The sequence below is a fragment of the Actinomycetospora sp. NBC_00405 genome (assembly GCF_036044095.1).
GTDB classification, from domain to species: Bacteria; Actinomycetota; Actinomycetes; order Mycobacteriales; family Pseudonocardiaceae; genus Actinomycetospora; species Actinomycetospora callitridis.
Genome location: NZ_CP107938.1, coordinates 5,950,241 through 6,006,567, shown reverse-complemented (window position 1 = coordinate 6,006,567; position 56,327 = coordinate 5,950,241). Strand labels below are relative to the sequence as shown.

Genomic DNA, 56,327 nt, shown 5'->3' with positions numbered 1-56,327 from the left:
TCGTCGACGGCCAGGCCCGCCTCGCGCAGCGAGTCCAGCACCAGGCGCAGCTGCAGGCAGACGCCCTCGAGCAGGGCGCGCGTGACGTGGCCTGCGGTGTGCCGGCGGTGCAGGCCGACCAGCGCGCCCGCGCCGCCGATGTCCCAGTGGGGGGCGCGCTCGGGCAGCAGGTGGGGCAGGGCGAGCAGCCCGTCGGCGCCCGCGGGCACGGCGTCGGCCGCGGCGAGGAGGTCGTCGACGTCGCGGTGGAGCGTCTCGCGCGCCCAGTCGAGCACGAGGCCGCCGTTCGTGATCGCCCCGCCGACCACCCAGCGCCGGTCGGCCAGGCCGTAGCAGAACACCCGGCCGCGCGGGTCGACGGCGGGCCGTTCGACGGCGATCCGCAGCGCGCCGCTGGTGCCGATCGAGCAGGCCGCGACGCCGGGGCGGACGGCGCCCACGCCGAGGTTGGCCAGCGGTCCGTCCCCTCCCCCGGCGACGACGGGGACGCCGGCCGGGAGGCCCCAGTCGCGGGCCCGGAGCTCCCCGACGACGGCGGTCGTGGCGACCGGCTCCCCCAGCGCGTCGGCGGTGATCCCGGCGATCGCCAGGGCCTCGGGGTCCCAGGCGCCGGTCGCGAGGTCGAGCAAACCGGTGCCCGAGGCGCACGAGGTGTCGGCGACCCGGGCGCCGGTGGCCCGGGCGAGCACGAACTCCTTGATCCCGCCCCAGGTGTGCGCCGCGGCGTGCAGGCTCGGTCGTGCGCGGCGCAGCCAGGCGAGCTTGACCAGCGGGCTCATCGGGTGGATCGGGGTGCCGGTGCGCCGGTGCAGGGCGAGGGCGCCCTCGCGGGCCCGCAGCTCGCGGGCGACGTCGGCGGCGCGGCTGTCGGCCCAGGTCAGCAGGGGTCCGGTGGGGTCGCCGCGGGCATCGAGGGCGAGCAGGCCGTGCATGGCGGAGCTGAACGACAGCGCCGCGATCCGCCCGGGGTCGACCTGGGCGACGGCGTCGCGCACCGCGTCGCCGACGGCCTCCCAGAGCGCCTCCGGGTCCTGGACGGCGGCGCCGGGCTCGGGCTCGTCGAGGTGGTGGGGGGCCTCGCCGTGCCCGTGGTCGGTGCCGTCGGGCGCGAAGGCGACGGCCTTGGTGGCGGTGGTGCCGATGTCGACGCCGAGCACCAGGTCGGGCTGCGGCATCAGACGACGAGGCTCGCCAGGAGCACGAGCACGAGACCGACCACCGACACGATCGCGACGGCGGCGGCCGTCACCACCAGGCGGGGGTCGCTCGCGGTCCACACGATGGGCCTGTTCCCCGCCGGCGCGGCCGCCTGAACCTCGGCGTGCCCCGAACTGCGCGGCCCGGGGGGCCCACCTAGGCTGCGGTGCGGAGGCGTCAGGGTGCCTGGTGGCCCCCGCGGTCTTCAACACCGTAGTGGTCGAGCATCTCGGCCAGGCGGGTTCGATTCCCGTCCGCCTCCGCCAGAACCCGGGTCCAGACGACGTGCCCAGGCCGCAACATCCACCACACCTCGGAGGGTTCCTGCATGGGTGCACGCACCTGGCTGGGCGAGTGGCCGATGTTCCGGCAGGCCATGGGTTCGGACCCCCTCGGTCGCGGATCCGCCGTGCAGTCCCCGCGGACGCAGGCCCTCGGGCCGCGGACCTCGGACGCCGACGAGGTCGTCAAGTCGGTCTGCCCGTACTGCGCGGTGGGCTGCGGCCAGAACGTCTACGTCCGCGACGGGCGCGTCACCCAGATCGAGGGCGACCCCGACTCCCCCGTCTCGCGCGGGCGCCTGTGCCCGAAGGGCTCGGCGTCGACGTCGCTGGTGACCTCGCCGTCGCGGGTGACGACGGTGCGCTACCGGCGTCCGTACGGCACCGAGTGGGAGGACCTCGACCTCGACACGGCGCTCGACATGATCGCCGACCGCGTCATCGACGCCCGCCGCAAGGGTTGGCAGGACACCGATGAGGAGGGCCGCGTCCTGCGGCGCACGCTGGGCTTCTCGAGCCTCGGCGGCGCGACGCTGGACAACGAGGAGAACTACCTCATCAAGAAGCTGTTCATGGCGCTCGGCGCGATCCAGGTGGAGAACCAGGCGCGTATTTGACACAGCGCCACCGTCCCCGGTCTGGGGACCAGCTTCGGTCGTGGCGGCGCCTCGAACTTCCAGCAGGACCTGCAGCACGCGGACTGCATCGTCATCGAGGGCTCGAACATGGCGGAGGCCCACCCCGTGGGCTTCCAGTGGGTCATGGAGGCCAAGGCGCGCGGCGCCAAGATCATCCACGTCGACCCGCGGTTCACGCGCACCAGCGCCGTGGCCGACCTGCACGTGCCGTTCCGTGCGGGGGCGGACATCGCCTTCCTCGGCGGGCTGATCAACTACGTGCTCACCGAGGGCAAGGACTTCCGCGAGTACGTCACGACGTTCACCAACGCCGCGGACCTCGTCGGTGAGGACTTCGTCGACACCGAGGACATGGCCGGGATCTTCTCCGGCTACAACGCCGACACCGGGCGCTACGACCCCATCAGCTGGCAGCTCGAGGGTCTCGAGGGAATGGCGTACGAGGCCCCGGCCGCCGGGATGCGCGACCACTGGGAGGCCGACCTCCGCGAGCAGGCCGACGGGTCGGGCCAGAGCGACGAGGGCAGGCAGCGCGAGCACCACGCCGCGATGGCGTCGGACACCGGCGGCGGAGCCGGCGACGCCGCCCACGCCACCAGCACCCCGCAGCGCGACGAGACACTGCAGCACCCGCGCTGCGTCTACCAGGTGCTCAAGCGGCACTACTCCCGCTACACGCCCGAGGCCGTCTCCCGCGTGTGCGGCATGGGCGTCGAGGAGTTCCTGCAGGTCGCCCGGGCGATCACGGAGAACTCGGGCCGCGAGCGCACCACGGCGTGGGTCTACTCGGTGGGCTGGACGCACCACAGCGTCGGGGCGCAGTACATCCGCGGCGCCGCGATCCTGCAGACGCTGCTGGGCAACATGGGGCGTCCGGGCGGCGGCATCCTCGCGCTGCGCGGGCACGCCAGCATCCAGGGCTCGACGGACATCCCCACCCTCTACGACCTGCTGCCCGGCTACATCCCGATGCCGAACGCGCACCTGCACGACGACCTGCGGAGCTTCCTCGACGCCGACGCCGCGAAGACGGGCTTCTGGGGCAACATGGACACCTACATGGTGAGCCTGCTCAAGGCCTGGTGGGGCGACGCGGCGACCCCCGAGAACGACTGGGCGTTCGACTACATGCCGCGGCTCACCGGCGACCACGGCACCTACGGGATCGTGCGCGACCAGATCGACCGGAAGACCTACGGGTACATGGTCGTCGGCGAGAACCCGGCGGTCGGTCACGCCAACGGCAAGATGCAGCGCCTCGGCCTGGCCAACCTCGAGTGGCTCGTGGTCCGCGACATGCAGATGATCGAGACGGCCACGTTCTGGAAGGACGGGCCCGAGATCGAGACCGAGGAGCTGCGGACCGAGGACATCGGGACCGAGGTCTTCTTCCTGCCGTGCGCGAACCACACCGAGAAGGCCGGCACCTTCACCAACACCCAGCGGCTGCTGCAGTGGCGCCGCGAGGCGGTGCACCCGCCGGGTGACGCGCGCTCGGAGCTGCACTTCTACTTCCACCTCGGCAAGAGGATCCGGGAGAAGCTCGCCGGGTCGACCGACGAGCGCGACCGGCCCCTGCTCGACCTCACGTGGGACTACCCGACGTCCGGGGTCCACGAGGAGCCCGATCCCGAATCCGTGCTCGGCGAGATCAACGGCTACGACGCCGACGGGAACCCGCTCTCGAGCTACACGCAGCTGAAGGCGGACGGCTCCACGGCGGCGGGCTGCTGGATCTACACCGGGGTGTACAAGGACGGCGTCAACCAGGCCGACCGCCGCAAGCCCGGCTCCGAGCAGGACTGGGTGGCCTCCGAGTGGGGCTGGGCGTGGCCGGCGAACCGGCGCACGCTCTACAACCGCGCGTCCGCCGACGCGCAGGGCCGGCCGTGGAGCGAGCGCAAGGCGTACGTGTGGTGGGACGCCGAGCAGGAGACGTGGACGGGGCACGACATCCCCGACTTCGAGGCGACCAAGCCGCCGTCGTACGTCCCCGCCGAGGGCGCCACGCGGCAGGACGCCCTCGCCGGCACCGACGCGTTCATCATGCAGACCGACGGGAAGGCGTGGCTCTACGCGCCCGCCGGGCTCGCGGACGGGCCGATGCCGACGCACTACGAGCCGGTGGAGTCGCCGGTGGCCAACCTGCTGCACGAGCAGCAGGACAACCCCGCCCTCGAGCGCATCGACCGGGCCTGGAACCGGATCAACCCCTCGCAGAGCGAGGTGTATCCGTACGCGTTCCTGACCTACCGGCTCACCGAGCACCACACGGCGGGCGGCATGAGCCGGTTCCTCGGCTACCTCTCCGAGCTCCAGCCCGAGTTCTTCTGCGAGGTCTCCCCCGCGCTGGCCGCGGAGCGGAACCTCGAGCACCTGGGCTGGGCGACGCTGATCTCGGCCCGCACGGCGATCGAGGCCCGCGTCCTCGTGACCGAGCGCATGAAACCGCTGCGGATCGGGGACCAGACGGTCCACCAGATCGGGTTGCCGTACCACTGGGGGTCGAACGGCCTCTCGACCGGTGACCCGGCCAACGATCTGCTCGGCGTCGTGATGGACCCGAACGTCCACATCCAGGAGTCCAAGGTGGCCACCTGCGACATCCAGCCGGGACGCCGTCCCCGCGGGCCTGCGCTGCTCGACTTCGTCGAGTCCTACCGGCGCAAGGCCGGGGTGGAGCCGGGAGGCAACACGTGACCAATGTCTTCGACGCGTTCTCCGGCGCGGCGACCTCGTTGTCCGGCCCGTTGCCGGACCCGACGACGGATGCCGGGTGGTCGGGCGACCACCCGAAGCGCGTCGGCTTCTTCACCGACACCTCGGTGTGCATCGGCTGCAAGGCCTGCGAGGTGGCGTGCAAGGAGTGGAACCTGGTGCCCGACGACGGCACCGACGCCTCCGACCTCTACCGGCTCACCGGGATGTCCTACGACAACACCGGTGACCTCGGCGCCTCGACGTGGCGACACGTCGCGTTCATCGAGGACGTCCGGCCGCACGGCAGCGCGACCGCGGCGCACGGCGGCCCGCCCAGCGGCGTGCCCGTCGACGCGGCCACCGGGTTCCTGCCGACCGGGCTGCCCGCGGTGACCGACGGCGCGCCGTCGTCCCCGACGCTGCGCGCCCCCCGCGACGCCGCCACCGCCCCGGCCGGCTCGACTCCCGCCCACCCGACGACCGTCGACCTGCTCGCGCTGCTGCCCGACTCCGGCGCGCACGGCCAGCAGACCCCCGACGACGAGCGGGACGTGCGCTGGCTGATGTCGTCGGACGTCTGCAAGCACTGCACGCACGCGGGCTGCCTCGACGTGTGCCCGACGGGGGCGCTGTTCCGCACCGAGTTCGGCACGGTCGTCGTGCAGGACGACATCTGCAACGGCTGCGGCTACTGCGTGCCGTCCTGCCCCTACGGCGTGATCGACGTCCGCGAGGACGACGGCGGCGCCCACAAGTGCACGCTGTGCTACGACCGCCTCGGCGCGGGCATGGAGCCGGCCTGCGCGAAGGCCTGCCCGACGAACTCGATCCAGTTCGGCGACCTCGACGAGCTCCAGGCCGCCGCCGACGCCCGGCTGGCGGAGCTGCACGGGCGCGGCGTGACCGAGGCGCGGCTCTACGGTCGCGACCCCGACGACGGCGTCGGCGGCGACGGCGCGTTCTTCCTGCTCCTCGACGAGCCCGAGGTCTACGGCATGCCGCCGGACCCGATCGTCACCACCCGCGACCTGCCGGAGATGTGGCGCAACGCGGCGCTCACCGCGGTGGGCCTGGGCGCGGCGGTCGTGGCGGCGTTCTGGGGAGGTCGCAAGTGACGGACGCGAACCCGGCCGAGATGCCCCAGCGGTCGCGGGTCGACCACGACGCCGTGAAGCCGCGACGTGGGAGCCGGCGCCGGGGCCGCGGCGAGGAGCTGCAGGTCCCCGAGGCCGAGTTCCGCTCGTACTACGGGCGCCCGATCATCAAGGCGCCGGTGTGGAAGAACCCCGACGTCCCGCTGTACCTGTTCCTCGGCGGGCTCGCCGCGACGTCGTCCGGTCTCGGGGCCCTCGGTGGCGCCACCGATCGTCCGACGCTGCGACGCACCGGGCGCCTCGCCGCGGCCGCCGGTGCGGCCGGCGGGACCGTCTTCCTCATCCACGACCTGCACCGGCCGGCCCGCTTCCTGCACATGCTGCGGGTGTTCAAGCCGACGTCGCCGCTGTCGGTGGGCACCTGGATCCTCTCGCCGTTCGCGACATTCGCGGCCGCGACCGCCGCGTCCGAGGTGACAGGCCTGTTCCGGCGGGCGGGCGACGTGTCCGGCGCGGTCGCCGCGGTGATCGGGCCGGCGCTCGGCACCTACACCGCCGTGCTGTTCTCGAACACCGCCGTGCCGACCTGGCACGAGGCGCACCGCGAGCTGCCGATCGTGTTCGCCGGCAGCGCCGCGGCCGCCGGTGGCGGGATGGGGCTGATCGGGGCGTCCGTGCGCGACAACGTCCCGGCGGCGCGGCTGGCCGTGGCGGGCGCGGTCGTCGAGCTGGCCGCCGGCGAGTTCATGGAGCGCAAGCTCGGCCTGCTCGGCGACGTGTACCAGAAGGGCCGCGCGCACACGCTGATGCGCGCCTCGAAGGCGTGCCTGGCGGCCGGCGCGGTCGGCGCGGTGCTGGGGCGGCGTCGTCGCTGGTCGGCGGCGCTGTCGGGGCTGGCGCTGATGGCCGGGTCGGCGCTGACGCGCTTCGGGGTGTTCGACGCCGGCATCGCGTCGGCCAACGACCCCGCGCACATCGTCGTCCCGCAGCGCGAGCGCATCCGCCGGCGTCAGGCGACGACCGGCACCGACGTCGCGCCACCGGACCGAACGTTCGCCTGACGGCTGCTTCGGCGTTCTCGTCGAGCGCTCACACCTCCCGAGGTGCCGTCGTCCCCCGCCCGTGTGACGATCGCCGATCGTGCCGGAGGAGGTGGACGTGTCGGACGCGTCGGGCGTGTCGGTGGGTCCGCGTCGCACCGGGCCGCCGCCCTGGGCCGTGGCGCTCGGGTTCGGCGTGCTCGTGGTGGCCGGGCTGCTGTGGGCGAAGTGGGCGCCGTACTGGGTGAAGGTGCCGTCGGTGGCCGGGTCGCACTCGCTCGGCCCGTCGATCCTCACCGGCGGGGAGCCCGCGCCGCCCGGGGTGTCGCTGTCCGCGGGGCTGCGGTTCGCCGGCACCTACTTCCTCGCGATCTGGCCCGCGCTCGTCGTCGGGCTCGTGCTGGCCGCGGCGGTGCAGGTCGCGCTGCCGTCGGCGTGGCTCGCCCGGCTGTTCGGGAGCGGGGTCCGCGGCGGCGTGCGCGGGAGCGCGCTCGCGGTGCCGTCGATGATGTGCAGCTGCTGCGCCGCGCCGCTGACCGTCGGGCTGCGCCGCCGTGCCGGGGACCTCACCGCGACGCTCGCGTACTGGCTCGGCAACCCTGCGCTCAACCCCGTCGTCCTCGCGTTCTGCGCCTTCGTGCTGCCGTGGCCGTGGACGCTGCTGCGCGCGGGTGCCGGCGTCGCCGTCGTCGTGGGGGCGGTGGCCCTCGCGCGGTGGTGGAGCGGGCCGGCGACGGTCGACGCGACGCCGGTCGTGCCCCCTGACGCCGACCCTGACGAGCGTCCGGTCGCCGTGCGCTTCCTGTCTGCGCTCGGGCGGCTCTCGGTGCGGCTGCTGCCCGAGTACCTGCTGCTCGTGGTCGCCCTCGGGGCACTCCGCGGCGTCCTGTTCCCGGTGGGCTCGACGCTGCTGCCCGGGACGGGGATCGTCCTCGGCGTCGTCCTGCTGGCCGTCGCCGGGACACTCCTCCCGATCCCGACCGGCGCCGAGATCGCGGTCGTCGCGGCGCTCCTGGCCGTCGGGGTGTCGGGGCCGCTCGCCGCGGCGCTGCTGATCACCCTGCCCGCGCTGAGCCTGCCGTCGCTGCTCATGGTCCGGGGAGTCTTCCCGCGGGGGCTGCTCGTCGCCGTGACCGGGCTCGTCGTCGGGGTCGGGGTCCTGACGTCGGCCTTCGCCCTCGGCCTGTGAGTGGTCGTCCGTGCCGGGGCACGGGGAGGAGACGGGGGCGCAGCGCAGAATGGGCGAGGTGAGCGATGATCCCCGCCGGCGGGTGCCGCGCACCGACGCCGTGCTCGCCGACGCACGCCTCGGGCCGGCGCTGGCGACGCTGGGGCGGGCGCGGGTCAAGGAGGTCGTCGTCGCCGCGCAGGACCGTGCGCGGGCCGGGGAGATCGCGCCGGAGGCCGTCGCGGACGAGGTCGTCGCGACCCTGCCCCTGACCTCGGCGACCCTGCGTCCGATCCTCAACGCCACCGGCGTCCTGCTGCACACCAACATCGGGCGCGCCCCGCTCTCGTCGGCCGCCCGGGACGCGCTCGACCTCGCCGCCGGGACCACGGACGTCGAGCTGGACCTGGTCTCCGGTGGGCGAGGTCGGCGGGGCGCGGGGGCGTTGGGCGCGCTGGCCGCGGCCGTCCCCGACGCCGGCGGCGTGCACGTCGCCAACAACGGGGCGGCGGCGCTGATCCTGGCGGCGACGGCGCTGGCCTCGGGTCGCGAGATCGTCATCGCCCGCGGCGAGATGGTCGAGATCGGCGACGGGTTCCGCCTGCCCGACCTGTTGGAGTCCACCGGCGCACGGCTGCGCGAGGTCGGCACCACCAACCGCGTGCACCGCGCCGACTACGCCGACGCCGTCGGCCCGGACACCGGCATGATCCTCAAGGTCCACCCGTCGAACTTCGTCGTCACCGGGTTCACGTCGTCGGTGCCGGTCGCCGACCTGGTCGGGCTGGGCGTGCCCGTGGTGTCCGACATCGGGTCGGGCCTGCTGGCGCCGCACCCGCTCCTGCCCGCGGAGCCGGACGCGACCAGCGAGCTGCGGGCGGGGGCCGATCTGGTCACCGCGTCGGGCGACAAGTTGCTCGGCGGGCCCCAGGCCGGCCTGGTGCTCGGCGACGCCGACCTCGTGCACCGCCTGCGTCGCCACCCCCTGGCCCGGGCGCTGCGCGTCGACAAGCTGACGCTCGCGGCCCTCGAGGCGACGCTGCGGGGTCCGCTGCCGCCCGTGCGGGCGATGCTCGAGGCGGACGTCGAGGACCTGCGGGTCCGGGCCGCGGCGCTCGCCGAGAAGGTCGGCGGGGTGGCGGTGGACTGCGCGGCCCAGGTCGGCGGGGGTGGCGCGCCGGGGGTGGAGCTGGCCAGCGCCGGGGTGGCCCTGCCCGTCGAGGCCGCCGACCGGCTGCGCCTCGGCGCCGACCCCGTCCTCGCCCGTGTCGAGCAGGGGCGGTGCGTGGTCGACCTGCGCTCGGTGCCGCCCGAGGCCGACGCCCGCCTCGCGGACGCGATCGCCCTGGCACTGGCGCGAGCTCCGGGATGAGGGTCGTGGCCACCGCCGGCCACGTCGACCACGGCAAGTCGACGCTGGTCCGAGCGCTCACCGGGATGGAGCCCGACCGCTGGGCCGAGGAGCGCCGGCGCGGCATGACGATCGACCTGGGTTTCGCATGGACGACACTGCCGACGCTGTCCGAACCCGTCGCGTTCGTCGACGTCCCGGGGCACGAGCGGTTCGTGACGCAGATGCTCGCCGGGGTCGGGCCGGTGCCGGCGACGATGTTCGTCGTCGCCGCCGACTCCGGGTGGATGCCGCAGTCGACCGAGCACCTCGACGCGCTCGACGCCCTCGGGGTGCGCGACGGCCTGCTCGTGGTCACCCGCAGCGACCTCGCCGATCCGGAGCTCGCGCGGGACGAGGCGCTCGAGCACCTCGGGGAGTCGTCGCTGGGGCGGCTGCCGGCGGTGTGCGTGTCGGGGGCGACGGGTGCGGGCCTTCCGGAGCTGCGGTCGGCGTTGTCGCAGCTCGTCAAGGGGTTGCCCGCCCCGGACGTCGACGCCGACGTGCGCCTGTGGGTCGATCGCGCGTTCACGGTGCGGGGGGCGGGCACGGTGGTCACCGGGACGCTCGGGGCGGGCACGATCCGGGTGGGCGACGAGCTGGCCCTGGGCTCGCGCACGGTCACCGTCCGCGGGATGCAGGCGCTCGGCGAGAGCGTCGACCCCGTCCGCGCCGTCGCCCGGGTGGCGCTGAACCTGCGGGGCGTGGGCCTCGACGAGGTCGGGCGCGGTGACGCGCTGACGACGCCCGGGCGCTGGCTGCGCGGCGACGTCGTCGACGTGCGCGTCGGACCGCCGCGGGGCGCCTCGGCCGCGGTGGAGCTGCCGAAGCAGGTGATGCTGCACGTCGGGTCGGCGGCGGTGACGGCGCGCGTGCGGCCGCTGTCGCGGTCCGGGGCGCCCGACTCGGGCGACGCGACCCGCACGGTGCGCCTCACCCTGCGCGAGCCGCTGCCGCTGCGGCCCGGTGACCACGCGCTGCTGAGGGATCCCGGCGCGCACCGGGTGCTCGGCGGGGTGACCGTGCTCGACGTGCGCCCGCCCGCGCTGCGTCGTCGCGGGGCGGCGGTGGCGCGGGCCGGGGAGCTGGCGGGCACCGAGGGCGTCCCCGACGCCGCCGGCGAGCTCGCGCGGCGACGGCTGATGCGTCGCGACGACCTCGTCGCGCTGGGCGCCGAGGTGCCGGCCGACGTGCCCGCGGCGGGCGGCTGGCTCGTCGACCCGGGACACCTCCCGGTGCTGGCGCGGCGGCTGGTCGAGGCGGTCGTCGCCCACGCCGAGGCCCAGCCCCTGGAGGCCGGCCTGCCCGCGAAGGCGGCGGCGCGCGCGCTCGAGCTGCCCGATCCCCGCCTGCTGGACCTCGTCCTCGCCGAGCCGGGGGCGTCGTCGCTCACGGCCACGGGCGGGCGGATCCGGCGCCGCGACGCGGGCGGGCTGCCCGACGCGGTGCGCGCGGCGGTGGCGGCGGTGCGCGCCGACCTCGCCGACGCCCCGTTCGCGGCCCCCGAGGCCCACCGGCTCACCGAGCTGGGGCTGCGCACCCGCGAGCTGGGCGCGGCGGTGACGGCGGGGGCGCTGGTCAAGGTCGGCGACGGGATCTACCTGGCGCCCGACGCCCTGGACGTCGCCGTCGCCCGGCTCGCGGACCTGCCCTCGCCGTTCACGCTCTCCGAGGCCCGCCAGGCCCTCGGCACCACCCGCCGCGTGGCGGTGCCGCTGCTCGAGCACCTGGCCCGCCAGGGCCGCACCCGCCGCGACGACGAGGGGCGGCACTCGTTGCGGTGAGGGGCAGGCGGTGCCAGCGTGGGGGCCACGCTGGCGTTCAACGTCAGGAAAGCCCCCACGATCACCGGGCGTCCGGACGCTTTCCCGGCACGTCGGGCCGCGCCAGGATCAAGGGTATGGACCTGCGTCGCGACGTCGTCCTCGGTGCGCGGCTGGCGGTGGTGCGCGCAGGCGGGCTGGCACTGGCCCTCGCCGGCGATCCCGTCCTGCGCCTGCTGTACCGGCCCTGGATCGACGACCCGGCGCCCCTCCAGCGGCAGCTGCGCGAGGCCTCCCAGCCCTACGCGAGCCGCAGCGGCGTGCTCGTCGTCGCCACCGCCGCGATGTGCCGCGAGGTCGTCCGCGACCGCCGCTTCCTGGTGCGACCGCGGACCGGGGGCTCGCTCGGCGGGGCCGTCGAAGGCCGTCGCGACCCGCTGCTCGAACCCGTCGAGCTGTCGTTCCTCGGCATGGACCCGCCCGATCACACACGGCTCCGGCGCCTCGTCGGCGGCTGGTTCACCCCCGCCCGTGTCAGCTCCTACGAGCCCCTGGTGATCGGCCTCGCCGAACGGCTGGCCGACGACGCCGCCGCGCGCGGTCGGTTCGACCTGGTCGCCGACGTCGCGACGCCGCTGCCGGCGGCGGTGATCGCCGAGATCCTGGGCGTGCCCGAGTCCGACGCGGGCGCGTTCGCGCAGTGGGGCCAGGCCGTCGGCGCCGGGCTCGGCGGCGTGCGGTCGCTCCGCGCGCTGCACCGCCTGGACCGCGCCGTCGCCGAGTTGCGCGGGCTGCTCGGCGGCCTGCTCGAACGCCGGCGCCGCGACCCCGCCGACGACCTCCTCAGCCACCTCGCGCGCGAGGACGTCGACACCGACGAGGCCGTCAGCCTCGCGGCGTTCCTGCTGCTCGCGGGGTTCGAGACGACGAGCACGCTGCTCGGCAACGCCGTCGCCGCGATGACCGACGCCCGTGAGCCCTGGGCGAGGCTCGCCGCCGACCCCGGCCGGGCGGGCGACGCCGTCGAGGAGAGCCTGCGCTTCGAGGCGCCGATCCAGTTCACCGCGCGGACGCCGCACGAGACCGTGCGCCTCGGTGACCGCGACATCGAGCCGGACACCGTCGTCATGGCGATGCTCGGAGCCGCCGGCCGCGACCCGGCGGTGCACGCCGATCCCGAGGTGTTCGACCTCGACCGGCCGACGAAGGGCGAGCACCTGGCGTTCTCCGGGGGCATCCACTTCTGCCTCGGCGCGCCGCTGGCCCGGCTCGAGGCGCGGGTCGCGCTGGCGGCCCTGGCCGAGCGGATGCCGACGCTGCAACGGGAGCCGGGCGCGGCACGGCGGCGCTCGCTGTTGCTGCGGAGCTACACGACGCTGCCCGTCGGCGCGTGATCGACACGGCTTTCCTGGCGCTGGGTGCAAGCGTGGACGCAGGGCTTGCACTCAGAACGTGCTCAGCTCGCCGGAGGGTCCTGGAGGTCGGCGCGCAGGGTCGCGAGGGTGCGCGTGAGCAGGCGGGAGACGTGCATCTGGGACACGCCGACACGCTCGGCGATCTGGGTCTGGGTCATGCCACCGAAGAAGCGGAGCATGACGATCGTCCGCTCGCGCTCGGGGAGCTTGCGCAGGGCGGGCTGCACGGTCTCGCGGTGCTCGACCTGCTCGAGCTCGGCGTCCGCTGAGCCCAGGACGTCGGCGAGCCGGCCGGACGACGGGTCGTCGACGAGCATGTCGTCGAGGCTCGAGGAGCGATAGGCGTTCGCCGCCTCGAGCGCCTCGAGGACCTCCTCGCGGCTGCGCTGCAGGTGCTCGGCGAGCTCACCGGCGGTGGGGGCGCGGTTGAGCTCCTGGGACAGCTGCGGCATCGCCGACCCGATGGCCAGGCGCAGGTCCTTGAGCCGCCGGGGTACGCGCGTCGACCACGCCTTGTCCCGGAAGTAGCGGCGCACCTCGCCGGTGATCGTCGGCACCGCGTAGGACAGGAAGTCCGAGCCGCGCTCCGGCGAGAACCGGTCGACGGCGTGGATGAGGCCGACCGTGGCGACCTGCTCGAGGTCCTCCTGCGGCTCGCCGCGCTGCGCGAAACGGCGCGCGATGTGCCGCGCCAGCGGGAGATAGCCCTCGACGAGGCGGTCACGCAGCGCCTCGCGACGCCGGTCGCCCTCGGGCAGCCCGGCGTGCTCGAGGAGCATCGGGACGAGGTGCTCGTAGGAGTCCTCGTTCCGGGAGCTGCGCTGAGGTGCCCCGCCCGCGCTGCCCGTCAGCGGGCGCGCCGGCTCGCTCACGGGTTGAGCCGTTGCTTGCGCAGGTGGATGCCGAGCCACTCCGGGTCGGCGTCGAGCACTTCGGCGTCGTCGGTGAGCGTGGTGAGCACACGCCAGCCGAAGGTGTCCTGGCGCAGCGTCGCCTCGTGGCGCACCGGCACCCGGCAGATCACGTCGATGCGGCCCTCGGACATGACGAACCCACAGCGCAGCTGTCCGCCCTCGCGCGCGAGGGGCACGAGCGCCGAACAGGCCTCGTCGACGGCCATCCGCAGGTCGGACACGGCGTCGAGGTCGAAGTCCGCCCGCGCGGCCAGGTCGGCCGCAACGGCGCGCACCGACGGGATCAGGGCCGGGTCGGCGTGCACACGGACCTCGACGGGCGTCGGGGTCTCCGCCAGGTCCGCCGACCCGGCGGCACCGGGATCGGAGGTGGCGGTGGACGTGCGATCACGCTGCTGCGGTTCCGGCGTCTGCACGGCTGCTGATCTCCGTTTCGCGGCAGGTGAGGAGGTCGATGGCGCGATCACCGTATCGGCGGAGCCGGCGCGGGCGGCAGGGGCCCACACCGGTCGTCCGGCTCATCCGGCGAGCGCGGCCTCGACCGACGGGTAGAGCGCGAACAGGTCGGTGAGGCCAGTGGCCTGCAGCGGACGGCTCACCGGCCGGGAGTTCGCGACGAGGCGCAGCGCCACGTCCCGGTTCCGCGACTCGTCGAGCGCCTCCACCAGCAGGGCCAGGCCGCTCGATCCGAGGAACTCGACCGAGAGCATGTCCAGCACGAGCACCGTGGGCTTGCCCTGGAGCTCCTCGTTCACCTTCGCGCGCAGCGCAGGCGTCGTCAGCATGTCGATCTCGCCGGCAAGCCGGATCACCGACGCGCCGTTCGACCGCTGCACGTCCACGCCCAGCGGGTCCTCCGCAGTGAGGTCGTCATCGGTGGCCACGACGTCTGGTCCCCCTCCGGTCAGTCGGGTGTGGTCCGAACTCGGCGTCGGTCCAGGGAAAACGTACTTGCCGTGCTCGTGACCCTACTCGTCACCCCCCGTGGGCAGGTGTTCACGACACCGATGACCGCCTCCGCGTGCCGTACAGCACCTGGCCGGGGCGGCCGCCGCACACGATCGTGCCGACCGTTGGGCCGATCAGGGGTGTTTGCCGTCGCGGGGCGAGGGGGATACCGCCGATGTTGCTGGCGCGCCGGAGACCATCCCCCGTGCGGGCGCCCCGACTGGGAGGATCGCCATGGCCGACATCCGACTCCTGCCCGGGCCCATCATCGATGAATGGGACTGGCAGCTCCACGGCGCGTGCCGCGGGATGGACTCGAGCTTCTTCTTCCACCCCGACGGCGAGCGGGGTCCCCGACGCGAGCACCGCGCCGCCGAGGCCAAGCGGGTCTGCGCGTCCTGCCCGGTCATCGAGCCGTGCCGTCGCCACGCCCTCGCGACCCGTGAGCCCTACGGCGTCTGGGGCGGGCTGACCGAGGACGAGCGACGCCTGGCCCTGCGCGGCGGCCGTCGGACGGACGACCAGGCCGGCGCCGTCGTGTACGAGGCGCCGTCCCCCGTCTAGGGCACTAGAGGTACTGGCCGCCGTCATCCCCGCCGTGCGCGGGACGGCTGCGGCCCTGGCGCATCTGCTCGAGCTGGCCCCGCGCGGCCATCTGTTGCGCGAGCACGGCGCTCTGGATGCCGTGGAAGAGACCCTCGAGCCACCCGAGGAGCTGGGCTTGCGCGATGCGCAGCTCGGCCTGCGACGGCGCCGCGTCGGACGCGAACGGCAGCGTGATGCGGCGCAGCTCCTCGCGCAGCTCCGGCGCGAGCCCCTGCTCGAGCTCACGGATCGACCGCTCGTGGATGTCGGCGAGACGCGCACGCCCCGCCTCGTCGAGCGGCGCCGCGCGGACCTCCTCGACGAGCTTGCCCACCATCCCGGCGACCCGCATCACCGCGCCCGGGGAGGCGACCAGCTCACCCGTGCCGGCACCCTCGCCCGCGCCCGACGCCGCAGCCGCCGCCAGGGCCGACGACGGGCGTTCGTCCTGATCACTCATGGCCCCCATCATGGCGGGCCGCTCACCTCTCGGCGCGCTGGTGCCCGCCGCGGCGACACGGTCGCGGGCCGAGCGCTTCGCTGTCACGGGGGCGGGGTATGAAGGGCGCGAGGTGAGTCGTGGACACAAGGATCAGGCTGGCCCTCGACACAGCGGGGGACGGCGGGGCGAAGGTGCGTGGCGAGGCCACGCTCGACGACGGTGGCGCCGTCGACGAGGCCGTGGCGCCGCACGTCGTCGTCGTGGCCCTCACCGGGCCGCTGTCCGAGCTCACCGCCCGGCCCCTGGCCGTACGCCTCGTCGAGCTCCTGCGCCGCCACGACGGGGTCGTCGTGGACGTGTCGGGCATGCGGCTCACCCACTCCGGCGCGGTGCACGCCTTCGCCGAGGCGGCCGCCCTCGCCGGGGAGTGGCCCGACGTGCGGCTGGCCCTCGCCGCGCCGGACGCCACCACGGCCGCCCTGCTGGCGAGCTCGCGGGTCGCCCAGCGGGTGCCCGTGCACCCCGACACCGCGACGGCCGTCGCCCACCTCGACGAGCGCCCGGAGCTGGTGCGCGGCTGGTGGCGGTTCACCGTCGACCCGCAGGCCCCGGGTGCCGCACGCGGGCACGTCCGGCGCGTCTGTCATCGCTGGGCGGTCGACGAGGAGGCGCGTGAGGCGGCCGAGATCGTCGTGACGGAGCTGGTCACCAACGCCGTCGAGCACGCGGCGAGCGCGTCGGTCGTCGAGGTGGAGCGCCGCGAGCACTCGTTGCGGCTCACCGTCCGCGACTTCGACCTCGCCCCGCTGCCCGAGGCCCACCTGCCGGAGCCGACCTCGCCACGCGGGCGCGGGCTGGCGATGGTCGCCGCCGTGTCGAGGGCCTGGGGCGTCGAGCCCCACCGCGACGGCAAGACCGTGTGGTCGGAGATGACCACCACGGCCTAGCCGGCCTACGCGGCCTCGGCGGCGTCCTCCGGCGGCTCGCGGTGCGCGAGCAGCTCGAGCACGGCGCGCTCCACGTGGGTGCGCATCGCGCGGTCGTCGAGTCCCGACCCTTCGCGGACGGCGTCCGCGATCGTGCGGCCGTTCTGGAAGTGGCTGACGAGCACGGGGTCGACGTAGGAGCGCCGGCAGACCGCCGGGGTGTTGCCGAGCTGCTCGGCGACGGACTTCATCGTCCGCGTCACCGCGCTCTTGAGCTTGCGCTCCGCGCGCGGCGGGCCGCCGGTGTCGTCGCACTCCCCCGCGAGCGCCACCGCGGCCTGCACGCCGGCGTTCCAGGTGCGCAGGTCCTTGGCGGTGAACTCCTCGCCGATCAGCTCGCGCACGGCGTCGTTGACGTCCTGCGCGGTGACGTCGTGCCACGGCCCGCGGTCGCCGCCGCGTCCACCGCGCCGGAAGGCCAGGAGGTCCTCGCCCCCGCCGCGGCGCCGCTTCAGCGAGCCGACCAGCCCGTGGATGTGCTCGTCGTACAGCGTGATCCGCCGCGGGACGCCGGACTTCGCGACGTAGCGGAACTCGACGCCGCCGTCGCGACGGGCCACGGCGTGCTCGCGGCGCAGCGTGGCGAGGCCGAACGACGCGTCGCCGGGCGAGTCCTCGTTGGCGTACTCCTCGTGCCCGACCCGGAAGACACCGAGGTCGAGCATCCACACCGCGCCGGCGAGCACGCGGTCGCGTCCGAGGCCCTTGCCGCGGGCGAGGCGGGCGTCGATCTCGGCCCGGGCGTCGCCGATGACGTGGCCCAGGCGCGCGACGCGGACGAACTTCTCCTCGCCGCGCTGCCGGGTCCACTCGTCGTGGTAGCGGTACTGGCGGCGTCCCGCGGCGTCGGTGCCGACGGCCTGGATGTGCCCGCGAGGGTCGGGGCAGATCCAGACGTCCTGCCACGCGGGCGGGATGACGATCGCGTCGATCCGCTCCAGGTGCGCGGCGTCGGTGATCGCCTCGCCCGTCTCGCGGTCGAAGTAGCTGAACCCCTTGCCGCGCTTGCGTCGGCCGATCCCGGGTCCGTGGGGCTCGATGTGCACCAGATCCACCGGCCGGGCGTACCCCCCTTCCACCGGTTGCGAACGCCGTTTCTGCCACTGCGCCGTCGGCTACCAGTGGCCGGTGACCGGTGTCCCCGAGGACCTCCTCGGCCCCTGCGGCCCCGTCGACCGCCCCACCCTCGACGCCGTCGACGCGGCCGTCGCGCGCGTGCTCGGGAAGGACGCCGCGCTCGGCGACGGCCAGCGCGAGGCGGTGCTCGGGGCGCTCGTGGACGACTGCCTCGCGGTCCTGCCACCGGCGGCCGGCAAGACCGCGGTCTACGCCGTCACCGGGCTCGTGCTCGGCGGCCCGACGATCGTGGTGTCGCCGACGCTCTCGCTGCACCGCGACCAGGTCGCCCACCTCTGCGACGCCGGTGTCCGCGCCGCGGTGCTCAACTCGAGCCTGTCGGCGCGGGACCGGTCGGCGGCCCTCGACGGGTTCGGCGCGGGCGAGGTCGACGTGCTCGTGACCTCCCCCGAGCAGCTCGCGCGCACCGATGTCCTCGATGCCCTGGCCGCGGGGGCGCCGGCGCTGCTGGCCGTCGACGAGGTGCACTGCGTGTGCGACTGGGGCCCGGACTTCCGCCCCGACTACCTCGCCCTCGCCGTCGCCCGGCGCCGGCTGGGACACCCGCGCGTGCTGGGCCTGACCGCGACCGCGTCGGTCCCCGCGCGTCAGGAGATCCTCGAGCTGCTCGGGGTGCCGGACGCGTGCGTGGTCGTCCGCGACGAGGAGACGAAGTGGGACCGGCTGGTCCGCGAGGCCACGGCGCTCGAGGGCACCGGGATCGTCTACGTCACGACCCGCGCGCACACGACGCTCGTCCGGGACCGGCTGCGGGAGTCCGGTGTCGCCGCGGAGGCCTACCACGGCGGGATGAAGGGCTCCGAGCGCACGCGGGTCCAGGACGCGTTCATGGCCGGCGACGTCCCGGTGGTGGTCGCCACCAGCGCGTTCGGGATGGGGATCGACAAGCCCGACGTCCGGTGGGTCGTCCACGGCGACACGCCCACGTCGATCGACGCCTACCACCAGGAGATCGGTCGGGCCGGCCGCGACGGCGAGCCGGCGACCGCCGTGCTGTTCCACCGGCCGCAGGACCTCGTCCGACCCCGGCTCTTCGCCTCGGGCCGGGACGCCGGGGAGAAGGCGCTGGAGACGGTGCTCGCGGCGATCCGGCGGAACCCCGAGGGCGTCGAGGAGGGCGAGCTCGCGGCACCGGCGGGGCTGTCGAAGGCCGCGCTCGCCCGAGCGGTCCCGGCGCTCGTCGCGCGGGGCGCGGTCCGGAGGCTCCCGGGGCGCCGGCTCGCAGCGGGGGACGCCCTCGGCGCCGACGCCGGCCTCGCCGGGACCGCGGCCGGGCTCGTGCGACGGTGTCGGGAGCGCGAACCCGCGTGAGCGTCACGTTTCCGGCACTGCCCGGCGGCCGATCCACGCCGTGACACCGCCCACGCCAGGAAGGCGCCCGTGCTGCACGAACCGATCGAATCGACGCTGGCCCCGCCGGCCTCCGAGCCGCCCCTGGCTCCCCGTACCCCCGCCGACCTGCTCCCGCTGGCGCGCCGCGCCCGCCGCGACGCCGGCTCGGCCCGCGAGTTCGCGGTCGCCCTGCTCGCCCGCGGCTGGGCCGCGACGAGCGCCGCCGCGGTCTCCGGCCTCGCCGTGAGCGCCGTGACCGCGCTGTCGCGCGTGCGCCGTCCCGGCACGGCCGCCGCGTCGGTGGCCGACGACGTCGCCGCCCGCGCCCGTCGTCGCGCGGCCCGCCGCACCTGACATCCTGCGCTCCCCCACCCCATCTGCCCCAGGGAGTCCACCGGTGCCCGTCGAGCCCGATCTCGCTGAGCTCGCCACTGCCCACGGCATCGCGGTCCGCTACCGAGACAGCTCGGAGCGCGAGGTCGAGCTCGACCGCGACGTGGTGATCGACGTCCTCCACGCCCTCGAGGTGGACGCGTCGACGCCGTCCGCGCTCGCGTCGGCGCTCGGCGCCGTGCGCGACGCGGACCCCGACGCGCTGCCGGCGACGGTGGTGGTCGACGAGGGACACGAGCATGCGCTGCCCGCGGCGGGTGTCGTGACGCTCGAGGACGGCGCGGTGCGCGAGGTGGGCACGACGCTGCCCACCGACCTGCCCGTCGGCTACCACCGGCTGGCCTGCCGGGGGCAGGACGTCACGCTGATCGTGGCGCCGCCCCCGCTGACGCCGCCGCCTGCGACGTGGGGGTGGATGGCGCAGCTGTACGCGCTGCGCTCGGCGGGCTCGTGGGGCTGCGGCGACTACGCCGACCTCGCCTCGCTGCTCGCGCGGACGACCGGGGAGCAGGACGCCGGCGCGCTGCTGGTGAACCCGCTGCACGCGCTCGCACTGGGCCCCCGGGTCGAGGCCTCGCCGTACTCGCCGTCGAGCCGGCGGTTCCTGCACCCGCTCTACATCCGCGTCGCCGACACCGCTGCCTACGCGGCGGCGCCGGCGTCGGTCCGGGACGAGGTGGACGCGCTGCGTCCCGCCGAGGGCGAGCTCGTCGACCACGATGCGGTGTGGGCGGCCAAGAACGCGGCGCTGGAGCTGCTGCGCCCATACGATCCGGCGGCGCCGACGGACGTCGAGGCCCTCGAGGAGGGTGAGCGGGACGTCGCCACCTGGTACGCGCTGGCCGAGCGCCACGGCAGCGACCTGCGTTCGTGGCCGGCGGGCCTGGCCCACGTCGGGGACTCGGGGGTGCCCGACGCCCGCGCCGAGCTCGCCGACCGCGTGCTCTTCCACGCCTGGTGCCTCGGCCTCGCCGACGCCCAGCTCGGCGCCGCGCACCTTGCGGCCGAGGGCATGGCGGTCGGGCTGATCGCCGACCTCGCCGTCGGCTGCTCGTCCGGTGGCGCCGACGCCTGGACGCTGGCCGACGCGCTCGCGCCCGGCGTGACCGTGGGCGCGCCGCCCGACGACTTCAACCAGCAGGGCCAGGACTGGGCGCTCCCGCCGTGGCGGCCGGACGCCCTGGCGGCCTCGGGATACGCGCCGCTGCGGTCGATGATCCGCGCGGTGCTGCGCCACGCCGACGGGATCCGCGTGGACCACGTCGCGGGGCTGTGGCGACTGTGGTGGATCCCGCCGGGCCGGGGTGCGCGCGAGGGCGCCTACGTGCACTACGACGCGCGGGCGATGCTCGCCGTCGTCGCGATCGAGGCGTCCCGGGCCGGCGCGGTGGTGGTCGGCGAGGACCTCGGCACCGTGGAGCCGGAGGTCACCGAGGGGCTCGCGGAGCACGGCATGCTCGGCTGCGCGGTGCTGTGGTTCCAGCGCGACTCCTCGGGCGACCTGTTGCCGCCGCGGCGTTGGCACCCCGAGACGCTCGCGAGCATCTCGACCCACGACCTGCCCACCGCCGCGGGGTTCCTGCGCGACGAGCACGTCCGGGCGCGCGCCGAGGCCGGGGTGCTCGACGACGTCGAGGAGGCGCGTGCGGCGGCGGCGCGGGACCGGACCGAGCTGCTGGACCTGCTCGCGTCCGAGGGCTTCGGGGTCTCGGAGTCCGCGACCCCCGACGAGGTCGTGCTCGCGATGCACCGGCTGCTGGCCACGGCCCGCTCGCGGATCGTGCTCGCGGCGTTCACCGACGTCCTCGGCGACGTGCGCCAGCCCAACCTGCCGGGGACCGTCGACACCTACCCCAACTGGCGCATCCCGCTGTCCCACTCCCTCGACACGCTCCTCGCCGACCCCCGCGTCACCGCGGTGGCGTCCGCCCTCCGTGCACGTGCGTGATCTTCTGAGTTATCGCTCAGAAGATCACGCACGACAGCGGGCGCAGCAGAGGAGCTGCTCGTTCCAGCCGAGCGGGCGGAGGACGGTCTCGACCTCCCGGGCCGTGCGACACGGGAGCTTGGTGACCTCGGTCCAGCCGTAGGGGATCGACGGGGTCCCGGCGACGGCCGCTGCTACTGATCGACGGCGGTCGGTCAACGCGGTGAACGTGTCCCGGTGATAGCCGAACCCATCGAGGCGCACGATCGCCCGCCCGCCCGGCAGGTCGTAGGCGATGTCCTCGTAGCGGTCGACCCCGTCGACGACCACGGGCGCCTGCCGCTGTCCGACGGGCAGTCCGTGGGCTACCTCGACGTCCTGAAGGTAGCGGCGCTCCAGCTCCGAGAGGACACCGGACCGCAAGAGGCCCACGGCGTCCGCGATGGCCCGGCGGTGCCGCGGCGGGCGACGGAGTTCCACGGCCTGCTCGAGGGCGAGTGGACGGACCCCCGCGTCGACCGCGAGCTGGTGCGCGAGTCGTGCCGCTTCGGAGGCGTCCGGAGCCGCGACGGCGAGGTCGAGCACCGTGTGGACCTTGCTGGTGAGCGGCGGCTCCGCTCCGACCACCCCGATGTGGGCGAACGCGCGGGACCGGTGGACGTGGAGTCCCTCCGAGCGGAAGGCCGACGTGCCGTAGGGGACCGTCAAGTGGATCGGTCGCCGCGGGTCCGGGCGAATGAACCCGTGCAGCTCCCCGGCGGTCTCGTGACTCAGGAGCGCTGCGCCGCGACAGGCGAGGAGCGCCGCCACGCGGTGCGCCTCGGGGCTCAGTGGTCCCGAGAACAGCGCGTAGACGCCATCGTGCAGGCGCTGCCACCGGTCGGCGTCGACCTGTGCCCTGATCGCGCCATCGGTGAAGCCCCGGGCGAGCAGCTGGCCGCGGGTGACGACGTCCAGCTGGTCCTTTCGCAGCTGTCGCCAAGCAGTGAACTCGTCCATGTCGGTTTCGACGCAGACGAGGGACAGACGGATCCGTCCACGTCCCACGTGCGTGATCTTCTGAGCTATAGCTCAGAAGATCACGCACGTGGGGATCAGCCGGGGAGAGCGTCCACGGCGGACACGCCGCGGTCGGGGAGGGCCGTCGGGGATTCCTGGTGGTAGGCGCCCGAGGGCAGGATGCCCGCGGCGCCGCGGCGCGCCATGACCTGCTGCTGGGAGTGCACGTCCTCGCCGTGGGCGTCGGGCGGGAGGTCGCGCCAGAACTCGAAGCCGCCCGCCTCGACGAGCGCGGCGCGGTCGAACAGGACGCAGCCCGCCGTCCACGCGACCTTGTAGGCCACGTAGGACTCCGGCGACGGCGTCGGGCGCCCCGGCCCGTCGAGGTCCAGCGACTCGGCCAGGTGCAGCCCGTTGGCGGCGTTGTGCAGGCGCCAGCGGTCCCAGCCCGGCCCGTCCTTGACCAGCGTCTCCGGCGACACCGCCCCGTCCCACGCCGCGAACGACGTCACCTCGTGCGGCCGCCGGTCCTCGGCGTGCCCGAGCGCCTGCATCGCCGCGCCCACCACCCCGCAGCCCAGCTCGCCGAGCGCCCGGTGCAGCCGCGCCAGCACGCCCGGCTCCAGCCACACGTCGTCGTCGAGGTAGAGCACCGCAGGCGCCGAGGCGCACGACAGCAGGAAGGCGCGCTGCTCGGCCATCCCGCGCGGTGGCAGGTGGCGGTGGAGGTCGACCGGGACCCCGCGCCGGCGCAGCCAGCGGATCACCGTCCACGCCGACGGCGTCTCCCAGGAGGGATCGCCGTCGGACTGGTCGGAGATCGTCAGCCGGTACGCCACGCCCGTCTGCGCGGCGAGGCCCGCGAGCGTCGTCGCCAGCTCGACGGGGCGACCCCGCGTCGGGATGAGGACGTCGATCACGACCCGCTCCGGATGCGGTCGACCAGCGACGTCGTCGACCGGTCGGGCAGGTACTCGAGGATGACGACCCGCCCGCCGTAGGCGGTGACGGTCGCGGTCTCGCGCAGCATCTCCGGGGTGTAGTCGCCACCCTTGGCGTAGACGTCGGGGCGCAGCAGGTCGAGCAGCTCGGCGGGGGTGTCGGCGTCGAACGCGGTGACGTGGTCGACGCAGCTCAGCGCGCCGATCACCGCGGCCCGGTCGGCCAGCGGGTTCAACGGGCGGTCCGGGCCCTTGAGGCGCGCCACCGACTCGTCGGAGTTCAGCGCCACCACCAGCACGTCGCCCAGCCGCTTGGCCTGGTTGAGCGACGCGACGTGGCCGCGGTGCACGACGTCGAAGCAGCCGTTGGTGAACACCACACGCCGCCCGGCCACGCGCTGGTCGTGCACGATCGTCGCGAGCGACGCCGCGTCCAGCACCGGGCCCTCGGCGGCGGCGACGCGCTCGGCGAGCTCGCCGGTGCCGCACACCGAGGTCCCCGGCCGGCCCACGACGACGTCGGCGGCGGCCTGGGCGAGCTCGACGGCGGTGGCCGCCGGCGTGCCCGCGGCCAGCGCGAGCGCCAGAGCGGCGGTGAAGGTGTCCCCCGCCCCGCACGTGTGCGCCTCCGGCGCGGGGCGCGCGAAGGTGCGGTGCGTCGGGGAGCCGTCGTCGGGCAGCAGCAGGGCCCCGTCGCGGTCGAGGGTGACCACGACCGACGCCGCCCCGGACCGCTCCCGCAGCTCGGGGCCGGCGGCCTCCGCGGCCGCGACGCGGTCGGGCCCGCCGAGCTCACGGCCCAGCAGGAGTTTCGCCTCCCCGGCGTTGGGGGTGACGACGTCCGGGCGCGCCGGGGCCCAGCGCGCCGGGTCGTGGGCGTCGACGACCAGACGGCAGCGGCGCTCCCCCGGGGCGCCGAGCAGCGACCCGACCAGCACCACCGTCTCGTCGTCGAGGATCCCGCCGCCGTAATCGCAGACGACCACGGCGTCGGCGCCCTCGACCGCCGCGCGCAGGGCGTCGTGCACGGCCGCGCGCCGGTCGGCGTCCAGCGGTTCCCGCGACGATGTGTCGAACCGCGCGACCAGCGCCTCGTCGGCGAGCACCCGCCGCTTGGCCGCGGTGGGGCGCGAGGGGTCGGTGACGACGCCCGCGGTGCCGACGCCGAACCCGGCGAGCACCTCGCGCACCGTCGCCCCGTCGGGGTCGTCGCCGAGCACCGAGACGAACTCGGTGCGGGCGCCGAGCGCCGCGAGGTTGGCGGCCGTGTTCGCCCCGGCGCCTGGCGAGCCGTGGGTGTGGTCGACCTCGACGACCGGGACCGGCGCCTCGCGCGACAGGCGACGCGACGGCCCGGTGAGCCACTGGTCGAGCACCGCGTCGCCCACGACGACCACGCGCGGGGCGACCGCGGCGAGACGCGCGGGCAGGTCGGCGGCCAGCGGGGCGCCGGTCAGGTCGGGAGATTCGGATGGCAGCAAGGACTCGGACCGCGACGAGGACTCGGGGCGCGACAGTTCGGGCGCAGCCATCAGCGGGCCGTCCGTCCGGAGGAACGCGGCCAGGTACGGACGGGGGTAAGGGTTCCTGCCGACCGGCGCCGTGCAGGTGGTCTCGGTACTGTCGTTCTCCGCTCCGTCTCCGACGGGGTGACCCAGCCGTCACGGGAGTTCCGATGGCCAGCGACGCGCCCCCGCCCTCGACGGGCCCCGACACCACGGGCCCCGACGACCAGACGACGATCGACGCCCGTCTCCTCACACCGAGGGTGGCGGTCGTGGCCCCGGCCGGCGACGTCGACACCGCCACGGCCGGCCCGCTGCGCGAGGCGATCGGCGTGCAGGTCGGCGCCGGCGCGGTGCACGTCGTGCTCGACCTCTCCGGCGTGGAGTTCATGGGCTCGGCCGGCCTGGCGCTGCTCATCGCCGAGCGCGAGGCGGCGATCGCCCGCGAGGGCGAGCTGCGGCTCGCGGGCGTCCCGCGCACCGCCGGGCGCGCCCTGAGCCTCACCGGCCTCGCCGAGCTCTTCGACACCTACCCCGACGCCGAGGCCGCGGCCGCCGATCTGCGCTGAGGCGACGTGCGCTGGCCTCACGGGTACGAGCCCTCCTCCGACGACGTGACGACGAGCTCGCGCACCTCGCTGCCGGCCGGTCGCGTCAACGCGTAGAGCACGGCGTCGGCGGTCTGCGCCGGATCGTTGAGCTTGGCGTCGGCCCCCGGCTTGTACTGGTCGGGGCGGTCGTCGAAGAAGTGCGTCCACATGCCGCCGGGGACCAGCAGCGTCACCCCGACCGTGCCGGCGGTCTCCGCGGCGAGCGCGCGGGTGAAGCCGACGACGCCGAACTTCGAGGCGCAGTAGGCGGTCGCGTCCGATACCGCCTTGACGCCGAGGGTCGAAGAAACGGTGACGACCTTGCCCCGGCGCTGCTCGAGCTGCGGGAGGGCGGCGCGGACGACGGCGGCGGTGCCCAGCAGGTTGACCATGACGACCCGGTCCCACTCGGCGGCGTCGACGTCGACGAGGCGCCCGCAGCGGTCGATGCCGGCGGCGGTGACGACGGCGTCGAGGCCGCCCATCTGGTCGCTCGCCCGCGCCACGGCGTCCTCGGCGGCGCGGGGGTCGGCGAGGTCGACCTCGACGAAGGCGTGCCCGGCGTCGGGCGCCTTGAGGTCGAGGACGACGGGGGTGCCGCCGGCGGCGACGACCGACTCGGCGACGGCGGCGCCGAGGCCGGACGAGCCGCCGGTGATCAGGACGGTGCCAGGGCTGGTCACGGTGTTCCTCCAGTGGGGACGGGTTCGGGTTCGAGGCGCGCGAGCAGCCGCGTGGACGAGCGGCCCGCGTGGTACGGCACGGCGACGACCTCACCGCCCCAGCCCCGCACCAGCGGGGTCTCGGGCAGCTCGTCGGTCGCGTAGTCGCCGCCCTTGACCCAGACGTCGGGGCGCAGGCGCTCGAGCACCGTGCGCGGGTCGTCCTCGTCGAACACCTCGACGGCGTCGACGGCGGCGAGCGCGCGGAGCATCTCGACGCGGTCGGCCTCGGCGACGACGGGACGGTCGGGGCCCTTGAGCCGGCGCACGGAGGCGTCGGAGTTCAGGCAGACCACCAGCACGCCGTCCTCGCCGGCCAGGCGCCGCGCCGCCGCGAGGGTGCGGGCGTGACCGGCGTGCAGGAGGTCGAAGCAGCCGCCGGTGGCGACCACGGTCGCGCCGCGCTCGCGGGCGGCGGCGACGACGTCGGTGGGGGTCTCCGGTCCGGCCTCGGGCTCGGGGTCACCGGCGTCGAGCGCGCCCGCCCCGCCCGCGGCCACGAAGTCGGCAGCTGCAGCGACGGCGGCGCGCACCGCGTCGTCGAGGGCGGCGCCGTTGGCCAGGGCGACCGCGGCGGTGGCGGCGAACCGGTCGCCGGCGCCGCACGGGTCGCCGCCGCGGGCCGGGTCGGCGGGCGTCACCGAGGTGCCGGTGGCCCCGCGCAGCACGGCGCCGCGGCTGCCCGCGGTGACGGCGACGGCGTCGACACCCCAGTGCCCGCGCAGCGCCTCGCCCAGTGCGGCGGGTTCGTGCGGGAACCCTCGTGAGCGAAATTCCCGGCTATAGCCGGGAATTTCGCTCACGTAGCCACGGGCCTCCGACATGTTCGGGGTCACGAGCATGGCGCCGGGGACGGGCGGGGCGCCGTGCGGGTGCGGGTCCCAGACCAGCGGCACCCGGGTCGCGGCGGCGGTGAGGGCCTCGCGGACGGCGGGGTCGGCGGTGAGCCCGCGCCCGTAGTCGGAGACCAGCAGAGCGCCGGCCCCGGTGATGGCGTCGAGCACCTCGGAGGACACCTCGGCGTCCCCGAGCCCGCCCGCGTCCACCCGCAGCAGCACGCGGTCGCCGGCGAGCATCCGGGTCTTGGTCGGCGTGGTCCCGGCGGCGGTCGCGGCGACGACGTCGACGCCCTCCAGCAAGGCGCGCAGCGACTCGGCGTCCTCGCCGAGCGCGGTCACGAGCCGCACCGGCCGCGACGAGGAGCGCGACGCGAGCAGGGCCGTCAGGCCGGCGCCGCCCGGGCGCTCGCGCCTGCTCTCGGCCGCGAGCACCGGCGCCGGCGCGTCCGGGCACAGCCGGTCGACGGCGCCGTGGACGTCGACGTCGCGCAGGCAGTCGCCGACGATCACCAGGGGCGCGCTCACGGGACGAGCTCCTGGGTCACGCGGGCGGGCGCCGAGGCCCGCGACGCGAGGGACCGGTCGACCATCTCGCACAGCAGGTGCACGGTCACCAGGTGGGCCTCCTGCACCGAGGGGGTCTCCCCCGGAAGGCACAGCGCCTCGCTCGCGGCGTCGGCGAGCGGGTTCGGTCCGGGTCCGGTCAGGGCCCAGACGGTGAGCCCGAGCGAGCGGCCCGCCTCGGCCGCGGCGACGAGGTTGGGGCTGCGCCCGCTGGTCGAGAGCAGCAACAGCACGTCGCCGGGGCGGCCGTGGGCGCGTACCTGGCGCGCGAAGACCTCGTCGTAGCCGTAGTCGTTGCCCAGCGCGGTCATCGCGGACGTGTCCGCGTGCAGCGCGATCGCCGACAGCGGCTCGCGCTCGCCGCGGTAGCGCCCGACGAGCTCGGCGGTCAGGTGCTGGGCCTCCGCCGCGCTGCCGCCGTTGCCGGCCGCGAGCAGGCGCGAACCACGGCTCAGGCGGGTGGCGAGGTCGACACCCCAGCGCTCGATGCGTCCCGACTCCCCGGCCAGGCCGTCGAGCGTGGCCCGCAGCCCGCCGAGGTGCCGGTGCACGATCCGGTCGGCGCTCATGCGGGGCTCCCCGTGGTCAGCACGCCGGAGGACATCGTGGTCGACGCGACGACGCCCGCATACGCCTGCTCGTGGGCGGCGGCGACGCGGTCCCAGCCGTACTCGGCGACCGCGCGGCGTCGTCCGGCCCGCCCGAACGCCCGGGCGTGGCGGGGATGCGCCCGCAGCGCGCCGAGCGCCGCGGCCACCGCGGCCGGGTCGCCCGCCGGGACGTGGTGGCCGGTGACGCCGTCGACGACGGTGTCGGCGAGGCCGCCCACGGCGGCCGCGACGACGGGGCGCCCGCAGGCCATCGCCTCGAGCGGGACGAGCCCGAACGGCTCGTAGACCGGGACGCAGGCCACGGCGTCGGCGCCCCGGTAGAGCCCGGGCAGTGCGTCGTGGGCCACGGCCCCGAGGAACGTGACGCGGTCGGCGACCCCCGTCCGCGCGGCGAGCGCCCGCAGGCGGCGGACCTCGGGGTCGTCGTCGAGACGGTCCGCGCTCGGCCCGCCCGCGACGGTCAGCTCGACGTCGCGGGGCAGGCGCCCGAGCGCGGCGATCACGGTGTCGACGCCCTTGCGCGGCACCAGCCGGCTCACGGAGAGCACGCGGAACCCCGCGTGGCCGGACGCCGCTCCCCGCGGCGCGCCGTCGCTCGCAGGCCTGAAGTGCTCGACGTCGACCCCGCAGGGCACCACCGTCACCTGCTCGGCAGGCACGCCCAGGGCGGCGAGCTCGTCGGCCTCGTCGCGGCACGTCGCGAGTACCTGGTCGACCTTCGCGCCGAGATCGCTCTCGGCCGCGACCCGGCGGGCCGGGCTCGTGTCGTCGGGGCCCTGGTGGCGGCGCTTGACCGACCCCAGCGCGTGGAACGTCTGCACGATCGGCACGCCGAGGGCCCGGGCCGCGGGCAGGGCCGCCAGCCCCGACATCCAGAAGTGGGCGTGGACGACGTCGGGCGGCTCCGCGCGCCAGCAGGCGGCCAGGTCGGCCGAGAACGCGTCCATGAGGTCGACGAGCTCGTCCTTGGGCAGCTCGGCAGGCGGGCCGGCGTCGACGTGGTCGACCACGACATTGGCCGCCATCGGCACCCGCCGCGGCGTACGCGGGTCGGTGCGGCGGGTGTGGACGACCACCTCGTGCCCCGCGTCGGCCAGCGCCAGCGCGAGTGCGCGCACCGCGACGTTCTGGCCACCGGCGTCGACCCCGCCGAGCCCGTTCGACGCCACCAGTGGGCTGGCGTGCTCGGAGACCATCGCGATCCGCATGCGCGCACTCCTCCCACGACCCCCGCGCGGGGTGGTCGCGTCGTCGCTCAGGTGGCGCCACGGGCGCCGGAGAGGTCACGACCGGCGGGTGCCGGTCAAGGGGGGAAGGGTCAGCCCGCTGGCTGGAGCCGACCCGGTCCACGGGCGAGGGCGGCGTCCGCGTCGACGCCGCCGGGTCCGCCCTCGACGATCTCGGTGAGCAGCCGCTCCCAGTCGTGAAGGAAGCGGTCCACCCCGTGGCGGGCCAGGGCGGAGGCCCGTCCCGCGGCGCCCGCGGCGCGGGCGAGGTCGGGGTCGTCGCGATAGGTCCGCAGGCCCTCGTCCAGGACCCGCAGGTCGGTGGCGACGACGCCGGCATCGGCCGGCACGTCGACCGCCACCTCGGTGGTGGCCAGGGCCACCACCGGCATCCCGAGCATCATCGCCTCGATCAGCGACAGGCCAAGCGACGTCCAGCGCACCGGGTGCAGATAGACGCGTCGGCGCGCCATCTCGGTGTGCAGCAGGCCCTGCGGCAGGTCGCCGCCGATCGCGACGTCCGGGTGGGTCACGGCCTCGCCCAGGCGCTCGCTGCCGATCCCGAAGACGTCGAGACCGACGGTGTCGGCGAACCCGGCCAGCAGGTCGGTGCCGGTGACACGTCCGCGACGCACCGGCTCGTTGACGACGACCGCCGCCCGGCCGATCTCGCCGGTGTAGCGGTCACCGGGGTCGAGCACGCCGTGCTCGATCACCCGTGTCGGCGCCCGGCCGGTGTCCCACGCCAGGGCATTGAAGTGGGTGACGTGGACGACGGGGATGTCGTCGCGGTCGGCGAGCGGATGCCGCGTCGTCGGCACGTCACCCTTGGGGGTGTTGTGCTCGACGAACACCGCGGGCAGATCGACGCCGGGGCGCCGACCGGTCCAGCGTTCGGTCAGCTCGATCTCCTCGGGCCGCTGGAGCACCACCGCGTCGATCTCGTCGGCGCGCTCGCGCAGCTGCTCGGGGGTGGCCTCCTGGGCGCGTTCCGGCCAGTCCCACGCCGCCGGACGCCCGCCGCCCCAGGGGCCGCCCTCGGGCAGCACCGGGAGCAGACACGTGTGCCGGCCCTGCACGAAAGCCGTGCTCCAGGAGCCGTGCACGTGCCAGTGCAGGACGGTCCGCGGAACGGACGTCGCGGCGGGCGGGAAGGTCACCGGCGAGGTATTGGTTCCCGCCGGGGACCCATAAACTTCTCCCCCGGAACTACTACTCTCCGTACACGAGAGCACTCACTGCGGCGACGACGTCATCCGCGCGGACACTGTCGAGGCACGGGTGACCAGGAACGGGACAGTCCCTGGCGCGTGTGCCCCGGCACGGCGCCGCCTGATCACCGAGCAGAATTCGTCGCACTCCGTAAGGAGCCCACCGCTCCGGGGGCACCACGGGGGCGAACAACGAGACGACCGGCACACCCACCGCGGCCGCCAGATGGGCGGGTCCTGTGTTGCCCACCACCACCGCCCGCGCACCGCCAAGCACCGCCGCGAGCGCACCGAAGGACGTCCGCCCGCCGAGGTCCACGCCGTCGCGTCCGGCCACGCGCGCGGTGAGCGCGGCCTCGCCCGGCGCGCCCGTCACGACCACCCGGTGACCGGCGGCCGCGAGGGCCGCGACGCCCTCGGTCGCGCGGTGCGGCGACCACGCCCGCGCGGGCACCGACGCCCCGGGGTGCAGCACCACGTAGGGGCCGTCGACGCCGTGCACGGCGAGCGCGTCGGCGGCCTCGTGGCGGGCGTCGTCGTCGACCGTGACGGCGAGCCGCCCGTCGTCGCCCGCGGGGAGCGCGTGGCCGGCGCGGGCGGCAATCGCGAGCGCGCGCTCGGCCTCGGGGAGGTCGTCGGGCAGGTCGACGGTGGGGTCGAGCGCCGGGTCGCCGGGACGCAGGCGGACGTCGAGCAGGCTGCCGGGGTAGTCGGCCGAGGCCGCGGTGATCCGACCGAGGCCGGCCATGCGCAGCACGAGTGCGGTCGGCAACGGCGACTGGTGGAACGAGGTGAGCACCACCGCCTCGTCGGCACCCACCGCCGCGAGCCTGTCGACGACCTCCTCGGTGCCCTCGCGCGTCACGGGCGGGGGCTCACCGTCGACCCAGGGACAGCGCCACACCTCGACGGCGTCCACCCCGGGCAGCACGCCGGCCGCCTGGCGGCCGCGCGGCCCGACGAGCATGACGACCTCGTCGGCGCCCGCGGCCACGGCGCGCACCGCCGGTCCGGCGAGCAGGACGTCGCCGTCGCTGTCGAGGCGGACGACGAGCACCCTGCTCACAGTGCTGATCCCGATGGGCGGAACCCCAACAGCGTGACGGCCCCGGCCAGGTCGTCGGCGAGGATGCCGCGCGCCGCGGCGTCCTCGATCTCCTCGCGGCGGGTCGCGGCGGTCGGCACGAGCACCGCCCGCGCCCCGGCGGCGTCGGCGGCCCCGACGTCCGCGGCGATGTCGCCGATCACGGCCACGTCGGCGGGCTCGACGCCCAGGGCGGCGGCCGCGTCGAGCACCATGCCGGGCGCGGGCTTGCGGCAGGCGCACCCGTCGTCACTGCCGTGCGGGCACCACCGCCACACCGCGAACGGGCCGAGCAGCTCGGCGACCCGGGCGTTGACGGCCTCGACCTGCCCGGCGTCGAGCAGGCCGCGGGCGATGCCGGACTGGTTGCTGACGACGCCCACCGGGACGCCTTCCGCGCGGACACGCTCCAGCGCCGCCGCCGCGCCGGGCATGGCGCGCACGGCGTCGGGGTCGCCGTTGTAGGGGACGTCGACGACGAGGGTGCCGTCGCGGTCGAACAGCACCGCACGGGGCCGGGTGCTCACGGCCCGGGAGCACACCACGGACCGCGCGGCCCCGCACACCCGTCCCCCCGCGGTGTGGGGAGCGTGCGGCCCGCGAGCCGCATCGGTTTGTGGGTGGGGGGCCCGGGTACACGCCCGGAGACCGGGACCGCGCCGGTCCTGTCCGCTCGAACCGGACGTGACCGCCCTGGAGGGAACCGCGTTGATCCGTACCCAGCCCCCTGAGGACCGGGGTCCGGGTGCGCCGCGTGACGTGGAAGTACGTGTCCTGGCTCAGCCGGAGGCGCTCGTCACCGTGCGCACCGTCGCGGGCGATCTCGCGGCCCGCGCCGAGTTCCCCCTCGACGCCGTCGACGATCTCCGGCTCGCCGTGGACGAGGCGTGCACGTGCATGGCCGGGCTCGCCCGCCCGGGCACGAAGCTGACCGTCACCTTCACGGTGGACGACGACCGGATCACCGTCACCTCGTCCGTCTCGACGACGGGGCCGACCGGGCTGCCCACCACCACGTTCGCGTGGCGGGTGCTGACCGTCCTGGCCGACGACGTGCGTGTGCTCTCCGAGGCGCCCACCGCTCCCGGCGAGGCCCATCGCCTGGCCCTGCGGATGACGCTGGTGCGTCCCGCGCTCGGGGACCCGCTCGGGGCTTCCGACGACCAGCTGCCGCCGCGGGACGCCGCCGTGTCCTTCATGCCCGAGCGTCCCGGGAGCCCGGGGCCGTGACGCCGTCCCCCGACCCGGCGCCCCCTCCCCCTCCAGAGACGACGGATGTGACCTCCATCGACGCCATGGCTGCGACCACCACGACGAGCGAGACGGCCGACGCCGTCGACACCACCGACACCGCCCCGCGCCCTGCCCCGGACACCGCGACCAAGGACAACGGGTCCGGTGGACGGTCGAACGGGCGGCGCAGCTCCTCGCGCGGCGAGTACGACCACCTCATGCCGAAGCTCGCCGAGCACGCGAAGCTCGAGATGGGCTCGCCGGAGCGGCTGCGGCTGCGCGACGAGCTGGTACGCGGGCACCTGCCGGTCGCCCAGCACATCGCGCGGCGCTTCTCGCGTCGCGGCGAGCCGGAGGAGGACCTCGAGCAGGTCGCGACCCTCGGGCTGATCAACGCCGTCGACCGGTACGACCCGGACCGCGGCACCGACTTCCTGTCCTACGCGGTCCCGACGATCACCGGCGAGGTCCGCCGGCACTTCCGTGACCAGGCCTGGTCGATGCGCGTACCGCGCCGGCTCAAGGACCTCAACGTCACGCTGTCGGCGGCGATGTCGCAGATGTCGCAGACCCTGGGCCGCGCCCCGAACGCCCCCGAGCTGGCCGAGCACCTGGGCATCTCCAAGGAGGAGGTGCTCGAGGCGCTCGAGGCGTCGAACGCCTACCGCAGCGGCTCGCTCGACGAGATGCTCGTCGACGACCCCGACTCCGGGAAGGTGTCCGACCTGCTCGGCGAGGCCGACGCCGCCCTCGAGCAGGTCGAATACCAGCAGACGCTGGCCCCGCTGCTCGAGAAGCTGCCCCAGCGCGAGCGGACGATCATCAAGCTGCGCTTCTTCGGCAACCTGACGCAGTCGCAGATCGCCGAGCACGTCGGCATCTCCCAGATGCACGTCTCCCGCCTGCTCGCGAAGACGCTGGTCCAGCTGCGCGGGGACGTCGGCGACGCGCGGTGAGCCCCCGCCCGACGGCCGTCGTCCTGCGCGACCTCGGCCTGGGCGATCTGCTCGTCGCCGTCCCCGCCCTGCGGCTGCTGCGCCGGACCCTTCCCGACCACGAGATCGTCCTCGTGGCCCCGGACGCCCTGGCGCCGCTCGTGGCGCGCATCGAGGCGGTGGACACCCACGTGAGCGATGTTCCCGGCCATAGCCGGGAACATCGCTCACGGGTGGACGTCGCGGTGAACCTCCACGGGCGCGGGCCCGAGAGCCACGCGCGCCTCGACGCGCTGGGCCCGGACCGGCGGATCGGGCACGTGGCACCGGGCTGGGACGGGCCGGCGTGGGTCGACGACCCGGCGCGCCCCGAACGACGGCGCTGGTGCGACCTGCTCGCCGCGACCGGTCTGGTCGACGCCACGGCCGCGCGGGACGGGGCCGACGACCTCACGCTGCCCGGGCGCCGGGCCGTCGCCTCCGGGCCCGTCGTCGTGCACCCCGGCGCCGCCTACGGGGCCAAGCGCTGGCCGGCCGAGCGGTTCGCCGCGTGCGCCGCCGCCCTGCAGGCGCGGGGCCACCCGGTGGTCGTCACCGGCGGCCCGGGCGAGCACCGGCTCACCGCCGAGGTCGTGGCCCGGGCGGGCCTGCCCGTGGACGCCGACCTCGGCGGGCGCACCGACCTCGCCGGCCTGCTCGACCTCGTCGCCGCCTCCGCGCTCGTCCTCGCGGGCGACACCGGCATCAGCCACGTCGCGACGGCGTTCGGCACGCCCTCGGTCACCCTGTTCGGTCCCGTGCCCCCGACGCCGTGGGGCCCGCCGCCCGGCGGCCCCCACGTCGTGCTCGGTGACGACACCGTCCGGCGCGGCGAGCGCTTCGCCGACGACCCCGACCCCGCACTGCTCGCCGTCACGCCCGAGGACGTGCTGGCCGCGCTCCCCTCCCCCGCCGCCATGGCTTCGCCACGTGAGTGATCCAGGTCGTCAGGACGACCCAGATCGCTCACGTGGCGAAGCCATCACCGCCTAGCATCACGAACCGTGAGGCTGCGCTACGAGCTCCTGGGCTGTGCGCAGCACGGGCACGCGCTCGTCGGCACCGACGCGGCCACGGTCCGTACGCAGGACGCGCAGCTCGTGCGCACGGACGCCGACGGCCTGCGCTGGCACCGCTGCCTGCGCTGCGACGCCTGGGAGCCCCGCGCGGCGCCCACGACACCCACCCGGGAGACCGCCCCCGGGCCCGACGAGATCGAGGTCCCGCTGCGCGGCCGCCCGCTGCGCGACCGCTACGTGCTGCGCCTCATCGCCCTCGACCGCGCCCTGCACGTCGTCGGCCTCGGGCTGCTCGGCACCGCCGTGCTGCTGTTCGCCGCCTACCGCGAGAGCTGGGGCCCGACCGTGGGCCAGATCGTCGGCATCCTCCAGGCGAGCCTCGGCGGCCCGGTCGGTCACGGTGGCCCGACGCTGCTCGTCGAGGTCGAGCGCGCCTTCGCCGTCCCGTCCTCCACGCTCTACTGGCTCGCGCTCGTGCTGCTCGCCTACGCGACGCTCGAGGCCGTCGAGGCGGTCGGGCTCTGGTACGCGCGGCGCTGGGCGGAGTACCTGACGTTCGTCGCCACCACCGTCCTGCTCGCGCCCGAGCTCTGGGAGCTGAGCCACGGACCGACGCCGACGAAGATCCTCGCCCTGGTGGTCAACATCGCCGTGATCGTCTATCTCCTCGTCGCCAAGCGCCTGTTCGGGGTGCGGGGCGGCGGCCGCGCCGAGGAGGCCGAGCGCGCCCACGACACCGGGTGGCCCGCGGTGGAGCGGGCCGGTCCCGGCATCGATCGGCTGACGCCGCGCTGAAGACTCGTCACACGTGGGTGGCGATCGGCCGTCGGAGGTAGAGGACGGTTCCGCGACGATCTCCTCGGGGCCGGTCCCGGCCGCACCCCGCGGGCTGCCGCACACGCCCGACCCCGCCTGGCACGACGCCCCCGGCCACTGGTCGGAGCTCCTGGGCCGCGCCGGCCTCGTCGCCTACGGGATCGTGCACCTCCTGCTGGCCTGGCTCGCCGCGTCCCTCGCCGCGCTCGGCGCGATGTCGCCGGTCGACCAGGGCGGCGCCGTCGCGATCGTCGCCCGCAGCGGGATCCTCGGGCGCGTCCTGCTCGTCGTGGCGACGGTGTGCCTCGTGACCTTCGCGGTCTGGCAGGTCCGCGCGGGCACCGTCGGGTTCGTGGGTCGAGGGGCGCGGCCTGCGCCGGCGCAAGCGCATCGGCGCGTACGCCAAGGCCCTCGGCGTCGGCGGCGTCGCCTCCCTGGCCGTGCGGGTCCTCGTGACCGGCCCCGGCGACGGTTCCGACCTGCGGGTGGTGACCACCGAGCTGTTCGCCCTGCCCGGCGGCCGGCTCCTCGTCCTCGTCGTCGCGATCGTCGTGCTGATCACGGCGGTCGCCACCGCGTTCACCGGCATCCGCGCGACCTTCCTCGGCGACCTCGTCCCCGAGAAGCTCACCCCGCGCCTGCGCCACCTCGCCCGCTGGCTCGGCGCGGTGGGCAACCTGACCCGCGCCGTCGTCTTCGCCGGGGTCGGCGTCCTCGGCCCTCGAGGCCGTCCTCGACGACGCCCCGGACGAGGTCGCGGGGCTCGACGTCGCGCTGCGCACCGTCGCCGAGCACACGCTGGGCACGACGGCGCTGACGATCGCGAGCCTCGGCTTCGCCGCCTACGGCCTGTACTGCCTGGTCGACGCCGACGCCCGGCATCCCTGAACGGCCACCGACACCCGGGGGCGTCGCGGCACCCACAGCCCCGCCACGGCGCCCGCGGCCGTGAGCGCGGCGCACACGGCCATCGTGGGCACGAACCCGGCGAGGAAGTCGGCGGCATCGGCATAGCCTCCGAGCGGCGCGAACACCGCCACGAGCAGCGCCAGGCCCAGCACCCCACCGAGCTCGCGCAGCGTGCTGTTCACCCCGGCCGCCTTGCCGACGTCGGCCGGCCCGAGCCCGCCCAGCACCGCGTTCGCCGCGGCGGGTATGGCCAGCGAGCCGCCGACGCTCGAGACGAGGAAGCCGGGCACGAGGTCGACGTAGGAGAGGTCCGGGGACGCCGCGGCCAGCGCGACCCACGCCGTCCCCAGCGCCGTGAGCACCAACCCCACCACGAGCGGCGGGCGGTTGCCGATCCGGTCGGCCAGCATGCCGCCGACCGGCCCGAGCACGACCAGCGCCGACGTCCACGCCATGAGCCCGAGCCCGGCCTCCAGCGGCGAGAACCCGAGGCCGACGGCGAGGAGCTGCGAGTAGAAGAAGACGCCGCCGAAGACCGAGACGAACAGGCCGACGGTCGCGAGGTTGCCCGCGACGAACCCGGGCGCGCGCAGCAGCCGGCCGGGCAGCAGCGGCTCGGACGCCCGGCGCTGCCGGAGCACGAAGGCCACCGCCAGCGCCGCGGCGGCGACGAGGGACGCGAGCACCTCGACCGATCCCCAGCCCGCCAGATTGCCCTGCGTCAGGGCCCACACCAGCGCGAGCGCGCCGGCCGCGAGCAGCACCACGCCGGGGGTGTCCAGGCGGGTGTCACCGCCACGGGACTCCGGCACCACCGCGAGCACGAGGGGCACGACCACCAGCCCGATCGGCACGTTGAGCCAGAACACGAACTCCCACCCGACGACGTCGGTGACGACCCCGCCGAGCCCGGGCCCGGCGAGCACGGCGAGGCCCGTGACGCCCTCGAGGACGCCGAGGGCGCGTCCGCGCTGCTCGGGCGGGTACGCGGCGCCGACGAGGGTCAGCGCGAGCGCGGTCACCGCGGCGGCGCCGACGCCCTGGACCGCGCGGGCGACCACCAGCGTCGGGACGTCCGGGGCCAGCGCGCAGGCGGCCGAGGCGAGGGTGAACACCACCAGGCCGCCGGTGAAGATCCGCCGTCGTCCGAAGCGGTCACCCAGCGCCGCCGCCGGGACGAGCAGCACGGCGAGCGTGAGGTTGTAGGCGTTCACGGTCCACTCGAGTGCCTCGACGCCGCCGCCGAGGTCCCGGCGGATCGTCGTCAGGGCCGTCGAGACGACCAGCGTGTCCAGCGCGCACATCAGCGAGGTCACCGATGCGAGCAGCAGCACCCCGGTGCGCTGTCGCGGAGACATGACCCGTCCTCCTCCGACTCCTTGCGGGGGCTGTCCCCGCACTCGTGGGTGAGACTCGGTTCGTCGGCAGGACTCATCGGTACGTCGGTGATATCGACCGAGAAGGAGCTGTGACCCGTGCCGCGACCGGTTGTGCCGCCACCACCTCGGGTACGCCCGGGCGGTGCCCCGTCGACCCGCACCGATCGCTGCGTGCCTGGCGCTCGCCCGGGACGTCGGATCGACGTTGCGTGGGCGTGACCTCGCCGCCGTCGCGGCCGGACTGACCTACTTCGCCGCCCTCGGCGTCGTGCCGTGGCTGCTGCTCGCGGTGTGGGGCGCGGCGCTGCTCACGTCGCCGGAGACGGTCGGCGCGTACCTCGCCGACCTGCGTCTGCTCGTGCCGCCGGAGATGGGCGCGCGGCCGGTCTACGACGCCCTCGTGCGCGCCGGGCTCGACCTCGGTCCGTGGGGTGCGCTCGTCACCGTCTTCCCGGCCACCTTCTACGGCGAGGGCCTGCGGCGCGCATGCCTGCGTCTCGCGCCGCGCCACGACCGCTTCACGGGATGGCGCGCGCGCCTCGCGCTCCTGCCGTTGGTCCTCGCGGTCCCGGTGCTCGCCCTCGGGGTGTTCGCCGCCGCACCCCTGATGGCCGACCTCGCCCGCGCCGGCGGGTTCGGGGGGACCCTGGGCCAGATCGTCGTCGCGTTCCACGTCTCCTTCGTCGCGCTCGGGGTCGTGATCGCCTGGGGGTTCCGCGTGGTCGCACCCGGTGGCCCCGGATGGCGGGCCACCCTGATCGGGGCGTTCGGGACCGCCGCGGTGCTCGCCGGCTTCCTCCAGGGCTTCCTGCTGTTCCTCGCCCTGCCGCTCGACCTCGGCATCCCGTTCGGCGGGCTCGACGTCGTCGGCGCGACGGTCGCGATCGCCCTCTGGATGTTCGTGCTCCACGTGCTGCTGCTGACGGGCTGGGCGGTCACCGACGCGCTCGACCGGCGTCCGCGATCAGTTCGGGTCGCGGAGCCGCCCGTCCGGGAGTCCGCGCCCGTCGCGGTGGGGGCCGGCCGATGAGCCACGCGACCCGCGTCCGGCCCGCCGTCACCGGCCACCCGGGCGTCCGCCCGACCCTGCACGCCGTGCCCTGGGCGCTCGGCGCCGGCGTGGTCGGCGTGCAGATCGCCTTCCCGCTCACCGGCGGCGGGACGCCGACGCTCACCGTGCTCGCGGTGGTCCTCTTCGCCTGCGCCTCGGTGGGGCACGCCCTGCTCACCCGCGGTCCCGGCGCCGCCGTCGGCCTCGTCGTCGTCGCGGGCGGGGGCGGCCTGGCGGCCGAGGCGATCGGGCTCGCCACCGGCCTGCCGTTCGGCCAGTACGCCTACACCGGCTCGCTCGGTACCGCCGTGCTCGGCGTGCCGCTGGTCGTCCCGGCGGCGTGGATCATGATGGCCTACCCGTCTCTGATCGTCGGGCGACGTCTGGCCGCGGCGCTCGGCCGGGGGCGGGGCGTCACCACCGTGCTCGGGGCCTGGGCGCTGGCCACCTGGGACGTGTTCCTCGACCCGCAGATGGTCGAGGCCGGCCACTGGTACTGGCTCGAGCCGTGGCCGACGCTGCCCGGCGTGCCGGGCATCCCGGTGTCCAACTTCGCCGGGTGGCTGCTCGTCGCCCTGCTGATGATCGCCGCGCTGGACCGCGTCCTGCCCGACCGCCACGACGGCGACGACCGGCTACCGCTGGCGCTGTGGTGCTGGACGTTCCTGTCGTCGACGATGGCCGCCGCGGTGTTCTTCGGCCGGCCCTCGGTCGCGCTCGTCGGCGGGCTGCTCATGGGTCTCGTCGGGGTGCCGCTGCTGGTGGTGCTCTCCCGCCGCGGGAGCGACGCGTGACGCTCGTCGGGATCGGCACGACGCTCGCCCTCGCCTCGCTCGGCCTCACCGTCGACAACCTGCGGCGCCTGCCCGTCCCCGGCCCGGACGCGCCGCCGCCGGGCGAGCGCGTCGCGGTGCTCGTGCCGGCGCGCGATGAGGCGGCGGGCATTGGCGACGCCGTGCGGGCCCTGCTCGTGGCCGTCGAGGGCTGGACCGCGCCGGTGGAGATCGTGGTGCTCGACGACGGGTCCACCGACGGCACCGGCGCGCGGGTGCGGGAGCTCGGCGACCCGCGGGTGCGCGTGCTCGACGGCGTGCCGCCCCCGCCCGGCTGGCTGGCGAAACCCTGGGCCTGCCACCAGCTCGTGGGCGCGGCACACCCGGGCACCGGGGTGTTCGTCTTCGTCGACGCCGACGTCCGCGTCGCGCCGCACGGCCTCGCCGCCACCGTCGACCTGCTGCGCCGCCGGGGGCTCGACCTCGTCTCGCCGCACCCGCGTCAGCTCGCCGAGGGCGGCGCCGAGCGCCTGGTCCAACCGCTGCTGGCGTGGTCGTGGCTCGCGATGCTGCCGCTGCGGGCCGCCGAGCTCTCGTCCCGCCCGACGCTGACCGCGGCCAACGGGCAGCTGCTCGCCGTCGACGCGCAGGCCTACCGGGCCGCCGGCGGCCACGCCCGCGGCGAGGTCCTCGACGACCTCGCCCTGCTCCGGGCGCTCAAGCGGGTCGGGGGCCACGGCATCGTCGCCGACGGCACGCACGTCGCGACGTGCCGCATGTACCGGGGTGCCGGCGAGCTGCGCGAGGGCTACGCGAAGTCGTTGTGGGCCGCGTTCGGTTCGCCGGCGGGCGCCGCCGGGGTGCTCGCGCTCCTCGGCCTGACCTACGTCCTGCCCGCGCTGGCGGCGCTGGGCGGCTCGCGGGTCGGGCTGGTGGGCTACCTCGCGGGGGTCGCGAGCCGGGCGCTCGCCGCCCGGCGGACGGGCGCGCGGGTCCGCGACGCGGTCGCCCACCCCGTGTCCGTGCTCGCGGTCGGCGCGCTGACCGTCGACTCCCTGCGGCGCCGGCGCGCGGGCACGCTGCGCTGGCGGGGCAGGCCCGTCGAGGCCGCGCCGGGGTCACGGTCCGAGCGGCGGTCCGGGCAGCGGTCCGCGGCGTGACCGACCCGCGCGTCGTGGTCGTCGGCGGCGGGCTCGGCGGGCTGGCGGCGGCGGCGCGGCTGGCCGCCACCGGCTCCCCGGTGACGCTGCTCGAGCAGGCCGACCGGGTCGGCGGGAAGCTCGGCACCGTCGAGCTCGGCGGCTTCCGCTTCGACACCGGCCCGTCCCTCGTGACCATGCCCGCGGTGTTCGAGCGGCTCTTCGCCGACACCGGGGCGCCCCTGCACGACGTCCTCGACCTGCGGCGCCTCGACGTCGCCGCGCGCTACCGGTTCGACGACGGCGTGGAGCTCGACCTGCCCGGCGAGCGCCCGGAGATCGCGCCGGCGATGGACGCCGCGCTCGGGGACGGGGCCGGCGCGCAGTGGGAGGCGTTCCTGCGCCACGCCGAGCGCGTGTGGGACGTGACCCACGAGCACTTCTTGGAGTCGCCGGTCTCCCCGGGCGGGCTCGCGCGCCTGTCGCTGCGGGTCCGCGACCTGTTCGCCGTCGCCCCCTGGCGCAGCCTGCGCGGGGCGGGCGCGCGCCACCTCCGCGACCCGCGCCTGGGCCTGCTGCTCGACCGCTACGCCACCTACTCCGGCTCCGACCCGCGCCGGGCCCCCGCCGCGCTGGCCGTCGTGCCGTACGTGGAGCAGCAGTTCGGGTCCTGGTACGTGCCCGGCGGGCTGCGCCGGCTCGCGGAGGTGGTCGCGGACCGGTGCCGGGCGCTCGGGGTGACGCTGCGGACCGGGGAGCGGGTGACGTCGATCGACACCGCCGGCGGGCGGGTGCGCGGGGTGCGGCTCGGGTCCGGGGAGGGCGTGCCGGCCGACGTGGTCGTCGCGAACGCCGACGCGGCGACGGTCTACGGGCCCGGAGGGCTCCTCCCCCACCCGCCGTCGGCGCGGCGGCTGGCCCGCACCACGCCGTCGTCGTCGGGGTTCGTGCTGCTGCTCGGGCTCGACGGCCGGGACCCGGGGACCCCGCACCACCGGGTGCTCTTCCCGCCGTCGCGCGCGGCCTACGACGCGGAGTTCGACGCGTACCGCGGCGCCGAGCCGCCGACCGCCCCGGCGGTGTACGTGCACGCCCCCGACGACCCCGCGCTGCGCCCCGACGACGACTCCGAGGCGTGGTTCGTGCTGGTCACCGCCCCGCGCCACGATCCGGGCGGCGGCGTCGACTGGGACGCGCCGGGGCTCGCGGAGCGGTACGCCGAGCGCATCCTCGCGCTGATGGCCGAGCGGGGCGTGGACGTCCGGCACCGCATCCGCCACTGCGCGGTGCGCACGCCGGCCGACCTCGAGCGCGAGACCCTCTCGCCCGGCGGCTCGATCTACGGCACCTCGTCCGACGGCGCCCTCGCGGCGTTCCTGCGCCCGGCCAACCGCTCGCCGGTCGACGGGCTCTACCTCGTCGGTGGCTCCGCCCACCCCGGCGGCGGCCTCCCCCTCGTCACCCTGTCCGCCGAGATCACCGCGCGCCTCGTACGTGAGCGGAATTCACGGCTATAGCCGTGAATTCCGCTCACGGGGGCTCACGCACGTAGTCGGCGGCGAACCGTCACGACCACCTGGGTGAAGCCGACGACCGCGAGCACCGCGGCGATGCCGACCGCGATCGTCGCCGCCGGCAGGGTCGGGCTCACGAGGGCCCCGAGCAGCCCCAGCGCCGTGACGATCACCCGCGACGGGCGCTCCCACACGCTCACGACGCCGATGTCGGGCAGCCGCGCCGAGGCCCGCACCGACTCCTGGAGCAGCGTCAGCACACCCACCCCGGCCGCGAGCCATCCCGGCGCGCCCGCCAGCACCAGCGCCACGAGGAACGCGACATCCCCGATGCGGTCGACGAGCGGATCGAGCACGCGTCCCCATGCCGTGGCGGTGTCGGTCAGCACGGCCACGGCGCCGTCCAGCCCGTCGAGCAGCGCGCACACGACCGCCAGCACCGCCCCGACCAGCAGGCCCCACCGCCCGGCCAGGACCGCGAGCGGCACCGCCACCCCGCACAGCGCCGACGCCCCCGTCAGCACCCACGGCGGCACGCGCCGGCGCGCCAGCGGCCGCACGACGACGAACACGAGGCGCAGCCACACGAGGACCGGCCCGCGCGGCTCGATCCCCCCGTGCGCCGCCGACCAGCGAGCGAGGAAGTCGGGAAGGGACGTCACTGCTCCCGCACGACCTCCGCCGGGTCCTTGTCGATGCGCAGGCCCTGGTAGCGCGGGTGGCGTAGCCGGCCGTCGGTGGTCCACTCGCCGAACCCGACCGCGCACACCAGCTCCGGCCGCACCCAGTGCTGGCCCTTCTCGCGGACGGCGTCGGCGAAGGGGCACTCGTCGGTCGACAGGGGGTCGAGGCGGTCGCGCAGCATCGCCAGCGTCGCGGCGTCGTAGCCGGTGCCGACCTTGCCCGCGTACCGCAACCCGTCCACCCCGGTGGCGTGGTACCCCACCAGCAGCGCCCCCAGCCCGCGCCGCGAGCCCGACGGATCGGTCCAGCCGCCGATGACGAACTCCTGGTCGCGCACGCACTTGAGCTTGAGCCAGTCGCGGCTGCGCCCCCCGACCACGTACGGCGCGTCGCTGCGCTTGGCGATCAGCCCCTCCCAGCCCCCGGCGCACGCCTCGGTGAGCAGGTCGGAGGGGTCGCCCTCGAGGGCGGCCGAGCGGAACAGCGGCGCCTGCACGTCGACGACGGCGTCCAGGATCCGGTGCCGCGTCGACTGCGGGAGCCGTGTGACGTCGATGCCGTCGAGCACCAGCAGGTCGAACAGGTGCGCCTCGATCTCCACCCCGGTGCGCCGTGCCCGGTTCGGGTCCTGGAGGTGCATGCGTGCCTGCAGGCTCGAGAACGTCCCGTCGGCGGCGGTGATCTCCCCGTCGAGCACGAAGCTCGCCGGCCCGTGCTCGTCGAGGGCCTCGACGATCTCGGGGTAGCTCGCGTCCATCGGCTTCTGGTTGCGCGACCACAGCCGCGTCGACTGCCCGCGCTCCCGGGTCGCGATCATCCGGACGCCGTCGAGCTTGCGCTCGAACACCCAGCCTGCACCCGGCGGGTGATCCTTCGACAGCGTCGCGAGCATCGGCGCCCGGTACCCCGCGTCGTCGGCCCGGCGCAGTGCGCGCTGCTGCTCGGGCGGGAGGTCCCACACGTCGTCCGGCACCCCGCCTTCCTACCGCCTACGGTCGCGCCATGAGCGAGCAGCGCAACGAGGCCGCGAACATCGAGCAGCGCTACGTCGCGGAGTACAACGACGAGGAGGCGCTGGTCGAGGGCCTCGACCCCGCCAAGCCCCGCGAGCAGAAGACCTCCGACGCGGTCGCCGCATCGGGTGACGACGTCGAGGAGCACGTCGACGAGATGACCGACCCCGAGCGGTGACACCGCGGTGGTGACCCGTCGGTAACCGGGGCGTGGCGGAGCGTCGTGCCCTGTGCCACGATCCTCCGCCATGCGGTATCTGGTGACCGGCGGTACCGGGTTCCTGGGCCGAGCGGTCCTCACCCGTCTGCTCCAACGCGACGACTGCGACGCCGTGTACGCGCTGGTCCGGGAGGGCTCGCGCGAGCGGCTGCTGCGCCGGCTCGTCGACACCCCCGGGCACGAGAAGGTCGTCCCGGTCATCGGCGACCTGACGCGCCCGCGCCTGGGCCTGCACGACGCCGAGATCGACGGGCTGGCCGGGCGGGTCGACCACGTGCTGCACCTCGGCGCGATCTACGACATCACCGCCGACGACGACACCAACCGCGCGGCCAACGTCGACGGGACGCGCGGCGTGGTCGAGCTGGCCTCCCGCCTCGGCGTCTCCTGCCTGCACCACGTGTCCTCCGTCGCTGTGGCCGGCGAGTACGAGGGCACCTTCACCGAGGACGACCTCGACGTCGGCCAAACGTTCGACAACCCCTACCACGCGACGAAGTACCAGGCGGAGCGCATCGTCCGCGAGGAGGGAGGAGTGCCGTGGCGCGTCTACCGTCCCGCCGTGGTCGTGGGCGACTCGCAGACCGGCGAGATGGACAAGATCGACGGGCCGTACTACCTGCTCACGGCGATCTCTCTGCTCAGCCGGTTACCGAGTGCCCTGCGCTTCGCGGTGCCGGAGCTGGGCGCCACCAACGTCGTCCCGGTCGACTTCGTCGCCGACGCGCTGGTGCACCTGGTCCACGAGCCGGGGATGGACCACCGCGCGTTCCACCTCGTCCACCCGCGCCCGCAGCCGCTCTCCGAGGTCTACAACGCCCTCGCCGACGCGCTCGGCGCCCCGAAGCTGCAGGCCACGATGCCGGCGGCCGTCGGCTCCCTCGTGAAGCGCGGCGCCGAGCAGGCCGCCCGGATCCCCGCGCTCGCCGCCGCCCGCGACATCGCCCTCGCCGAGCTCGACATCCCGCCCGAGGTGCTCCCCCACCTGACGTTCGGCGCCACCTTCAGCAGCGCCGAGACCCGCCGCGCCCTGGCAGGCACCGGCATCGCGAGCCCGGAGATCGGCGACTACGCCCGGGTGCTCGTCGACTGGTGGCGCGAGCACCTCGACCCCAACCGCCACCGCAGGCCCCGCCCCGGCGGGCCCCTGCAGGGCCGGCGCGTGGTCATCACCGGCGCCTCCTCGGGCATCGGGCGCGAGACGGCGTTCAAGGTCGCGCGCGCCGGCGGCGTGCCGCTGCTCGTCGCGCGGCGCACCGAGGAGCTCGAGGAGGTCCGCACCGAGGTCGAGCGCATGGGAGGGGAGCACGCCGATAGGGGCCAGGCCTGGGTGTACTCGTGCGACATCACCGACGGCGAGTCGGTCGACGCCCTGGTCAAGGCGATGATCAACGACCACGGTGGACCCGACACGGGCATCGACATGCTGGTCAACAACGCCGGCCGCTCGATCCGCCGCGGCGTGCGCCTCGAGGTCGACCGCTTCCACGACTTCGAGCGCACGATGGCGATCAACTACTTCGGCGCCGTCCGGCTGACGCTCGCGCTGCTGCCGCACATGCTCGAGCGGCGGTTCGGGCACGTCGTCGACATCTCGTCGATCGGGGTGCAGACCGGGCCGCCGCGGTTCTCCGCCTACGTCGCGAGCAAGGCCGCGATGGACGCCTGGGCCGACATCGTGGCCACCGAGGTGCTCGGCGAGGGCGTCAAGTTCACGACCGTGCACATGCCGTTGGTGCGGACGCCGATGATCGCCCCGACCCGCATCTACGACGCCTTCCCCACCGACTCCCCGGAGGAGGCGGCGGACAAGGTGCTGCACGCGCTCATCGACCGCCCCAAGCACGTCGGCACGCTGCTGGGGACGCTCGGCGCGCTGTCCGGCGCGCTGACACCGCGGTTGAAGGACGCCGTCATGCACGTCGCATATCGGGTGTTCCCCGAATCCGCCGCGGCCCGTGAGGGTAGTGAGCAGGAACGACGTGACGACGACCGGACGCTCGACACGGGCCCGCTCTCACGCGGCGCCCAGGCCATGGCCCGACTTCTCCCTGGAGTGCACTGGTGAAGACCCCGTTCGGCACCCCCACCGAGCTCGCGACCGGGCTGCGGCTGCTGACGGAGGCGGGCGTCATCGCCCCGGTCGCACCGCACCGGGCCGCGTTGTTCCCGACCGCGCTGTACCGCTACGGCTTCACCCCGACCACCGCGTTCGTCGTCGGCCGCTGGCGCCACCCGGACCGCGTCGCGATCGTCGACGACCGCGGCACGGTGACGTTCAAGGAGATCCACGAGCGCACCGACCGGCTCGCCCGCGCCCTCGCGGACCGCCGCGTCGGTCCCGGCAGCCGCGTCGCCGTGCTGTGCCGCAACCACCGCGGCCCCATCGAGACGATCCTGGCCGTCTCCAAGCTCGGCGCCGACGTCGTCCTGCTCAACACCGGGCTCTCGCCGTCGCAGATGAAGGCCGTCGCCGAGGAGCAGGAGATCGGCACGATCGTTGTCGACTCCGACCTCACCGACCGCCTCGACGAGGTGCCCGACAGCGTGAAGCGCGTCTTCGCCTGGACCGAGGGCGCCGGTTGCTGGGGCGACGACACCCTCGAGGGCCTCATCGGCGCGGACGGCTCCAAGCCGCTGGCCACCAAGCCGCCGGTCGGCAAGACGATCGTGCTGACCTCGGGCACCACGGGCACGCCGAAGGGCGCCGAGCGTCCCTCGCCGAACGGCATCGGCGTCGTCAACGCGATCCTCTCCCGCATCCCGCTCACCGCCCGCGAGCATGCCCTAGTCTCGGCGCCGCTGTTCCACACGTGGGGGTTCGCCGCGTTCCAGATCGGGTCGCTGATGGGCTCGACGCTGGTGCTGCGGCGCAAGTTCGATCCCGAGGACGCGCTGGCCCAGCTCGCCCAGCACCGCTGCACGTCGATGTTCGCGGTGCCGGTGATGCTCCAGCGCATCCTCGAGCTCGATGACGAGGTGAAGGCCCGCTACGACGTGTCGTCGCTCAGGACCGTCACCGCCACCGGCTCGGCGATGCCCCCGGCGAAGGTGACCGAGTTCCTCGAGACCTTCGGCGACAAGCTCTACATGCTCTACGGCTCCACCGAGGTGTCGTGGGCGTCGATCGCCAAGCCCGAGGAGCTGCGCTCCGAGCCCGGTACCGCGGGCCGCCCGCCCGTCGGCACCACGGTGAAGATCCTGGGTGACGACGACCAGGAGCTCCCCGCCGGCGAGACCGGCCGCATCTTCGTCGGCAACGACATGCTGTTCACCGGCTATACCGGCGGGCGCGGCGAGACCGAGATCGTCGACGACATGCTCGGCACCGGCGACCTCGGGCACTACGACCGCCACGGCCTGCTGTTCATCTCCGGGCGCGCCGACGACATGATCGTCTCGGGTGGCGAGAACATCCACGCCGGCGAGGTCGAGGGCCTGCTGGCCGACATGGACGGCGTCAAGGAGGCCGCGGTCGTCGGCGTCGACGACGAGGAGTACGGCCAGCGCCTGGCGGCCTACCTCGTGCTCGAGTCGGGGGCGACGGTCGACGCGGACGCCGTGCGCGATCACGTCAAGAACAACCTCGCCCGCTTCGCGAGCCCCCGCGACGTCGAGTTCCTCGACGAGCTCCCGCGGAACAACACCGGCAAGGTCCTCAAGTCGGAGCTCGGGTCCTCGGAGTCGTGAGGGCCTCGTGAGTGTCAGCGGCGTGGCGCCGCAGACATCCAGCGTCCGTAACGCCACGCACTCGACGACGGCGAGGCCCTCGCGAGCGAGTAGACGGACGCCGGGATTGGGCAGACTGGCCTCGTGAGCACGCCGGAGCCGGGCGCCTCGCGTTTGCGCGCGCCCGCGCACCGCGTGAGCCCGCGCGCGCGGTCGTGGTGGGCGCTGCGGTCGGCGATCACCTCGGTCGGCGTGCTCGTCCCCCAGGTCGTCGTCGCCGTCGTCCTCCCGACCTACACCTCGCTCATGATCCTCACGGCCGTGGCGACGGTGGTCGCCGGCGTCGCGCACATGCTCGTCGTCCCCCGCTGGCGCTACGCCCTGCACCGCTGGGAGATCACCGACGACGCCGTCCACACGCTCTCGGGCTGGCTGCGCCTCGAGTGGCGCATCGCCCCGATCTCGCGGGTTCAGACCGTCGACACCGACCGCGGGCCGCTGCAGCGCGCCTTCGGCCTGTCCTCGGTGACGGTCACGACGGCCTCCGCGAGCGGCGCGCTGACGATCGACGGGCTCGACGCCGACGCCGCGGTCGACCTCGCCGACCGGCTGACGAGGGTCACCGAGACCCTCGGGGGCGACGCGACGTGACGTCCGACCCTTCCGGCGGCTTCGGCTGGCAGCGGCTCGACCGCCGGATGCTCGTCGTCCACCCCGCCGTCGACCTCGCCAAGCTCCTCCCGGTCCTGCTCGTCATCGCGATCACCGGCGGCTCCAACGATGACCGCTGGCGCCTCGGCGGCGGCATCGCCCTCGCCGTCGCGGTGCTCGCGTTCGGGCTCTCGCGCTGGTTCACGACGTCCTACCGGATCGGCACCGACCGGGTGGAGCTGCGCACGGGCCTGCTGCGCCGCCACCACCGCAGCGTGCACCGCGACCGCATCCGCACCGCCGACCTCACGGCCAACCCGGCGCACCGCCTGTTCGGGCTCGCGGTGGTGCGCGTGGGCACGGGACGGCGCGAAGGTGGCGACGACGCCGAGCTGACCCTCGACGCCGTGCGCCGGGTCGAGGCCGAGCGGCTGCGTGCCCTGCTGCTCGGCGAGGCCCCGGCCGACGACGCCGCGCCGGTGCCCGAGCTCGCCCGCCTGCGTTGGACCTGGGTGCGCTTCGCCCCGTTGACGTTCTCGGCGATCGCCGTCGTGGGGGTGGTGTGGCTCGGGCTCTTCCGCCTCGCCGAGGAGTTCTCGCTGCGGGCGCCGGTCACCGAGACGCTGCGCGAGGGCGCAGGCCGCGCGCCGGTGTGGCTCGGCGCGGTGGCCCTGCTCGCCACGGCGGTCTTCGGGGCGGCCGTCGTGTTCGTGGAGGGCTGGTGGGGCTACCGGCTCACGCGGGCCGACGACGGCGGCCTCGTGCTGCGCCGCGGCCTGCTGACCCGCCGCACCCTGTCCCTCGAGGGCCGGCGCCTGCGCGGCGTCGAGCTCGACGAACCGCTGCTCGTGCGCCTCGGCCGGGGTGCGCGCCCGCTGGCCCTGACCACCGGGCTGCGCGCCGACGGGCAGGGCGAGCACGTCGGGGCCGTCGGTCCGGCGATGCCGCGCCGCCGGGCCCACCAGGTGGCCGCCGGCGTGCTCGGCGTCCGCGAGGAGGAGGGCACGCGCGCCCCGCTCGTCCGCCACCCGCGCGCGGCCGTCGTCCGCAGGCTGACCCGGGGCGTCGGCCCGGTGCTGGTCGTCTGCGCCGGGCTGCTCGTCCGGCCCGAGGCGCCCGCCGACCCCGTCGTCGTGCCGATCCTGCTCGGCGCCGCCGTGCTGCTCGCCGTCGACCGGATCCGCTCGCTGGGGCACGCGCTCACGGGCACGCACCTCGTCAGCCGCCACGGCGCCTGGGTGCGGCGCACCGTCGTCCTGCGCCGCGGCGGCGTGATCGGCTGGCGGCTCACCCAGTCGCTGACCCAGCGCCGCGCCGGGCTCGTCACCCTGCATGCCGTGACCGCTGCCGGCCGCGGGCGCTACGAAGTGCTCGACGTCGGCGCCGAGCGCGCCCTCGAGCTGGTCGAGGACATCACCCCCGGCCTGCTCGCACCCTTCGTGATCGACGGTCGGGGAGCCGGGCGGCTCGTACGCCGTTAAGGTCGTCCGGGTGAGTGCCCGGCTGGTGTGGATCGACTGCGAGATGACCGGACTCGACCTGGGCCACGACGCGCTCATCGAGATCGCGGCCCTGGTGACCGATGCGGACCTCGTCCCGTTCGGTGAGGGTGTCGACGTCGTCATCCACGCGTCCGACGAGTCCCTCGACAACATGCCGGACGTCGTCCGCGACATGCACGCCAAGTCGGGCCTGACCGACGAGGTGCGGCAGTCGACGGTGACGATGGCCGAGGCCGAGAAGCTCGTCCTCGACTACATCCGCGAGCACGTGCCCGAGGGCCGCTCGGCGCCCCTGTGCGGCAACTCGATCGCCACCGACCGCGGCTTCCTCGCCCGCGACATGCCCGAGCTCGACGGCTACCTGCACTACCGGATGGTCGACGTCAGTTCGATCAAGGAGCTGTGCCGGCGCTGGTACCCGCGCATCTACTACTCGCAGCCGGAGAAGGGGCTCGCCCACCGCGCGCTCGCCGACGTCCGCGAGTCGATCCGCGAGCTCGAGTACTACCGCCGCACGGCCTTCGTGCCCCTGCCCGGGCCGACGACCGACGAGGCCCAGGCCGCGGCCGCCTCCGTGGTAGCCGACGACCGCGCGGGCGTCATCGCGGCGGAGTCGACCGAGGCCGGTCCCGCCGGCGGCCAGGCGCCCCCGCCGGGGGCCTGACGCGGTTTCGGGCACGGTCCCGACGGACATCCTGCGCCGTCCGCCTCGAGCCACGGGGGCGATCCACCCGCCGCCACTGCCTCGAGGAGGCTCGATGCCGCACGTCACCGCCGTCGCCGACCAGCGGTGGGAGACATGGGACGATCCCGTGCGGGGCCGTCTCGCCTGGTGTCTCATGGACGACGGCCGCAGCCCGTCCCCCGAGTCCGTGGCGACGGGCGTCATGACGTTGGGCGAGGACGGGTGGCTGGGACGGCACCGCCACGCCGCGCCCGAGGTCTACTACGTCCTCGAGGGCGACGCGGTGGTCGCGGTCGACGAGGACGAGGTCCGCGTCGGCGCCGGGAGCCTCGTGCGGATGCCCGGCGACGTCGAGCACGGCATCCGCGCCGTCGACGGCCCGGCGCGCGTCCTGTTCGTCTTCCCGACGACGGCCTTCGACGACGTCGACTACCGGTTCAGCGCGGACGCCCTCGCGTGAGGGCTCCCGGTCGCAAGCCGCTCGCACTCGGCTTGTAGGCTCGTACGCGACTCACCGGGGCCTCCCCGGAGAGGCCAATGGTGGGTGTAGCTCAGTTGGCAGAGCACTGGGTTGTGATCCCAGGTGTCGCGGGTTCAAGTCCCGTCACTCACCCGGACGGCAGCGGTCCACCCGCTGTCGGATCGGAACGCTGGCTTTGCTAGGGTTTCGATCACGCGCCGTTAGCTCAATGGGCAGAGCAAGTGACTCTTAATCACTGGGTTCGGGGTTCGAGTCCCTGACGGCGCACCCTTCTTGCAGGTCAACGGTCGAGTCACTGTGTGCGTCCGCCCCGGCGCCCATGACTTACCCATGAAGTTCGTCCTCCTGGTCGTGCCACGCGTCGAGCGCGGCGGCAGCGCTTGGGTTCGCGATGCGCCGGCCGAGATAGAAGTTCTGGGTCATCGAGACCTGCGCGTGGCCGAGCTGATCGGCGACGGCCCGGGGTGACTGGCCGGACTGGTCGAGGATCGTGGCGCAGGTCCGGCGGAACACATGGCTGGTGACCCACGCGAACCCGTCGCTCCCTCTGGCCTCGCGCAGCGCCCGCCGGGTGTTGGACGGGTCGCGCCAGCCGCCGAGCGTGTCGGGGAAGACCGGTCCGAGGGCATCGCCGTCGGGATTCCGCGCCTGCAGCGTCGTGATCACGAAGCGCGGCAGCGTCAGGATGCGCTCGCCGGTCTCGGTCTTGGTCGACTTTCGGATGAGCCCGACGCCGGTGAGGCGAATCAGGGTGCGGGAGACGTCGACCGTGCCGGCGTCCAGATCGACTTCCGGCCACGCGACCGCCAGGGCCTCGCCGATGCGGACCCCGGTGCCGATCATGAACCGGCAGAGGTCGGGCAGGTCCTTGTCGCGGGCGTCCTCGTCGGCGTCGAGCTGGGCGAGCCAGGCGCGACACTCGGCGAGGGTCAGCGAACGGGTCGCCTTGCGCCGGCCGGCGTGGATGCGCCCGAGGTCGCGCACCGGGTTCGTCGGGATCGCGCCGTGGCGCACCGCGACACCGAGGAGGCCCGAGAGCACCGAGCGCGCGAGCTTCGCGGCCGCGGTCCCGCGGTGCGCCTGCACGGTCTGGACGAAGCTGTCGAGCAGCGGCACGGTTGCCTCCCGGACCCGCAGCTCGCCGACTCCGGGCAGGACCACGACGTCGAGCTGCCGGCGGTACTGCTCGGCGGTGCTCGGGGACCGCTCCCCCGCGTTGACCCCGGCGTCGATGCCGGCGAGCCATTCCGGGGCGATCTCCCGGATGCGGGTGTCGCCGCTAATGCCCGTGGCCGTGCGTGCGCGGTCCCGCAGCGCGCGGCGGAGGGCGTCCTTGGCCTTGGTCTTGGTGGGGCCGCTGCGCTCGACCTGGCGGGCCTTACCGTCGAGGTCGCGGAACCACGCCAAGGCGACGTAACGGCCAGGCTCGCCGTTAACCCTGATCTGACCGTAGGTGCCGACGGCGGTGGGTGGACGGGGCATCGCCTGCTCACCCCGCCTGCGGGTCGGCGAGCCCGTCGAACCAGGCGCGCACCTCGTCGGGGTCGTAGCGCAGGTAGCGCCCGACACGGCGTCCCCGCGGCCCGTAGCCCGAGCACCGCCACTGGTAGACGGTGCTCAGCGCGATCCCGAGGTAGTCGGCGACGTCCTGGGCGCTCCAACGGCGTTCCGGACGGGCGGCCGGTGGGATGGGCGTGGGGCGCTGGCCGACGGGCCGGACGACGTCGTAGGTGCTCACAGGTCAGTCCTCCAGGGCAATCCGGCCGAGGTGGCCGAGGTGGTTGTGGGCGCGGTCGAGGAAGGCGCCCACATCGGCGACCAGGCCGCGGGCTTCGGTGAGGGCGCCGTAGGCGTCACGCAGCGCCGTCGACGGGTCGTGGCCGCGGTCGTCGACGTAGCCGGCGGGATCGGCCCGACGGAGCTGATCGGTCAGGAAGTCGAGGAGCTGGCCGTGACGGTGGACCAGGACGCTGACGTGTCCGACGACGTCGTAGGCGTCGGTGGCCGCGAACGGAGCCGTCATCGTGGCGTGGTTGGCCTCGCGGACGGTTTCGGCCGCTTCGGCGACACAGCCGGCGAGGCTGAGCGGGGTGTCGTTCATCGGGTCTCCTCGGGGACGTCGGCGGCGCGGTCGGTGGCGGCGCCGAGCTGGTCGGCGAACTCGCCCGCACTGCTGGACACCGCCGGACCGAGGGTCGGGAAGGCGGCGAAGAGCAGCACGAGGGTCACGACCCCGGAGACGAGCGCGGGCGCGGCCCGGTGACTCTTGACCAGCAGCGCGGTGACGAGACCGGCGATGATGACGATGGCGATGAGGTTCATCAGGCGGCCCGCCGTCCGTGGGCCTGAACACGGTCGACGTACTCGCCGTACCCACCGAGGTACGGGACGCGGATGCGCTCGCAGTCGCGGCCGAGCCCGGAGAGGTAAGCGACTCCAGGGGCGGCGTTGGCGTGCTCGGGCCCCAGCGGGCGGGCGTCGGCCCCGTGCAGCATCTCCAGCGAGTCCGCCGGCACCCGGAACGAGAGACGCAGCGCGAACTGGTCGCGGGCGTAGCCGCCAGCCACCGCGGTGGCCTCGAACCGCTGGGCCAGCATCAGCACACGGAACGCAGCCTTCCGCCCCTCCGAGAGCAGCCGGAGAACCGCGGTGCGAATGCGGTCGCCGACCGGGATGCCCTCGCCGCGCTTGGGCTTGGGCAGGGAGTCCGCGGCGCGCAGCAGCCCGGGGAACTCCTCCAGGACGACCAGCACCGTCGGCGTGGACGTCGTGGGTTCGATCTTGTCGCAGCGCGCCGGAATGGTGGCGAGGCGGCGGTCCATTTCAGCCACCAGGCCCTCCAGGAGCACGGCGTGGACCTCGATGTCGTGGGTGCCGACCACCTGATGCGGGCGATGGACCGTGCCGTCCCAGGGACGACCGAGCAGCAGCCCGGTGACGTCGGAGCCCGTGATCAGCACGTCCGGGGCGGCGGCGAGCTGAGCAATAAGGCCGTTCGCGAACTGCGTCTTGCCTGATCCGTTCTGGCCTTGCACGCCGAGGTGTCCGACCTCGGTGAGGGCGTGACCGAGCGTCAGGCCGTCCTCGGTCCTGCCAATGATCACCGGCTCGTAGACCGAGGCCAGGGTGAGCGAGGGCAGGTTGTAGCCGTCACGCAGAGGGTCGTGGTCGAGCAGGTGCACCCGCACCCAGCGACCGGCGATCGGCTCGACCCGCAGCCCGTGGGCGCCGAGGGTGTGCGCCAGCCGCGGGCCACGGTCCTTGGCGGTGAAGTCAGCCGGCTCCTGGCCGGCCATCAGCTCGACGGTAAACGAGGTCGGTGGCCCGAGGCGGACTTCCCCGACCCGTGGGGTGCGCACGGTAACCCCGGAGGCGACGGCGACGTACTGGCACAAGCCGATCCCGGTGCAGGCCTCGCGGAAGACCCCGCGCAGCGCGTTGGCGAACATCACGACCGAGGCCTCGTAGTCGCGCCGAGAGCGGCGCTGACGCAGCCGGCCGAGGAAGCCGTGGGCGCCAGGGCCTTCGGTGCGCCCGGACCGGTGCTCGAGGGGGCGGGCGTGCTCGAGGGCGGGCATCACGCGGCCCCCCACTCGACACACGCCGGGCACAGTGACCCGTCGACCGCGGGCATCGGAAACAGCAGCGAGCAGGCCGGGCACATCGGCTCGGCGTCGGCGACCGGGTCCGGGACGCCGGCCATGCGCAGCCGGCGCATCAGCCGGCGTTCACCGGGCGTCGTGGCGGCCCAGATGCCGTGGTCCTGACCGGAGTCCAGCGCCCAGGCCAGGCACTCCCGCTGCACCGGGCACAACCGGCACACCTGCCGGGCGGCCGCCACCTGCTCCTGTACCGCCGCGGCCTCGTCGAGGCCCTGACCCTCGTCGGGTGGGAAGAACAGCTCCGGGTCCTTGTCGCGGCACGCACCGCGGGTCTGCCAACCCATCACGCGGCCTCGCCCTCGGACGAACGGCGGGACGGACGCGGGGCCGAGCCGACCGCCGGGGTGATCCCGTCCGCGGTGAACGAGACGTCGACCCCCTTGCCGCCGTTGCGGGCCTGCCGGACCTTCGCAGTCAGCCCGGGCAGTTCCACCGGCGAGTACGGGGCCAGCTCCGGAACCTCGTGCGAGGCCACCCGGACCCCGTGCAGCTCGTGACGCCCGTCCCGGCCGGTCGGCAGCATCACGTCGTAGATACGGACCGGCGCGTTGGTCGCCTCGTCGATCAGCGCCTGGCCCGAGGAGCGGCGACCGTTCGGGCCGTCCTCCCAGCGTTCCATCGTCTGCGCGTGGCCGGTCGCGATGGCCTGCATCTGACTGGTGTCGATCGGTGCGTTGAACTCGAACATGTTTCTCGCCGTCCCTCTGCTTCGAGACCGCCGTGTGCGGTGACAGAAACAGCTTGGGATGCGGCCCCTTAATTCGTCATCTGCGCTTCGCCGCACGCCTCCCACTCGATCCGGCGAGAGCCACTTGCGCGCACGCAAATGCCCTTGTCCTACGCAGTTGCCTTGTCTAGAATGAGTAGCAATTGCTCGCCGCCGAATTCGAGGTCACGGCTATGGCTGTCGCACCGACGTCCCTCGCACGCATCGCCGAGTCCTCGGGATTCGGAATGGCGGACGTTGCGTTCCTCGCCGGCCTGGACGAGAGCACCGTGTGCCGCCTGTGGGACAACCCTGACTGGCTCGACCGCGTGAAGGGCAGCTCACTACAGGCCATCGTGGCGGTGGTGCCCGGTGTCGGGGAGTACGTCCTCGGCTATTCCCTCGCCGACCGCCGCAGCCGCCTCGCTGACCGGCTCAGTAACCAGGACGTCGAGGTCGACACCACGGCCTTCCGTCGGTTGGTTCAGGAGCGCCGTGTCCCTGAGCAGTACCTCAGCAACGCGCTCGACACCGCGGCGTGCGTGCTCGACGGTGACGTCCGCCAAGCTGCGGCACACCTGGCTCGCTTCTGGGGTCGAGAACAG

54 protein-coding genes, 3 tRNA genes and 4 pseudogenes (2 of these 61 running past the window's edge) are annotated in these 56,327 nt (G+C 74.9%); 35 read left to right on the top strand and 26 right to left on the bottom strand.

Going from position 1 to position 56,327, the window contains the following annotated elements; genetic code table 11:
* Positions 1-1,175: the 5' portion of a gluconokinase gene (locus tag OG774_RS29680; RefSeq protein ID WP_328305901.1), read on the bottom strand. 307 nt of this gene lie to the left of the window's left edge; the window shows 1,175 of its 1,482 coding nt (coding positions 1-1,175); its start codon is at positions 1,173-1,175; the stop codon falls past the left edge of the window.
* A 192-nt stretch (positions 1,176-1,367) separates the two neighbouring features.
* Here OG774_RS29680 and OG774_RS29675 point away from each other — a divergent pair.
* The 8 genes from OG774_RS29675 to OG774_RS29640 all read left to right on the top strand — a co-directional run bounded on the left by OG774_RS29675 (position 1,368) and on the right by OG774_RS29640 (position 12,665).
* A tRNA-Sec gene (locus OG774_RS29675) sits at positions 1,368-1,463 on the top strand.
* 62 nt (positions 1,464-1,525) lie between these two features.
* Positions 1,526-4,816 carry a formate dehydrogenase gene (gene fdh, locus OG774_RS29670; protein WP_328305900.1) on the top strand — a complete coding sequence of 1,097 codons (3,291 nt, stop codon included), beginning with the start codon at positions 1,526-1,528 and terminating at the stop codon, positions 4,814-4,816.
* Complete coding sequence (locus OG774_RS29665; protein ID WP_328305899.1) at positions 4,813-5,931, top strand: 4Fe-4S dicluster domain-containing protein; 1,119 nt, start codon at positions 4,813-4,815, stop codon at positions 5,929-5,931. Before fdh ends, OG774_RS29665 begins: the two co-directional genes overlap by 4 nt.
* A complete protein-coding gene (gene nrfD, locus OG774_RS29660; RefSeq protein ID WP_328305898.1) occupies positions 5,928-6,971 on the top strand; it encodes an NrfD/PsrC family molybdoenzyme membrane anchor subunit in 1,044 nt (347 codons plus the stop codon). The genes OG774_RS29665 and nrfD overlap by 4 nt, the downstream gene beginning before the upstream one ends.
* A 97-nt stretch (positions 6,972-7,068) precedes the next feature.
* Positions 7,069-8,139, top strand: coding sequence for a permease (locus OG774_RS29655; RefSeq protein ID WP_328305897.1), 1,071 nt, complete (start codon positions 7,069-7,071; stop codon positions 8,137-8,139).
* A 49-nt stretch (positions 8,140-8,188) separates the two neighbouring features.
* Positions 8,189-9,490 carry an L-seryl-tRNA(Sec) selenium transferase gene (gene selA / locus OG774_RS29650; RefSeq protein WP_328305896.1) on the top strand — a complete coding sequence of 434 codons (1,302 nt, stop codon included), beginning with the start codon at positions 8,189-8,191 and terminating at the stop codon, positions 9,488-9,490.
* Entirely contained in the window at positions 9,487-11,292 is a 1,806-nt protein-coding gene (selB, locus tag OG774_RS29645) for a selenocysteine-specific translation elongation factor (RefSeq protein WP_328305895.1), read from the top strand. The genes selA and selB overlap by 4 nt, the downstream gene beginning before the upstream one ends.
* 116 nt (positions 11,293-11,408) lie before the next feature.
* The gene (locus OG774_RS29640; protein ID WP_328305894.1) at positions 11,409-12,665 is read left to right on the top strand and encodes a cytochrome P450; all 1,257 of its coding nucleotides are present in this window, start codon (positions 11,409-11,411) and stop codon (positions 12,663-12,665) included.
* 62 nt (positions 12,666-12,727) lie between these two features.
* On the opposite strand, the gene OG774_RS29635 is transcribed toward OG774_RS29640, so the two are convergent.
* From OG774_RS29635 to OG774_RS29625, 3 genes are all read right to left on the bottom strand, one after another.
* Positions 12,728-13,465 (bottom strand): RNA polymerase sigma factor SigF, encoded by a 738-nt coding sequence (locus OG774_RS29635; RefSeq protein WP_328311217.1) that lies wholly within the window; start codon positions 13,463-13,465, stop codon positions 12,728-12,730.
* An 89-nt stretch (positions 13,466-13,554) separates the two neighbouring features.
* A complete protein-coding gene (locus OG774_RS29630; protein WP_328305893.1) occupies positions 13,555-14,016 on the bottom strand; it encodes an ATP-binding protein in 462 nt (153 codons plus the stop codon).
* A gap of 102 nt (positions 14,017-14,118) precedes the next feature.
* Entirely contained in the window at positions 14,119-14,484 is a 366-nt protein-coding gene (locus tag OG774_RS29625; protein ID WP_274192486.1) for an anti-sigma factor antagonist, read from the bottom strand.
* Between the two features lie 298 nt (positions 14,485-14,782).
* Here OG774_RS29625 and OG774_RS29620 point away from each other — a divergent pair, with 298 nt between their 5' ends.
* On the top strand, positions 14,783-15,112 hold the full coding sequence (locus OG774_RS29620; protein ID WP_328305892.1) for a WhiB family transcriptional regulator: 330 nt from the start codon (positions 14,783-14,785) through the stop codon (positions 15,110-15,112).
* Positions 15,113-15,116: 4 nt separating this feature from the next.
* Here OG774_RS29620 and OG774_RS29615 read toward each other — a convergent pair whose 3' ends face one another.
* Positions 15,117-15,602 carry a proteasome activator gene (locus OG774_RS29615; protein ID WP_328311215.1) on the bottom strand — a complete coding sequence of 162 codons (486 nt, stop codon included), beginning with the start codon at positions 15,600-15,602 and terminating at the stop codon, positions 15,117-15,119.
* A 110-nt stretch (positions 15,603-15,712) separates the two neighbouring features.
* Between OG774_RS29615 and OG774_RS29610 the strand changes: the two genes are divergently transcribed.
* On the top strand, positions 15,713-16,522 hold the full coding sequence (locus tag OG774_RS29610; RefSeq protein WP_328305891.1) for an ATP-binding protein: 810 nt from the start codon (positions 15,713-15,715) through the stop codon (positions 16,520-16,522).
* A gap of 5 nt (positions 16,523-16,527) precedes the next feature.
* On the opposite strand, the gene OG774_RS29605 is transcribed toward OG774_RS29610, so the two are convergent.
* Entirely contained in the window at positions 16,528-17,616 is a 1,089-nt protein-coding gene (locus tag OG774_RS29605; protein WP_328305890.1) for a DNA topoisomerase IB, read from the bottom strand.
* Positions 17,617-17,689: 73 nt separating this feature from the next.
* On the opposite strand from OG774_RS29605, the gene OG774_RS29600 reads away from it, so the two are divergent.
* From OG774_RS29600 to OG774_RS29590, 3 genes are all read left to right on the top strand, one after another.
* Entirely contained in the window at positions 17,690-19,009 is a 1,320-nt protein-coding gene (locus OG774_RS29600; protein WP_328305889.1) for a RecQ family ATP-dependent DNA helicase, read from the top strand.
* A 69-nt stretch (positions 19,010-19,078) separates the two neighbouring features.
* On the top strand, positions 19,079-19,384 hold the full coding sequence (locus OG774_RS29595) for a hypothetical protein (protein WP_328305888.1): 306 nt from the start codon (positions 19,079-19,081) through the stop codon (positions 19,382-19,384).
* 43 nt (positions 19,385-19,427) lie between these two features.
* Complete coding sequence (locus tag OG774_RS29590; protein WP_328305887.1) at positions 19,428-21,371, top strand: 4-alpha-glucanotransferase; 1,944 nt, start codon at positions 19,428-19,430, stop codon at positions 21,369-21,371.
* A 24-nt stretch (positions 21,372-21,395) separates the two neighbouring features.
* Here OG774_RS29590 and OG774_RS29585 read toward each other — a convergent pair whose 3' ends face one another.
* The 3 genes from OG774_RS29585 to rfaE2 all read right to left on the bottom strand — a co-directional run bounded on the left by OG774_RS29585 (position 21,396) and on the right by rfaE2 (position 24,822).
* Positions 21,396-22,349 (bottom strand): hypothetical protein, encoded by a 954-nt coding sequence (locus tag OG774_RS29585; RefSeq protein WP_328305886.1) that lies wholly within the window; start codon positions 22,347-22,349, stop codon positions 21,396-21,398.
* Between the two features lie 95 nt (positions 22,350-22,444).
* On the bottom strand, positions 22,445-23,269 hold the full coding sequence (locus OG774_RS29580; protein ID WP_328305885.1) for a glycosyltransferase family 2 protein: 825 nt from the start codon (positions 23,267-23,269) through the stop codon (positions 22,445-22,447).
* Positions 23,266-24,822 carry a D-glycero-beta-D-manno-heptose 1-phosphate adenylyltransferase gene (gene rfaE2 / locus OG774_RS29575; RefSeq protein ID WP_328305884.1) on the bottom strand — a complete coding sequence of 519 codons (1,557 nt, stop codon included), beginning with the start codon at positions 24,820-24,822 and terminating at the stop codon, positions 23,266-23,268. The genes OG774_RS29580 and rfaE2 overlap by 4 nt, the downstream gene beginning before the upstream one ends.
* Positions 24,823-24,965: 143 nt before the next feature.
* Between rfaE2 and OG774_RS29570 the strand changes: the two genes are divergently transcribed.
* A complete protein-coding gene (locus OG774_RS29570; protein ID WP_328305883.1) occupies positions 24,966-25,364 on the top strand; it encodes an STAS domain-containing protein in 399 nt (132 codons plus the stop codon).
* A gap of 17 nt (positions 25,365-25,381) precedes the next feature.
* Here the strand turns inward: OG774_RS29570 and OG774_RS29565 are convergent, their stop codons facing one another.
* The 7 genes from OG774_RS29565 to OG774_RS29535 all read right to left on the bottom strand — a co-directional run bounded on the left by OG774_RS29565 (position 25,382) and on the right by OG774_RS29535 (position 32,169).
* Positions 25,382-26,068: an SDR family oxidoreductase gene (locus OG774_RS29565; protein ID WP_328305882.1), complete on the bottom strand. Its 687-nt coding sequence runs from the start codon at positions 26,066-26,068 to the stop codon at positions 25,382-25,384.
* Positions 26,065-27,471 carry a PfkB family carbohydrate kinase gene (locus tag OG774_RS29560; RefSeq protein ID WP_328305881.1) on the bottom strand — a complete coding sequence of 469 codons (1,407 nt, stop codon included), beginning with the start codon at positions 27,469-27,471 and terminating at the stop codon, positions 26,065-26,067. Before OG774_RS29560 ends, OG774_RS29565 begins: the two co-directional genes overlap by 4 nt.
* Positions 27,468-28,079: a D-sedoheptulose-7-phosphate isomerase gene (locus tag OG774_RS29555; RefSeq protein WP_328305880.1), complete on the bottom strand. Its 612-nt coding sequence runs from the start codon at positions 28,077-28,079 to the stop codon at positions 27,468-27,470. The genes OG774_RS29560 and OG774_RS29555 overlap by 4 nt, the downstream gene beginning before the upstream one ends.
* Complete coding sequence (locus tag OG774_RS29550) at positions 28,076-29,329, bottom strand: glycosyltransferase (RefSeq protein ID WP_328305879.1); 1,254 nt, start codon at positions 29,327-29,329, stop codon at positions 28,076-28,078. The genes OG774_RS29555 and OG774_RS29550 overlap by 4 nt, the downstream gene beginning before the upstream one ends.
* Positions 29,330-29,439: 110 nt before the next feature.
* A complete protein-coding gene (locus OG774_RS29545; RefSeq protein WP_328305878.1) occupies positions 29,440-30,507 on the bottom strand; it encodes a glycosyltransferase in 1,068 nt (355 codons plus the stop codon).
* 52 nt (positions 30,508-30,559) lie between these two features.
* Positions 30,560-31,624 (bottom strand): glycosyltransferase family 9 protein, encoded by a 1,065-nt coding sequence (locus OG774_RS29540; protein ID WP_328305877.1) that lies wholly within the window; start codon positions 31,622-31,624, stop codon positions 30,560-30,562.
* Positions 31,621-32,169, bottom strand: a complete 549-nt coding sequence (locus OG774_RS29535) for a D-glycero-alpha-D-manno-heptose-1,7-bisphosphate 7-phosphatase (RefSeq protein WP_328305876.1) — start codon at positions 32,167-32,169, stop codon at positions 31,621-31,623. Before OG774_RS29535 ends, OG774_RS29540 begins: the two co-directional genes overlap by 4 nt.
* 232 nt (positions 32,170-32,401) lie before the next feature.
* Between OG774_RS29535 and OG774_RS29530 the strand changes: the two genes are divergently transcribed.
* From OG774_RS29530 to OG774_RS29945, 7 genes and pseudogenes are all read left to right on the top strand, one after another.
* Complete coding sequence (locus tag OG774_RS29530) at positions 32,402-32,872, top strand: ATP-binding protein (protein ID WP_328305875.1); 471 nt, start codon at positions 32,402-32,404, stop codon at positions 32,870-32,872.
* 221 nt (positions 32,873-33,093) lie between these two features.
* A complete protein-coding gene (locus OG774_RS29525) occupies positions 33,094-33,831 on the top strand; it encodes a SigB/SigF/SigG family RNA polymerase sigma factor (RefSeq protein ID WP_274191699.1) in 738 nt (245 codons plus the stop codon).
* Positions 33,828-34,787 (top strand): glycosyltransferase family 9 protein, encoded by a 960-nt coding sequence (locus tag OG774_RS29520; RefSeq protein WP_328305874.1) that lies wholly within the window; start codon positions 33,828-33,830, stop codon positions 34,785-34,787. Before OG774_RS29525 ends, OG774_RS29520 begins: the two co-directional genes overlap by 4 nt.
* A 66-nt stretch (positions 34,788-34,853) precedes the next feature.
* The gene (locus tag OG774_RS29515) at positions 34,854-35,663 is read left to right on the top strand and encodes a DUF2127 domain-containing protein (protein WP_328305873.1); all 810 of its coding nucleotides are present in this window, start codon (positions 34,854-34,856) and stop codon (positions 35,661-35,663) included.
* 13 nt (positions 35,664-35,676) lie between these two features.
* Positions 35,677-36,012: pseudogene (locus OG774_RS29955) on the top strand (DUF1206 domain-containing protein); the annotation flags it as partial.
* Between the two features lie 43 nt (positions 36,013-36,055).
* A pseudogene (locus OG774_RS29950) lies at positions 36,056-36,262 on the top strand (DUF1206 domain-containing protein); the annotation flags it as partial.
* 190 nt (positions 36,263-36,452) lie between these two features.
* Positions 36,453-36,572: pseudogene (locus tag OG774_RS29945) on the top strand (DUF1206 domain-containing protein); the annotation flags it as partial.
* Here OG774_RS29945 and OG774_RS29510 read toward each other — a convergent pair.
* Complete coding sequence (locus tag OG774_RS29510; RefSeq protein ID WP_328305872.1) at positions 36,527-37,951, bottom strand: MFS transporter; 1,425 nt, start codon at positions 37,949-37,951, stop codon at positions 36,527-36,529. The pseudogene OG774_RS29945 and the gene OG774_RS29510 sit on opposite strands and share 46 nt — an antisense overlap.
* Before the next feature lie 163 nt (positions 37,952-38,114).
* Between OG774_RS29510 and OG774_RS29505 the strand changes: the two genes are divergently transcribed.
* Genes OG774_RS29505 through OG774_RS29490 form a run of 4 tightly spaced genes read left to right on the top strand, consistent with a single transcriptional unit; the run spans position 38,115 to position 42,452 of the window.
* Entirely contained in the window at positions 38,115-39,002 is an 888-nt protein-coding gene (locus OG774_RS29505) for a YhjD/YihY/BrkB family envelope integrity protein (RefSeq protein WP_328305870.1), read from the top strand.
* Complete coding sequence (locus OG774_RS29500) at positions 38,999-39,817, top strand: carotenoid biosynthesis protein (RefSeq protein WP_328305869.1); 819 nt, start codon at positions 38,999-39,001, stop codon at positions 39,815-39,817. The genes OG774_RS29505 and OG774_RS29500 overlap by 4 nt, the downstream gene beginning before the upstream one ends.
* Positions 39,814-40,956, top strand: coding sequence for a glycosyltransferase (locus tag OG774_RS29495; RefSeq protein WP_328305868.1), 1,143 nt, complete (start codon positions 39,814-39,816; stop codon positions 40,954-40,956). The genes OG774_RS29500 and OG774_RS29495 overlap by 4 nt, the downstream gene beginning before the upstream one ends.
* Positions 40,953-42,452: a phytoene desaturase family protein gene (locus tag OG774_RS29490; RefSeq protein WP_328305867.1), complete on the top strand. Its 1,500-nt coding sequence runs from the start codon at positions 40,953-40,955 to the stop codon at positions 42,450-42,452. The genes OG774_RS29495 and OG774_RS29490 overlap by 4 nt, the downstream gene beginning before the upstream one ends.
* 23 nt (positions 42,453-42,475) lie before the next feature.
* On the opposite strand, the gene OG774_RS29485 is transcribed toward OG774_RS29490, so the two are convergent.
* Both OG774_RS29485 and ligD read right to left on the bottom strand, forming a co-directional pair.
* Entirely contained in the window at positions 42,476-43,111 is a 636-nt protein-coding gene (locus tag OG774_RS29485) for a CDP-alcohol phosphatidyltransferase family protein (protein ID WP_328305866.1), read from the bottom strand.
* Positions 43,108-44,106: a non-homologous end-joining DNA ligase gene (gene ligD / locus OG774_RS29480; protein WP_328305865.1), complete on the bottom strand. Its 999-nt coding sequence runs from the start codon at positions 44,104-44,106 to the stop codon at positions 43,108-43,110. Before ligD ends, OG774_RS29485 begins: the two co-directional genes overlap by 4 nt.
* 29 nt (positions 44,107-44,135) lie before the next feature.
* Between ligD and OG774_RS29475 the strand changes: the two genes are divergently transcribed.
* The 9 genes from OG774_RS29475 to OG774_RS29435 all read left to right on the top strand — a co-directional run bounded on the left by OG774_RS29475 (position 44,136) and on the right by OG774_RS29435 (position 51,621).
* Positions 44,136-44,324: a hypothetical protein gene (locus tag OG774_RS29475; protein WP_328305864.1), complete on the top strand. Its 189-nt coding sequence runs from the start codon at positions 44,136-44,138 to the stop codon at positions 44,322-44,324.
* A 70-nt stretch (positions 44,325-44,394) separates the two neighbouring features.
* Complete coding sequence (locus tag OG774_RS29470; protein ID WP_328305863.1) at positions 44,395-46,434, top strand: SDR family oxidoreductase; 2,040 nt, start codon at positions 44,395-44,397, stop codon at positions 46,432-46,434.
* Positions 46,431-48,056 carry an AMP-binding protein gene (locus OG774_RS29465; RefSeq protein WP_328305862.1) on the top strand — a complete coding sequence of 542 codons (1,626 nt, stop codon included), beginning with the start codon at positions 46,431-46,433 and terminating at the stop codon, positions 48,054-48,056. Before OG774_RS29470 ends, OG774_RS29465 begins: the two co-directional genes overlap by 4 nt.
* Before the next feature lie 123 nt (positions 48,057-48,179).
* A complete protein-coding gene (locus OG774_RS29460) occupies positions 48,180-48,686 on the top strand; it encodes a PH domain-containing protein (protein ID WP_328305861.1) in 507 nt (168 codons plus the stop codon).
* Positions 48,683-50,167 carry a PH domain-containing protein gene (locus OG774_RS29455; RefSeq protein ID WP_328305860.1) on the top strand — a complete coding sequence of 495 codons (1,485 nt, stop codon included), beginning with the start codon at positions 48,683-48,685 and terminating at the stop codon, positions 50,165-50,167. Before OG774_RS29460 ends, OG774_RS29455 begins: the two co-directional genes overlap by 4 nt.
* A 10-nt stretch (positions 50,168-50,177) precedes the next feature.
* A complete protein-coding gene (gene orn, locus OG774_RS29450) occupies positions 50,178-50,852 on the top strand; it encodes an oligoribonuclease (RefSeq protein WP_328305859.1) in 675 nt (224 codons plus the stop codon).
* 94 nt (positions 50,853-50,946) lie between these two features.
* Positions 50,947-51,333, top strand: coding sequence for a cupin domain-containing protein (locus OG774_RS29445; RefSeq protein WP_328305858.1), 387 nt, complete (start codon positions 50,947-50,949; stop codon positions 51,331-51,333).
* Between the two features lie 80 nt (positions 51,334-51,413).
* Positions 51,414-51,486, top strand: a tRNA-His gene (locus OG774_RS29440).
* Positions 51,487-51,548: 62 nt separating this feature from the next.
* Positions 51,549-51,621, top strand: a tRNA-Lys gene (locus OG774_RS29435).
* A 57-nt stretch (positions 51,622-51,678) separates the two neighbouring features.
* Here the strand turns inward: OG774_RS29435 and OG774_RS29430 are convergent.
* From OG774_RS29430 to OG774_RS29400, 7 genes and pseudogenes are all read right to left on the bottom strand, one after another.
* On the bottom strand, positions 51,679-52,836 hold the full coding sequence (locus OG774_RS29430) for a tyrosine-type recombinase/integrase (RefSeq protein ID WP_328305857.1): 1,158 nt from the start codon (positions 52,834-52,836) through the stop codon (positions 51,679-51,681).
* A gap of 7 nt (positions 52,837-52,843) precedes the next feature.
* Positions 52,844-53,092 (bottom strand): helix-turn-helix transcriptional regulator, encoded by a 249-nt coding sequence (locus OG774_RS29425; RefSeq protein ID WP_328305856.1) that lies wholly within the window; start codon positions 53,090-53,092, stop codon positions 52,844-52,846.
* Positions 53,093-53,095: 3 nt separating this feature from the next.
* Positions 53,096-53,455, bottom strand: coding sequence for a hypothetical protein (locus OG774_RS29420; RefSeq protein WP_328305855.1), 360 nt, complete (start codon positions 53,453-53,455; stop codon positions 53,096-53,098).
* A complete protein-coding gene (locus OG774_RS29415) occupies positions 53,452-53,676 on the bottom strand; it encodes a hypothetical protein (protein ID WP_328305854.1) in 225 nt (74 codons plus the stop codon). Before OG774_RS29415 ends, OG774_RS29420 begins: the two co-directional genes overlap by 4 nt.
* Positions 53,676-54,932 carry a hypothetical protein gene (locus OG774_RS29410; RefSeq protein ID WP_328305853.1) on the bottom strand — a complete coding sequence of 419 codons (1,257 nt, stop codon included), beginning with the start codon at positions 54,930-54,932 and terminating at the stop codon, positions 53,676-53,678. The genes OG774_RS29415 and OG774_RS29410 overlap by 1 nt, the downstream gene beginning before the upstream one ends.
* Positions 54,933-55,057: 125 nt before the next feature.
* A pseudogene (locus OG774_RS29405) lies at positions 55,058-55,300 on the bottom strand (WhiB family transcriptional regulator); the annotation flags it as partial.
* Entirely contained in the window at positions 55,300-55,704 is a 405-nt protein-coding gene (locus tag OG774_RS29400) for a hypothetical protein (protein WP_328305852.1), read from the bottom strand. The pseudogene OG774_RS29405 and the gene OG774_RS29400, both read right to left, overlap by 1 nt.
* Positions 55,705-55,886: 182 nt before the next feature.
* Between OG774_RS29400 and OG774_RS29395 the strand changes: the two genes are divergently transcribed.
* Positions 55,887-56,327: the start of a hypothetical protein gene (locus tag OG774_RS29395; RefSeq protein WP_328305851.1), read on the top strand. It continues 672 nt past the right edge of the window; only the first 441 of its 1,113 coding nucleotides appear in the window; the start codon lies at positions 55,887-55,889; its stop codon lies beyond the right edge, outside the window.

Bases quoted from the DNA above. Each gene is read 5' to 3' on its own strand.
- OG774_RS29525 (WP_274191699.1), top strand. From the start codon at position 33,094: ATGCCGAAGCTCGCCGAGCACGCGAAGCTCGAGATGGGCTCGCCGGAG.
- rfaE2 (WP_328305884.1), bottom strand. From the start codon at position 24,822: ATGGCTGCGCCCGAACTGTCGCGCCCCGAGTCCTCGTCGCGGTCCGAG.
- OG774_RS29555 (WP_328305880.1), bottom strand. From the start codon at position 28,079: ATGAGCGCCGACCGGATCGTGCACCGGCACCTCGGCGGGCTGCGGGCC.
- OG774_RS29420 (WP_328305855.1), bottom strand. From the start codon at position 53,455: ATGAACGACACCCCGCTCAGCCTCGCCGGCTGTGTCGCCGAAGCGGCC.
- OG774_RS29470 (WP_328305863.1), top strand. From the start codon at position 44,395: ATGCGGTATCTGGTGACCGGCGGTACCGGGTTCCTGGGCCGAGCGGTC.
- OG774_RS29620 (WP_328305892.1), top strand. From the start codon at position 14,783: ATGGCCGACATCCGACTCCTGCCCGGGCCCATCATCGATGAATGGGAC.
- OG774_RS29550 (WP_328305879.1), bottom strand. From the start codon at position 29,329: ATGCGGATCGCGATGGTCTCCGAGCACGCCAGCCCACTGGTGGCGTCG.
- selA (WP_328305896.1), top strand. From the start codon at position 8,189: ATGGGCGAGGTGAGCGATGATCCCCGCCGGCGGGTGCCGCGCACCGAC.
- OG774_RS29615 (WP_328311215.1), bottom strand. From the start codon at position 15,602: ATGGGGGCCATGAGTGATCAGGACGAACGCCCGTCGTCGGCCCTGGCG.
- OG774_RS29510 (WP_328305872.1), bottom strand. From the start codon at position 37,951: ATGTCTCCGCGACAGCGCACCGGGGTGCTGCTGCTCGCATCGGTGACC.
- OG774_RS29410 (WP_328305853.1), bottom strand. From the start codon at position 54,932: ATGCCCGCCCTCGAGCACGCCCGCCCCCTCGAGCACCGGTCCGGGCGC.
- OG774_RS29475 (WP_328305864.1), top strand. From the start codon at position 44,136: ATGAGCGAGCAGCGCAACGAGGCCGCGAACATCGAGCAGCGCTACGTC.
- OG774_RS29585 (WP_328305886.1), bottom strand. From the start codon at position 22,349: ATGGACGAGTTCACTGCTTGGCGACAGCTGCGAAAGGACCAGCTGGAC.
- OG774_RS29430 (WP_328305857.1), bottom strand. From the start codon at position 52,836: ATGCCCCGTCCACCCACCGCCGTCGGCACCTACGGTCAGATCAGGGTT.
- OG774_RS29500 (WP_328305869.1), top strand. From the start codon at position 38,999: ATGAGCCACGCGACCCGCGTCCGGCCCGCCGTCACCGGCCACCCGGGC.
- selB (WP_328305895.1), top strand. From the start codon at position 9,487: ATGAGGGTCGTGGCCACCGCCGGCCACGTCGACCACGGCAAGTCGACG.
- OG774_RS29415 (WP_328305854.1), bottom strand. From the start codon at position 53,676: ATGAACCTCATCGCCATCGTCATCATCGCCGGTCTCGTCACCGCGCTG.
- OG774_RS29635 (WP_328311217.1), bottom strand. From the start codon at position 13,465: ATGCTCCTCGAGCACGCCGGGCTGCCCGAGGGCGACCGGCGTCGCGAG.
- OG774_RS29400 (WP_328305852.1), bottom strand. From the start codon at position 55,704: ATGTTCGAGTTCAACGCACCGATCGACACCAGTCAGATGCAGGCCATC.
- OG774_RS29570 (WP_328305883.1), top strand. From the start codon at position 24,966: ATGGCCAGCGACGCGCCCCCGCCCTCGACGGGCCCCGACACCACGGGC.
- OG774_RS29445 (WP_328305858.1), top strand. From the start codon at position 50,947: ATGCCGCACGTCACCGCCGTCGCCGACCAGCGGTGGGAGACATGGGAC.
- OG774_RS29640 (WP_328305894.1), top strand. From the start codon at position 11,409: ATGGACCTGCGTCGCGACGTCGTCCTCGGTGCGCGGCTGGCGGTGGTG.